Here is a 57671-nt window from a genome sequence, read left to right on the forward strand (position 1 = left end):
AACCCGTACCAACGCGTACCAGGTCAAACGCGATGAGTACCCCGACGAGCAGATTACCGTCTTTTTTACGCTCAGACAGTATGGGAGTCAGTCTGCAGAGACCAGACTCGAAGACACGATGCTGGATCTGAAAGCCAAATCGGATCGTCTGCTGAACGAGTATGTGATTGATCAGGTGCTGCGTCCTCTGGCACAGGCCATTTCAACGAAATAAAGTGAGTTTTACAGAATCGGGGCCGGTCCAGTTTCAAAAACCAGTTTCCCGCTATAGAGTAAGGGTTGTCCATCAATTCTGAATTAACAGGTGATCAATGTCAGGCGAGCACGCCAACCAGCGTGCAGACCATTTCAGCCAACGTGTCAATCCAGGTCTGATAAGACAATAGTTCATATTGAGAATGCTTCTGGAATAACTTCAAACTCAAAGGGGATACCTTCGTGGCGCTAACATTAAGTGATTTCGCTCAGTCTCTTACCGTAGAAACCGCGTTCAGCGTTCTGGCCGTTGCCAAACAGCTTAAAGCGGAAGGTAAAGATGTCGTCGAACTCGAAGTCGGCGACAGTCCGTTTGACAGTACTGCTTCTGCCAAATCCACCGGGATTGAAGCCATCCAGAACAACCAGTCACACTATTGTGCATCACCGGGTATTCCTGAGTTTCGCAAGGCTGCCGCAGATTTTGTCTCCCGGGAATTCAATGTCGACGCAAAACCGGAAAACATCGTAGTGGGTCCCGGAGCCAAAGTATTCGAGCAGTTCTTCTGTGAAGCATTCTTAAACCCCGGAGATGGCGTACTGGTTTTCAGCCCGTATTTCCCCACGTATCTGCCGAACATTCAACGCCGCGGCGCCCGCATGGTGCTGTCTGACCTGAAACAGTCAAATGAATTCCGACCTGATCTCGCCGACATCAAAAAGTTTCTGGCAGAGGACCCTTCTCCCAAAGCCATCTTCCTGAACTCTCCCCATAATCCCACTGGTGGCGTCATTCCGGAAGAGGATCTGAAAGCGATTGCCGACCTGATTCGCGGAAAAAACATTGCTGTCTTCAGCGACGAACCTTACTGCCACATGGTCTGGCAGGGTAAACATCATTCGATCCTCGCACAACCGGGTATGATGGATCAATGCGTTTCTGCATACACTTTCAGTAAATCCTACAGCATGAGTGGCTGGCGGCTGGGTTTCTGTGTGGCATCAGAAGCAGTCGCGACCTCAATCGGGAAAATGGTGAATACAACACTCTCCTGTACACCTCCGATCGTCCAGCTGGCTGGCGCTGCTGCACTCAACTGTGATTCAGTCGAGCGGGACGAAGTCATGCTGAAATTCCGTGAGAAAGTGGTACTGCTGACGAACAAGCTGAACGCCATCGAAAACTTCCACGCGCTCGATCCACATGCCACGTTTTACGTTTTCGTGAATGTTGCTCCGGTCTGCAATCAACTCGGGATTACCAGTCATGGCCTGGCGTTATACCTGCTGGAAGGTGCCGACGATGATTTTGGAATTGCCTGCCTGGGTGGAGAATGTTTCGGAGAAGCCGGACAGGGATTTTTGCGGTTCAGCTGTGCCGAACCGAATGATCGACTGGAACAGGCGATCGATTTTATTCCTGAAGCACTCTCTCGAACGGACCGCATTGCCAGCTATCTGGAATCACATCCGGCTGCCCGGCTGAAAGCACCATACCCGGTATAAATCGAGATCATGACGCTTGGCATTACCGTAAGTCAGACCAGTTTTCAGGGATGTTATGAATCGTTATCAACTACTGATACGCAGCGGACTGATTCTATACTGGATAACACTGTTCACAGCGACTCATGTTCCACTTAAGAAGGGAACCATCCCACAGGGGACCGATGTGCCTCTGCATTTTATTGCATATGCGGGGCTGGCGTTTCTACTGACTTGGTGGCTGTCACTGAAGTGGGACAGGCTGACAGTCAAACGTCTGTTAGTGATTTTTGTCGGGGTGAGCCTGTTTGGTGTGCTAGACGAACTCCTTCAGGGCATTCCCATTATACAACGCGAACCGAGTATCAAAGACTGGATCGCTGATACGACAGGTGCGCTGTTGGGGATTTCCTTGTTTCTGATCGTAAGCAAGCCGCTGCTTTTAATCAGAAACCGCTTCCAGCAAAAACCAGATCAATCAGATTGAACAGTTATGTTAATGGCGTAACAAATCTGATTACAGTTTTTTACTGGTGGAAGGAGTCCGCCAGCGCCGCTTCGATTTCTCCAATAGATTGATCGCACCTGCGGGTCCCCAGGTTCCGGCGTAATATGGTTCTGGCGTATGCTCGGGCCGCTCCCATTGCTCCAGCACGGGAGTTACGAATTTCCAGGCGGCTTCCAGCTCGTCACTGCGGGTAAACAACGTCGAATCGCCGCGCAGAACATCCATCAGTAATCGTTCGTAGGCTTCAGGCAGACTCGTGTGATATGCGTCTTCAAACGCGAAATCCATCGTGACTGGCTGGATCTGATACTGCATTCCAGGTCGCTTCGTCGAAAATTTCATCGAGATTGATTCTTTAGGCTGGATGCGGAAGATCAACTCATTCGGTTTGCGTTCCACCATCGAACAGATATCGCCGTCGCATTCCACCGTCGTAAACAGATTCATCGGGGGATGTTTGAACTGAATCGCAATTTCACTCACACGCTCAGGCAGGCGTTTTCCCGTTCGCAGATAAAAGGGGACTCCTTCCCAGCGCCAGTTTTCCACCAGGACTTCCATCGCCACAAATGTTTCACGATTTGAGTTAGCAGGCACCCGTTCTTCTTCCCGATAACCGGGAACTGCCTGATCATGCGACTGCCCTGCGGTATACTGACCGGCTACAGCCCAGTCCGAAATGGGTCCTTTTGAACCCGGAGTAAGCGTTTTGAGTACTTTGAGTTTTTCATCGCGGATTTCTTCGCCACTGAATAACGCCGGTGGTTCCATGGCGATCAGACACAGCAACTGCAACACGTGATTCTGCAGCACATCCCGTAAGGCTCCGGAACGGTCATAATAACCGCCACGCCCGTGTTCGATCCCCTGAGATTCCGCTACGGTAATCTGCACATGATCAACATGGTTGCGATTCAACAGTGGCTCAAATATCGAGTTACTCAATCGGAATAACAGAATATTCTGAACGGTCTCTTTACCAAGATAATGATCGATGCGATAGATCTGATCTTCTGATAATAGTTCGCTCAACTCCTGGCTCAGTTTCTGTGCAGATGTCAGATCGTGGCCAAAAGGTTTTTCAATGACAACCCGCAACCATTGATCTTCTGAGTTGCGGGGAATCATTTTCGCGCGAGAGAGTGCCTGCACGGCGGGGTAAAAGAGCGAAGGTGCCGTCGCCAGGTAAGCGACGCGTTTGGAAATCACATCTCCCACCGTTTCACGTTCCACAGTTTCAATTGTTGATTTCAACGAAGCATGATCACTTTCGTCTGTGATATCGACTTCGCGATAATAGAGCCGTTTTGAAAAAGTCGCCCATTTTTCATCGGTCACTGTTCCAGTACGGGTAAACTGTGCCACTGATTCACGCTGTTCAGTGCGAAACTGCTCATCCGTTTTGGAGCGACGTGCCAACCCGATAATCGGCAGCTCTTCAGAGAGAAAACCTTCGCTCCAGAGGTCATACAACGCAGGGATCAGTTTACGTGCCGTCAGATCGCCGGATGCACCAAAAATCAGGATGGTTGCTGTGGTCAGATCGACTGATGAACTTGAATTGGCCATGACTTACATCCGTGCCTTTTTGGAGAAGTGAATTCGGAAAATTGAAAGAGCGCCACAAACAGCTGACTAAATCTTAGCCGACTGCTGTTCAATCAGAGCGTCCAGTTCGCCTTTGAGTCGAGGCAGTATATCATCATAAGAATAGCGGCCCAGAGATTCACTCCCCTTTTTCAGGTTCACGTAATTCGGCCCGCACCAGAGTCCGAGGTCGGCGTCATCTGTTTCACCAGGACCATTGACTCGGCACCCCATCACGGCAATTGTGATTTTATGATCTTTGGCATAAGCGGTCATCTGTTTAACATCGCCCGCCAGATCCACAAAGACTTCATTCTCGACTCGAGAACAACTGGGACAGCTGATGATATTTAATCCCTTCTGGTCGAAATCGACAACGGATCGAACCCGACCGGCAGCGATATCATGCAGAATTGATTGACCGGCTGCAATCTCTTCTCCTTTGCGGTCATTGGGTACGGTCAGAGAAACGCGAATGGTATCACCGATGCCTTTGCTGACCAGCTGCTCGAATGCAATCCGGGTTTTAATCACACCGTCAGGTGGCAGGCCCGCTTCCGTGACGCCCAGATGCAGCGGAATATCAGGTCGTTTGGCAGCAAACCGGGTGTTGACTTCAATCACTTTCGCGGGATCAGAATCTTTCAGTGAAACACAGAACCGTGTGAAGTCTATGGATTCCAGAAATTCACAATGATCCAGTGCGCTTTCCAGCATCGGCGAAATGGAATCATGCGGATCATACTTTTCCAGCTTGGCTGGATCGACGGAACCGCAGTTCACCCCCACACGCATTGCACAATCATTGTCTTTCGCAACTTCGGCGATGAAACGAACTTTTTCCTGCCAGGCTTTTTCCGGCTCATGGTGATACAGATGACCCGGGTTATATCGCAGCTTATTCACATATGGTGCAATCACTTCCGCCAGGCGATAATTTTCCTGCAGATCGACGGTCAGCGGAACGGTTGTCTGCTTGCGGATTTCGATTAACGCAGCTGCTTCCCGCTTATTATCAACGGCAATCCGCACGATATCTGCCCCCGCCCGTTCGAGCGAGTGAATCTGGGCAACGGTCGCGTCGATATTACTGGTTTTGGTAGCAGTCATGCTTTGTACGGCGATCGGATGAGCATTTCCAATCGTGACTGTACCAATTCTCACTTCTCTGGTTGGATTACGTGGTAATTGCAAGTTGTTTATTCCTTGTAAGATAAAACCGCTGATCGACCCGCTGTCGGGCTCCCGGATTGTAAAAGATCGCGGGCTCAACGTCCATTGATGAAAAAAGTTAAAAATCAATTGGGATTGACAGATTTTGGATGTCGTTTTACAAGCCTTCGGTCAATTAATTGCATTTTATGCAAAGAGTGCGGATACACAAAGTAGGTGAAACAAAAAATGAATCGTCAGATTGCAGGGATGCTAGTCGGTTTAATGCTTTTCAGCGGATGTGGTTCCGAGTCGCAACCAGCTTCACAGAAAGCAGTTAACACAGAGAACACTGCCAAAACAACAGTGCAGACTGCAGTGGGAAACAAACTGAAAAAAGCTGTACCTGAATCGGTTCCCCATCAGAAGCCGGACCCAGCAACGCCCGCCCATGCACAGACAACCATTGATGAAGCCTCCATTCAGAAAGCGGAAGAATTCTTCCTGCGTGGAATGGAATTCCAGAAACAGGGCAAGCTGGCAGAATCGACGCAGGAACTAACCATGGCGATCAAATTGAATCCCCGGGTTTCCCGATACTACTTTCATCGGGGCAGTGCCTGGGCAGATTTAAAACAGGACGCCAGTGCCATCGTCGACCTGACTAAAGCGATTGAGATGAGCCCGAAAAACGCACAGTATTACTACACACGCGCCCTGTTTTTCATGACACGTGGCGGTACGGAACTCGCTGTAAAAGATTTTACCAAAGTTATCGAGTGCAAGCCCGACAGCCAGCAGGCGTTAAACAATCGGGGTCTCCTGTTTGCTACGACAGGCAAACTTAAAGAAGCCCGCGCAGATTTTGAACGGGTTCTGGAAATCAAACCTGATAGTATTGATGCGATGAATAACCTCGGATTCGCATTAATGAATTTGAATGAAATGGACAAAGCAATAGAGGTTTTGAACAAAGTACTGCAGAAAAACCCCAAATATCTGAATGCCTATGATAACCGGGGACTGGTCTGGCAGAAACGCAAAGAGTATGACAAAGCCATTGCTGATTTTACCAAAGCCATCGAACTCAGTCCGGGCAGTCTGAAATTTTACCGGCAGCGAATGGTCGTCTATCAGCTGGCTGAACAGCCTGAAAAACAGAAAGCGGATGAAGAAAAAATCATCTGGCTGCAAAAGCTGGCCGGCCTGAATGAACGACTTGCCAAAACACCCGATGATACCGAGTTGATCCTGGAACGTGCTCAGTTTTATCTGGCATCTGAAATGCGTGAAATGGCGATGAAGGATTATGCAAAAATCGTCGAACTCACACAGGACACTGGCCGCGGTTATTATATTCGCGGCGCGCTGTATTTAGAGGAAAACAAGCTGGATCGCTGCATCCAGGAGTGTTCCCGGGCCATCAAAATCCAACCTCAACCGGAAGCGTATTCTGTCCGCGGCGATGCCTTCATGAAACAGGGTGATGTGGAACACGCACTGCGGGACTTCGAACGTGCAAAGCGGATTGATGAAATCGTTGCCAAAGCCTATCTGATGCGTTCCAAATCATTCAAAGAACGTGGCGAACACAAAAAAGCAGCGGAAGACTATGAACGCGCTGTTGCGATCGACCCCTCACTCGGACCTGGAAAACTGGACGAAGAAAAAACAGCCGGTAAACCTGTGATTCGGCCTATTAAATAAGGCTCATAACCCTGCCTGCTGCCGCGTAGTGTTGCCACAGGCACCTTCCATTTTACACTAAAGTCCAAACCAGGCGGTTACTCATGAGCGGCGGTTTCCTGGATGAAAATGAGTATGTTGAGCGTTCAGCTCAGCCAGCGAACGAACTGGACATCACGGACCTGTTATTCGTCAGTTTCAATTCGAGAGTCGTCGCGCTCAACCGTGATACAGGTACCCTGCTCTGGTCCTGGAAATCCCCTAAAGGTCGTTCCAATTATCTCGCGATTCTCGTGGATGAAGAACAGCTCTTCGTCTCAATCGATGGATATACCTACTGCCTGGATCCCATTACCGGACGTGAAATCTGGTTTAATCCCCTTAAAGGGCACGGGTATGGAATTCCCAGCCTTGCAACCGCGAATTTCAATACCGGATCTGCGGCGGCGGCAGAGTTAATTGCCCGAGAACTGCATCGGCAACAGCGTGATGCACACTAACCGCTGGGGGGGGGGAACCTCAGGCATACGGCCTGTTCAGGAAAGCAGCTCGGCATTCGTCAAATGCCAGCGATTAGGATCGAGGAGGGGCTGGAGTGGGAAATCCTGACATTCCGGATTGGCATACACAAACACATTCGTTTGTGAGTGCCTCTGAAAAAATCCAAAGCGGGCCAGCAGCTTCGATACTTCCTGGCGACCAAAGTAGTTCACCACGATCGTTTCCATACCTATCTGACGGCAATAACCACTAAAGGCGGTCATCATTAGTCGAAATGATTTCAAATCACGATAGAAAATATCCTGAATGCCCGCAGCATAATCGCCACTGCGTCCCGTCTCTCCCAGCACAAACACCATATACCCCAGCAGTCGCTGGTTGCGATCTTCCAGCGTCATGATCTGGAAACGGGTACTCGGTTCCTGTCGAAAACGCCATTCCAGAAATTCACGCGTCCGCTCGACCATCACCAGGCCTCCAGAATGCTCTCGAAACAGAGCTTCAAAGCGTTCGTCAATCGGGGCATCATAATTGATTTTGTTTTGATGAGGTAAAAACGTTCGCGTCTCCTGTGAAAAGAGACGCAAGCCCAGATCGGCCAGACCGGCAACGCCCTTTCTGACTAGTGGCGATGAGATTCGGTCTTTGAATTTGTATTCCGTCTGCAGGGGTTTGACCCAGTGCTGGAATGTTCCCACCTGTTGATAGCGACAGCGTTTGAATACGGCAGTCGCGGTATCGGTCATGCCATACACAAAACTGAAATCGGTATTAGGCAGGTGGGCGATGAGGGCCCGTTGTAATTTTAAAGCAGCCTGAGCTGACCGGTGTTCTTCGTCGATATTTATCGATTCTGCCTGACCTACAGCAAATGGTTTCCCGTCACAACACATTCGACGTGTTAATAAACCTGTCGAACCAATCAGCTTTCCCTCTGATGCTTCATGCGCGAGCCAGCAATAGTTCTCACCGAATGGGTTTTGATGATGAGACCAGTTAAACCATTGGGTATTGGTTTTATTAAAATTCCGATTAATCAGAGAAATCAGTTCTCCCTGATCGTCACTCGGGGTCGCCTGAGTGATTGAATAGCCCATGCCCTGAAAACCTGTTAATGCATTCTGTTGAGATGTGGAAACAGTCACGCGATATGTTGGTGAAGTCTAGGTCACGCCGGAAGAAAGTCAAATCACATCAAAATCAATTGATGTATTTTCCCGCGTGCCGGCATCTACAGTTTCTATATAGAAAAGCATCTCTCAAACGCAGGTTTATTCGGAAGCATATTGTTTTACCAGCAGCTCAACAATTGCGGAGTTCGCCGCTGGAAAACTCAACTCAGGCAGTTCCGCGGCTGGTATCCAGTGAAATCCATGCAGCGTCTGTTTGAATAGCTCATCCGAAGCATCTGCGGGCCGACAGAGCCAGAAATCCAGATCCAATTCTGCATGGTCGTAACTATGCTGAACCGAAAGCAGGTTATGGACCGGTATTACTTCCAGACCGGCCTCTTCCCTGCATTCTCTGGCGGCGCAGGCAGATGATGGCTCCCCCGTATGGCATTTTCCACCAGGAAACTCATGATAGCCTGCCAGAGGCGAATCTCCATTTCGAATTCCCACGAGGAATCGCCGCTGATATTCCACAACGGCAACTCCAATATGACTTACTTTCCGGTTACTCATGATCGCGCTCCATTTTCCGCCGGAAGAGACATGCCTGTCTCAACGATTTTCAGTCACCCGACCGAATATCATGCGACCTGCACTACTCTGTAGAACACTGGTAACTACAGCATCCACATCACGTCCGACAAGATGATTGGCCTGTTCACAAACCACCATTGTACCATCATCCAGGTATCCCACTCCCTGGGCCTGCGATTCTCCTTCTTTGATGATCTTTAACTGGATGTGTTCACCAGGCAGGTAGCGTGGTTTTAATGAATTGGCGACATCGTTCAGGTTGATCACATCGACCCCCTGCACGCTGGCAACCTTATTCAGATTAAAGTCGTTAGTAACGACCTTACCACCCAGTTTTTTTGCGGCAACCACCAGACGCTGATCGACTGTTAATCCTTTTTCCTTGTCGGTCTCTTTGGCTTCGTACATAGAGATATCAACGGTCGGATTATTCTGCAGAGTCGAGAGAATATCCAGTCCACGACGGCCTCGCACACGACGAACTTTATCACTGCTGTCGGCGATATCCTGAACCTCTTTGAGAATAAAATCGGGAACCACCATTTCGGAATCCAGAATTTTCGTCTCGACGACATCCGCAATTCGTCCATCTATCAAAGCGCTGCTGTCCAGCACCAGGGGACGTCCCCCCTTCAGCTCTCGTGAGAACTCAACGTAAGGAACAATAAACCGAAAGTCATCTTTGGTCTGCAACAGAAAAGATATACAAAGATAAGGCAAGGTCAGGGTCGTGATCATGACCACTCCCTCACCCCAAGGTGTCTTGGAAATCACTGGATTTAAGGCTTGTTTCAGCAAAAAACTCAGCAACACACCAACCAGCAGGCCAAAATAAATGGCCGAGATTACTTCGATCCGTTTGCGACCGATGAGCAGGTCCAGGCAGGTGACTGCCTGTGTCAGAATCATCAGCAGAACAAACGCGAGCAGTGGAGACTGATCGACGGGGCTGGGCGGGTTAGAACTGACAAAGGTGGCGATGGCACCAGCGCAAACAAATGCGTAGAGCACACGAATACTGATTAACAACATTACAAATGAGTCACTTTAAGTCTAAGGCAAGATTCTAGTTACTTGTTCCCATCGATTCTCGCATGCTGAAACTCATCGTAAAAACAGGTGATTCAGGTCGATTTCAATCGCTTGAATCTGATCCAGTAATATCCCTGTTCTCCGGAAATTAAGTCTCAGACATCCAGAGAGATTGGGAATGATTTTGATTTTTGCTCAATCAGCTACTCTGCAAAACGGGCTATTCCCGCGCTGCATTCAGCCTTGTGAACAGTCCTGATCCAGAGTGATTCATCTCTCCAGACAGCACTTCGTTCTCTCTATAAATATTATCAAGTGTGACAGACAGCCAGATTTCAATTCGGGACCTCGTCTGCTCCTTCACTGAATCTTTATTATAATGACCGACTTTCACTCCTGCTGATTTATAGAGTGTGAGGAAACAAAATCATTGTGTGATCTCCCAAACACACAACAGACATCAGCTGTTGTTTTCGGTCTGATAAACCGTGAAATACAAAGCTGTTATTAAAAACCTTGATACCCTCATCAGGCAAAGGATCATCGTACACTATAGCCGAACAAATATGCGGTTGCTACTGAAAAGGAAACCAGAACCATTGATTCTGACATGAATTTCACAAACATTCAGCAGGCATCTGAACGCGAGATCTGTCAATATTTTTACTTGATTTACGAAACGAAAACAGCCCACAGACAGGACTATCTGTGAGCTGTTCGAATGTCTTCTTCTTATTTAACCATTAACCGCCCGCATTTGGGCCACCCACCGGTGGTGCAAACTTGATCTTTTCAATGTAACGTACGATATGTTTCCCGGAAGGATCCAGGCGTCCGGTACAGGCACTCACTGCTTTCAGGGTATACTCGTAATGCAAGTTGTAATCGGCTTCCAGCTCGACTTCCATATCTTTGGAAATCGCGCTCCCCGGTTTAATGATAGCTAACAGAATCTCATTATTCAGGCCGGCGAATACATTGGGACCGTTACCCAGATTGTTTTGACCCACCCGAATCGTATTCAGGGATCCATCTTCATTCGCCACCAGCCTGACTTTAATATCAGTCTGCAGGACAGGTTCCTCCGCAGCTTCTTTGCTGTCCGTAATTGGCATGTTGACATTAAAGTCGCCTTCCGGCTCCACGATATTCAGCGTTAACATAAAGAAGATCAGAAGCTGAAACACCACATCGATCATCGGCGCCATCTGGGGCTCGATCTTTTCTGCTTCTCGACCTGAACTGCGTAACTTCATAGGAATTGATCCTGACAAATTAAAAACTGTTTAGTAAACAGTAATTCTCTCTGGGTTGTCATTCGATTTTTTGAGTTGCTTTGAAGGCAAACTTGGTGAAGCCGTTTTCCTGCGCCAGTTTAATCAGGTCCTGAATCAGACCTGTCGCAACCAGCGCATCGGCTCTCAGAATCACAGGCACATCTTTGGGATCCTGATTTTTCTGCTTATAAATACGAGCTTCCTGCTCAAACTTAGGTCCGAACTTCAGCACGGGAATCTGCTCACCATTATAAAATATATACGCCTGGGGATCCGTAATCTCTCCCTCAGTATTTCGATCGAAACCGATGTTTAATACCAACTCGTCCGCGGCTTTGACCTCTGGAGGTTTTGCCAGAGAATCCGAAGGCAGCTTCACTCGTTCATCTGCCTGAATCTGCTCGAAGTTGGTAATCACCATGAAAAACGCGATCAGCTGGAAAACGATGTCGATCATCGGCGTCATATCAACGTCAGCCACTGCCGGCTTTTTGGTTTTAATTTTCATTGAATCACTCTTTACTCAATCAGGGTTTGACAGGATGCAAACGCATCCTGTCTGTTTGATCGACGTCACCATTATTTACTGCTGGAGGAGAAGCGGTTCATCAGGCTTTCGCTGATCATGCCCACTTCCAGTGAAAAACGGGCGACCCGGTTTCGCAGCAGGCTGTAGAAAATCATCGCGGGAATCGCCACGGTCAAACCTTCGAGAGTCGTAAACAACGCAGTGGAAATACCATCTGCCAGCTCAGATGGCTTAGGCGAAGTCGCTGAGTTGGCAATCGTCTGGAAACTCAAAATCATACCATAAACAGTCCCCATCAGCCCGATCATCGGAGCAATCGCACCAATTAGAGCCAGGTAACTCAATTTGTGTTCCATGGCCATGTTTTCGTCTTCACCGACTTCCTGCATGCCTTCAACTGCCTCAGAATAACCCTGGTTCAGCTTACTCAGGCCCGCAGCCAGAACTCGCGCGGCAAAAGAATCATCACTTTTTGCCAGCTCATAGGCACCCTGGTAATCCTTGTTATTTATTTTTTCTTCGAAGGCACCAATCAATTCTGGGGGCATGAGGTTGTCCCGTCGGATGGAAAGCACATTCGCCATGATCAAGGCTACCATCAGGAAGGATAGCAGCAGCAGGATAAAACCAAAAAATCCTGATGCCCGAATCATCCAGGACAGGAAACTTTCCTGCGTAGCCGGTGCCGCATTTCCGGCAGGGGCGGCTGCAGGAGCTTCATTGCCACCGGCAGCAGGTGCCTCAGCCGCTGGTTCAGCAGCCGGAGCCGCTTCACTTGCAGCTGGTGCTTCTCCCGCAGCAGGTGCCGCTTCATCCTGAAAGGCCCAACTGTTCGCTGTCAGACCAAACGGTGTCAGAACGACACCCAGAAGTAATAATATGCTCAGGCTACGAAAAGCCAGTGAAGTCTGATTCCGTTCCAAGGAATTCCCCGTCATCATCGTTGTGTTCTCCGGTCTACTGAAAGGAGTGTTAATCGTGGATATCTTGCTATAGGACTGAAAGTGTCTTAAATACAAGTGTGCTATTATTTATAGGCAGAAATTGCATTGTAAAGGGAAGACCTGACGAATCTTGCCAGCAATCTGACTTTCACGTCAATTTATCAGCTTTTAGTGGCTTTTTGCGTCCATTCACTGTCAGGATACTGCTGCTGCAATACGGCTCGGGCCTCGGCACCCCGCTCTGGTTGCTGAACTTTTCCCCAAAGTGTCGAAAGGTGATATAAAGCCTCAGCATGCACAGCGGGTTCTGTAGGAAACAGAACATCAACATGCAGATAGGCAATCAGAGCCTCTTTCGATTCACCTAATGCCTGGTAGCAGTCCCCTTTTTTCAAATACGCTTCCGCCAGCAGACTGCTCTGCTGGGAACTCACATTTTTGATAATCTCATCCAGAACTTTGACGGCATCCTGAGGTTTACCATCTTTCTCCAGACAGATGGCACTTCCCAACTGGGCAGCATGTTTACTGGTCAGTTCGGCTGGTGTCTTGCCTTCCATCTTGGCAACGGTTTCGAAAGCTGCCAGAGCTCCTTTCGTATTTCCCTGGGCCAGTAAGACCCGGGCTTTCATATTCTTGGCGTCCATCTGGTAATCCTTCCAGGGTGATCGCTCAACCGTGCCAAACGCCGAATTCGCGGACGCATAGTCTTTTTTCGCCAGATAGGATTCCCCCAGCAGTTTCATCGCCGGGTAATAACTGAAGTGATCTCCGTTCGCTTTGACAAAATCATCCAGCAGCTTAATGGCATTATCCAGAGCAGCAGGATTCGATTTTGCACTGCGGGCGGTGGTACGGGCAATCATGTACTGCAGACTCTTTTTCAGGTTCGGGCTCGCTGAACCTTCAGCTTTTTTATATTCTTCCAGAGCGGCTGCATAATTACCGTTCTGTTCCTGATTGCGGGCAATATTCAACTGAGGAGGCTCACCCTCCCAGCGAACGCGTTCAATTTCATTGGCCGGTATTTTGACCTCGGTTGCTCCGCGTTTTAAAGTCAGTTCAGTCTTCGTGTAACCGCTGACATCTCCCACCAACGGGCTACTGCCATTATATTGATAAATCGTATCTGCAGCACTAGCATCGGACACCGTCAGAATTGACATTCCTGCCAGCAGAATCAAACTTGACCAGATCGAACGTTTCATGAGTTCATTGCTCCTCAACGATAATTGATGTCTCATCACGGGTAGATATCTCTGCAGTAATCGAGCCAGCTAAAAATTCAGCTGTCCTGAGATTCACTTTCGGGACGAGGTCGTGACTGTTTCTGTTGTTTTGCCTGAGCCGCCTTTTTCTTGGCAATAGCCGCTTTCCGGGCTGCAATTTCTTCAGGCGACATTTGTGCCAGCTTTGCTTTGCGGGCAGCAATTTGTTCCGGTGTCAGCTTACGTTTTTCATTATCAGAATCACTCTTAGTGGAATCAGTTTTCTCAGTCGGCTGTCTGGTTTTGGATTTATCAGGTTCTGCCTTGCTGCGTGGTTTCCCGACAGAAACGTCAGGCTGAGATGACTTTGACTGTGCAGCTCGACTTGCTTTAGGGCTCGGGGGAGCAGGAGCGGGAATATCGGAAGGCATTGTCACATTCGTCGCTAACTGATATGAGGGTCGTGTCGCCTTCTTGCCGGGCTTTAATCCAAAGAAGTAGAACGCGACGGCGCCGCCAACTCCCACCAGCAGAACCAATACGATGATCATCGTATTGGATCCCCCTGCAGCCTGTTCTGTCGACTGCTGTGCAACCTTCTGTCGAGTATCCGTCGGTGTTTCCGTCTTAAGTGAAGTTGAATCATTCGCTGCCATCGAATCACTACTACTGACGCGTCGCGCCAGGTCCTGTGGATCTTCTCCCAAATCAATCTGAGTCTGTCGATACAGCTGGTTAAACCGCTCCCAGACATCATCTGGCAGGTCTACATTGAGCTGACCGAATACATTAATCTCGGATTTAGCGCGTTCCAGCTTATCGGCATCGTTGACGGCGATCGCATAGTTTCGGAATGATTCTACTTTATTGTACTGAGCATCATGATACATTTTCTTCAGGTCTTCACGCCCCGTCGATACCATCGAATTCTGTAGAATTCGAGCCAGATAATTCCAGCCACGAATCACAGCCCCGTTCTCCAGCTCCAGCCCATTGATGGCATCCAGGTATTTTTCATTATTATCGCCTTGACCGCTTGAGGCCCAGGTCTGCAGGAGACTAGCAGCTTCAAACTGCACTTCAGGTGATTTATCTTTTTCCTTCAGTACCGGGGCGAGCAGTTTTAAAGCAGCTTCGAATTCCCCCTGTTCCCGCTTACAGTTCACCAGACGCAGGGTAATCCCTACTTGAAAATTGCCTGGGATAAAATCGCCGGTCGCCGCCTGACGTTTCAGGATTTCTTCGAAAGCGGCAGCAGCTTTATCATAATAGCCACGGGCCACAGTCGGGTCTTCACTGGCCCCCTGCCCCATGCCGTAATAAGTTTCACCAATCCAGACGAGTGATCCATAAGTCTGATCTTTACGTTTAAAGATATCTGTCAGGAATGTTTCCAGCGATTTTCGGACATCGTTAATTCGCTGGGTGTCACCGGCTGCTTTCAGACGTTCGATCTCTTCGGTAATTTTCTCACCCAGCTGACGGTACATTTCCGTGATCGATTCGCCACCAGATCCTGAGGCGGATTCTTCCAGTTCTTTCATTGCTTTGCGCGCCAGATCAATTTGCTGCAGACCAATATAGCCACGGAGTTGCAACTGGTAGACCAGATTCGCAAACTCGCTGCTTTGCACGCCTTTCGCAGGCCGTTTTGTCCCTTTCGCGACATGAATGGCTTTCAGAACCGAGTGTGGTTCTTTCGCCAGGATATCAATCGCTTCCTGGTATTTACCGTTATTCAAAGCAATCTGTGCCAGTGATGTTTTTGCGGCGGTTAAATTTGCAGGAGTCTTTGCTTCCGGAGGGAGTGACTTCAATGTCGCCGCAATTCCAGTGCGAAGATGCTTCTCGGCTAATTCTGACCACTGCTTTGCATTCTCCGGTTTCGTTTCGGAACGACGCGACATCGCAGTCAGATAGCTGTTCCAGTATGCCTGTCCCGCGCTGATCTGGGCTTCCGTGTATTGCGGCGCGGCGGGGGGAACCTGTGAAAACCATTTCGCCGCTTCGGCTGGCCGTTCGGTTGAACTGTAAATATTACCCAGCTGGATTCGGGCATCATTTGCACGGCTACTTTCTGGCCATCTACTGGTAATCAGGTTACAAATCGCCTCCATATGTTGATTGTCTACGTAACGCAGATTCTTGGGGGAATCGTTATAAGCCTGCAGATAACCAGCCAAAGCCAGGTAAGCTGCATCCAGTGACATACCGCCATTGACTTTATCATCACTCTTCGCAACAAACTCTGCCAGAATTGCACATTCATAACTGCGTCTGAGATTGTAATAGGTATAACTCAACAGAAAACGGGCATGATCCAGTTCTTTAGGATCAGTTTTATTATCCGCCAGTTTCAAGGCAATTCTCAGAATACGAGCTGTCTCTTCCATGTACTGAGTCAGTTCGACCTGTGCTTTCTTTTTATCCGCTGCCGACTTGGCTGCTGCCAGTTTGTCTTTTAAGGTTTTGACCTGCTTATTGCGGTCCTGACCCAAGCCATATGCAGTCGCAAAATCCTCAGGATCTCCGCCGGTATTCCCTTGTATCTTTGCAGTGATTCGACCCACCATCAGCCGGGAAACATCTCGATATTTACCCCGGAACGCATTCACAAACCGGGCACTCGCCAGGGCCTGCCTGAGAATCCGATCCTGATCTCCTTTCTTCGTACCTTCCTGATTTGCCAGTGCTTCCTGAGCACGCGCCAGCTCCCAGGTAATCCCCTGTCCAATAGCAGTGCGACTGCGGGAGCGATTTTCTTTCAGCCATTGTTCGGCTTCTTTAATGACCAGCTGATAATCTTTTCTCTTATCGTCATTCAGGCAGATCAATCGAAACTGCAGACAGTTATCTTTCAAACCTTTCATGGCCGGAGACTTACCGGGGTGCCCCAATAATTCATCGTAGATCCCCACAGCTTTTCCCAGTTCACCCTGTTCTTCAAAACATTTCCCCTGCCACATACGGGCATACAACCCCCCCACCTGGCTGCGATAGCGTTCATGAATTTTGGCATACTCTTCCGAAGCTTTGTTCAGAAGCCGATTAAAATCAGCACTGCCGGGATCGTAGGTCTGTGCCTCTGCATAAGTACATTGCGCCAGATCCAGCTGGGCACTCATGTATTGGATTTCAGCTTTAGCCCGGGCTGCATATTTTTCCGGTTCTTTCTGTTTGTCGATGAAAGTTGCGGGAAATGATTTCCAGGTCTTTTCGTGCAGATTATAGGCCTTCTGAAATATATCTCTGGCCTGTGCAACCAGCTTTCGTGCTGCTTCCTGGTGGGCTTTTTTATTATTCTGATCTGAAGGCGACTGTGCTATGCGGCCTTCCACTTCTGCTTTTTCCAGAATAATTTTCCCGCGTTCCGTATTCGCAGTCCCCGCCATGGGATGATTTGGGTACTGCTTTGTGAACAACGCCAACTGTGCCAGAGCCAGATTTAATGTTTCTTCCTGCTCCTCTGGGAGCTTTTGAGTCCGCGAGAACATCATCAGTGTCATCGCACGCTCAAAGGGAATCAGTTCCTGAATCTCCTTTGGCGTCGATTTGTCAGCAGCAATTTTATCGAGATACTGCAATGCCGTATCGTGATAGTTTTTATCCCGCAATCCCTGAAGAAATTCGAGATATTGTTCTTCTGCGGAAACGGAAGAAACCAATGTCAAAATCGTAAATAGACTCACGATCGAAACAAAATGGAATAGACGCATATTATAAATTCCATCGCTAATGAACGGATGCACCGAGGCCGTGAAAGAGAGGACTTTAGACCTGTGAAATCACGAGTTTATAGGCAGCCACACAGAACATGGACATACCTCGGCTCACATTATACCTACTTCATCTACTAAATGTTCGCTGTCAGATAGCTAATTTCTGTGAGAGTTGTTTTTCCAAAGTTGATAGCGAACCATCCTTTACAGAAAATATCTATAAATAACAGCATATCCCGACGACAGAGAGTCTGCAAGAAAGATGCAGGGAATCGTTTATATTTCGAGCCCTTCAACTGGTTCTGACTGTATAACGGGATCCAGCGACGATGACACACTGAAATTCTTACGACAAAACAGCAAAGAATGTGGGCAGCGGAACCTGACATTCCTAATACGACAGGTAGGAAGTTCTGCCTGTTCGAATTTGACGCTGGACAGTGATCTGACTATGCTGTCATTTCATTCACAACACAGAGTGATCTCCAGTCGGGATCAGTCGATCGGAGAGGTGACAGAGTGGCCGAATGTGCCGGTCTCGAAAACCGGTGTACCGCAAGGTACCGGGGGTTCGAATCCCCCTCTCTCCGCTTATTTGATTGCCGTTGAGTTGTAAGCCTATAACTCAGCGGCATTTGCTTTATCTGGACCGCTCCAGAGCTTCCCATTTGTGGCACATTTTGTGGCGTTTTGTGGCACGGGGGTTCTCTGAAAGGCTCTGTTGATGAAGCAATCATCAAAACAAATTCGGAAGACATCGTTCCGTATCGGTAAAGTCCGCGGTGATTTACGAGGTAAAATCTGGTACCTCACTTACCATGAAAATGGAAAGCGATTGCGACCCAAACTTGGTCCCGACAAAGAACAAGCCCGGCAGATGGCTGCGCGTATCAATTCCCAGCTGGAGTCTCATACTCACTCAGTCTTTAATTTCGAGCCTGTAAGTATTGATGACTTACAACAGCGCTGGCTCAACCATCATGAACAGGTATTGCGGTCTTCATTGCAAACCATCCGCCGCTACCGGGCTGCGACAACCCACCTCATTAATTTCATCGGACAAAAAGGTGTCGCTTCTAAAACATCTCTGTTTCAGGTCGGACATGCTGAGGAGTTTGTGCATTACTTGCGTACGATCAAAGTAGCACCCAATGGCCATGTAAATTCCCAGAAACGTCCTCTGCTGGACAAGGGAATTAAATACATCCTGCAATGTTGCCGAAGTATGTTCGGTTATGCGATAAAACGACGGCACCTTTCTCCCTATGCCGAAAACCCGTTCTCCTCTCTCGATTTGGACCGCATCCCAATCGAAAACGCTAAAGTCATTTCCATTTTCAGTCCAGATCAGGAAAAGGCATTTCTAGAAGCCTGCGATGATTGGCAGTTCCCGGTTTTTCTCACTCTCATGCTGACGGGGCTCCGTCCAGGAGAACTTATCCACCTGTTGCTTCCAGATGATATTGATCTGAAAAAAGGAATGCTCTACGTCCGAAATAAACCTCGGTTAGGGTGGCAGGTTAAGACACGCAACGAACGTGAAATTCCACTGATTAATGAACTGAGGGATGTTTTGAAAATCATCATCGGCGATCGCGTCACAGGCCCAGTCTTTTTACAACGCCGTTTTGCCTCAAGCTCCGTACTTCCAGAGTTGACTGGTTATACTGAAAAACAACTCGAAAACTTACTTCAGAAACGCGTAATTAAGGCAGAAGATAGCTCTGATAAGTCATTAGACAGAAATCAGTGGACGCAACAATCGCGAACGATTTGGCGGGATTGTGGTACGCTGAAAACTGACCGAATACGAACGGAATTCATCAAACTGACAAAGCAAATTGAACTACCAGAATTCACAGCCCCCAAATCGCTGCGACATCTCTTTGCCACATGTTTACAGGACGGGAATGTAGACCCGTTGATTCGAAGTGAATTGATGGGGCACTCTACTTCTGCAACGAATGGGGCGAGTCACGGTTTAGGTATGACTGCAACTTATACTCACTCACGTCCTGAAACTAAACGCAGACAATTACAAAATGCATTGTTGATTCGGCCATCAATAATAATAGCTCGTAAGCGTTTTTTAGAGATAATGAAGTCTGGACTTCCCTAGAAATAGTGGGCGCTGTGTTAAAGTTAGGTAGCCTATTCAAATTGTTCGGGGCTTTTATGGCCCAGACCGTGTGGGGCATTTAGCCGGGCGAGTGAAGCCAAGAGCCAACAAACGTCGGACAAAAGCGCTGGGCCTGGCATAATAATGCCAGTCTTCGTCACGGTGAAGGCCGGAAAATCGGTAATGAAAATACCACCTTCCACCTACTGCTTAGGGATAGTAGGTCGGTCCATAATAGTTCTACATGGTCCTGGGAGACACCAGATTATCCTAAACGATCGTAACGTCCTTCCTTGATAACAACTCGCGTGTGACCCGGTTCAGGGAATCGTAAAACCAACCTTTTCCTGAACACTGGCAAAGCCACCGAAGCCAGTACCGCTCCACCGTTTAAATGTTTAATTCTGACATAGCCTGATTTTGGCACACACATGCTTAATTTTATTATTGCATTTAAATAGAGCATGAAATATACTACGAAGATGAAAGCTATTTTAGGTGACAAAATTCGCGTGAAAGCCGACATGCAACGCGGAGTTGTTGAGCGAATTACAGGTAAGTCATTAACAATTCGACTAGACAACGGCAAAACTACGAAATTGACGGAGACTGAACTCACCAATTTCAGTCTTGCAGCTCGCAAAGCATGGGAAAGCAGGCCGGACAGACGCGTTGGACGACCCAAAGGAACATCCAAGACTGATCGTGTTTCGGTCACACTTCGAATTGACCGAGAGCTTTGGATACAATTTCAAACTGCCGAAAAAAAAGGGCTCATCGTTGACCGCACGTCAACCGTGAACAAATGGATTGCGGAGAAACTTGATGAGTTTGAATAGTAACACTTTAACTCCGCCACTCGAAAGGAATTGAGATGGCACAAAACTCAGCGATTGAATGGACAGAAGCTACATGGAATCCAACCACCGGTTGTACGAAGGTCAGTCCGGGGTGCGCTAACTGCTACGCAGAACGAATGGCATTTCGACTGCAAGCAATGGAACAACCTCGATACGACAACGGATTCAAACTTACTCTTCAGGAAGATATCGTCAATCTACCACTGCAATGGAAAAAACCTCGCATCATTTTTGTAAACTCCATGAGCGATCTCTTTCACAAGGATATTCCTAGTGAATTTATTAAGCGTTGTTTCAAAGTCATGACAGATGCCTCTCATCACAAATTTCAAGTGCTGACGAAACGACCTGACCGAGTCGTCGAAATGGCGTCTGAGATCGAGTGGAGCGAGAACATTTGGATGGGAACAAGCGTCGAGAATTCAAAGTATATAAACCGTATTCGAATTCTTCAGAAGGTGCCGGCTCAGATCCGCTTCCTCTCAGTTGAACCTTTGCTTGGCACGATTCCACGAATGCCTCTTAAAGGAATCCACTGGGTAATCGTCGGCGGCGAATCTGGCCCACAATCGCGTCCGATGAATATCGCGTGGGTTCGTAAAATTCGAGACCAGTGCAACACGGCTGGTGTGCCGTTTTTCTTTAAGCAATGGGGTGCGTTCGGGGCCGACGGAATTCGACGTTCGAAGAAAGCAAACGGACGTGAGCTAGACGGGGAAATATGGAGCGAAATGCCTTATGAATAATGATGGATACTTACCTGGTCTCAAATCATTCGTCGATGCCAAACCAAAAAATCATGTAGCACAACTGGATAAGAAAGGGCGGCTTTATCGTTGGGACCCCAAAGAAGAACCGCCAATCCTCGGTAGTCATAGCTTGACAAAGCACAAGATTATTAGAGCCTATCTGGAAAAGTACGTCGCAATCCTTGCCGCGAAGCCATTTCAGGAAGAGTTTAGGATTTCTCTTGTCGATGGTTTTTCTGGGGGAGGGGTTTATCGGCATCCGCTAACAAAAGAAATTATTTCTGGTTCGCCGCTGCTGATGCTCGAAGCAATGAACGCTGCAGAGATCAGTGCGAATGAGTGGCGTAACAAGAATTTTTCTTTAAAGGCCGATTTTTACTTCATTGAAAAAGACAAGGTAACGTTTGCTTACTTATCCAAGCAACTGAAACAGAATCGAGATGCTTACGAACGAAAAGACAACATTAACACTTTGAATGGAGGGTTTTCGAAGGAGCTTGATCGAGTCATATCAAGCATCAAAGCTTCTGGTCGGGCCAACCGAGCAATATTCCTGTTAGATCAATACGGCTATAAAGATGTCACGCTGGCAAACATGCGAAAGATCTTCAAGCAACTACCGAATGCTGAAATAATCTTAACATTTGCAATTGATTGGTTTGCCGATTTTATTAATGAAACAGATAAGTTTAAATCGGCGTTGCGAAACCTCGAACTGTTGGATCAGAAGGAAGTTCTCCTGAGTCTTCGAAAGCAGCATGCCGATGATTGGCGTCCGGCAGTACAGCATGTGCTTCATCATCACTTTTTTGCTCGAAGCGGAGCTGCATATTATACACCATTTTTCATTCATTCAGTAGATTCTCATAGAGCATATTGGTTACTCCATTTCTCTCGGCACTCAAAAGCACGTGACGTGATGATGCAACTTCATTGGGAAATGGAGAATCACTTTCAGCACTTTGGCGGTTCTGGACTGAGTATGCTTGGACACGATCCGCGCAAGATTAACGAAACGAAGCTGCTTCCCTTTGAGTTTGACTCCGCTGCAGCTGAGCAAACAAACACATCGCTACTCGAATCACTTCCGAGGCGATTCTCGGAATTCAAGAATGGTATTTCGTTCGATCAGTTTTGCGATATTGTCGCAAACGAAACTCCCGCCACTAAAGCAATGCTTGGCAAAAACATCAGCGATTTGTCGCGAGAAAAAGAGTTGGCAATTTTTACATCAGATGGCCGTAAACGTCGTAATGGTGTCAAGATTGCAGATGACGACGTCATTGTTGTGCCACGCCAGAAACTGTTGCTACCAACATCATGCCAGTAACTTGCCTCGAAAACTTGGGAGCCATCTATGACAAGTTTTCACGAGCGAAATTCGACAAGTTAATATTGTTACCGTTAATTTGCCAGACAACGGTTGGCACTGAACCTACACTGAGCTTGTAAACTCCAATTGGCATAAAGTCGGATGTCAGTAGGTCTTCTTTTTTGCGCAGTGTCAAAAAACTCAGCTGACTCGTATTTGCATGACTATTCAAAATTTGTGAAGTCCGTCTAATTTACAAACCTCGACTGCTTAATGTTCCACGAACCCATACCTATTCTTGGAAACCGTTTAACGACCTAATTCGAAGACATAGGACAGATAATGGAGCCAAACTTCACAACGAAATCAGGTCATATCAATCAAAGTTAGAATAATGGCATTTGAAATGAGTTATACTCTTATGATATTAGGAGTTACTGAGATCTATGATTTATGAAACTGATCTAACTAATCATTTTTTTTCTTCTTTAGCAATGATTCAAGTGTGCAAATAAAATTACTCAATGTTATTCCCAAAACTTCACAGACATCATAAAGCTCCAGAATGTCCAGTCGGCGTTCGCCAGATTCATATTTGCTGACGAATGATTGGGGGCGTCCCAGGCGTTCCGCCACATCATCTTGCCGCAGGTCTGCTTCTTCCCTGGTTTTCCGCAACAAATCGAGCAGAATGCGCTGCCGTTGTGTATATAGATTCTTTTTCAAGCTCCCGGTACCTCCTAAAAAAAGTACGAGGAGATTACATCCCACTTGAGGATATCCCATTACAGGATATAATGGGCCGGTCAAAGTAACCTATTACTCAAGGGGAATTTATGTTTGGAGTACTGAAACCACAACGAAAACTATTGAGTTCGACTGAAAGTAGACGCCACATGTCGTCGTACTGCAGTCTTTGTGGGCTTTTGCGCAGCCAATATGGGCTGAAATCACGCATGCTGGTTGTACATGACATTGCCACCCTGTGGTGGTTACTGGAAGCACCTTCCAGTGAAAACGAGCAAAAGCTGACCATCGGGAATTGCGTACGAGGTGGAACTGGCCAGTTAAGAAAGAGAGGACTTTCTGAACTACAGAAATTTTTGGCTGCAATGAGTACTTACACCATCGGTATAAAGGTTAAGGATGACATCCAGGATGGTAGTAGTTGGAAAACACGGCTGGCAAATCGCATGTACTCAGCTCAATTTGAGAAAGCGCGGACTGATCTGGTAACACTGGGATTCGATGTCGAGCATTTGGAGCAGATTCTGAGTACTCAGTTTGATTTGGAAAGAAAAGGAGAAAAAGATTTCCAGATCGCATCAGCGCCTACTTCTCAAGCCTATGGTTTAGTAACCAGAGAAATCGCAAAAAGATGCCATTCTCATTTTACCAAAGAGCAGGCACAGCAGGTCGGAGAATCTCTGGGCCGTGCTGTTTACTTAACGGATGCGATTAGAGATTTCTCTCAAGACCAGGAAATATCGTTTAATCCTCTTTGTATCGAGGCAGGTCCGAAGGTCCATACGTTGCCACCTGATCTAAAAGACAAGGTTTTGACCTATGTCGGTTCGCACTTGAGTGAAGCTGGTATCTTTGTAGCCCAGGTTGGTGAAGAACTGAAGCGATCCTGGCATGCTGTAGAACGTTCACTCTTGGCAGCTGCTGGTATCAATGACCAGAAGAGTATAACACTCTATTCCAGTTGTTGTATTCCATGTGGTGATGGCGCCATTCTTGTTGATGGTGATGAATGTGGTAAAGCGATTTCTGGTTGTTTTTGCGGCAGTATTTGCTGCTGCTTCGCTTGTAACTATATGTGTTGATATTGTAGGCCAATTGATGAAGTTCCTCAGAATCGTTTGCACTCTTTTAAGAGCGCAAACGATTCCTGGGGAAGTCCAAATAATAGCTTCATTTCAGTATTGTGTTACCATCCGGTACCTAAATTTTGGCGAAAATCGTGTCATAATAAATAGGATTATATGCAGCGTGTTAGCATTCAGGTGGAGCGGTTTTTCGGGGTACTCAACACGCGGCATATGATCTATTGGACTGAACCGCAGGGGCGTTTTCGACTATGGGGATTGAATGACCGCAGGGTGAAAACAGCGTTCTGTTTTTTCTGTGATTGCGGACGTTTTTTCCCGACGAACTCGTTCGCTCGTGTTTCGTGACAAGTAGCCAGGACAGGTTGTAGTTGCGAGGACGGTTGTGCGGGGACTCCCGGAGGCGGTGCCCGCTACCGGCGCAGACCTCGACCGAAACACTCCGCGAAAAGAGATCGAAACAACGAACAGATTCTCTTCCTGAGAGTTCATGATGTGTCACAGACCTCCCAGAGTTCGGAAGCCGGCAGCGAGGCACGTACCGCAATGGGAGCAGGAAGTCGCTCCCAGCGGGAGGGCAGTTCCTGCGACCTGTGGAGCGCGGCCTGGCCACAGGATGGACAGATTGCAGGCAACTCCCCCGCCACCGGGGAATCTTCAAGGGAATGTTTTTCGGTCGGAGACGCCGCTCCTTCCAGCAGTTCGCGGCACAGCGCGGTCTTTTCTGTCCGGAAGCGGTTGGCCAGAAAACCGTAATGCCGAATCCGCATCAGTCCGTCCGGAAGCACGTGCTGCAGGAACCGGCGGAGAAACTCTGTGGCGGCGAGCGTCATGGTCCGCTTCCGACTGCCTTGGGCATAGTCTTTATAGCGAAACGTGACCTGGCCGTCTGCGACGTTCAACAGCCGGCTGTTCGAGATCGCCACGCGGTGCGTGTAACGTGCCAGGTATTTGAGTACCGACTCGGGGCCGCCGAACGGCGGCCGGGCATACACGACCCATTCGGTCTGCACGGACCGGTTGAGAAGACGCTTGAAGTCCGCAGAATCGGCGGCGGAAGCCAGCCGCCCGGGGAATTCCAGTTTCCCCGCAGCAAATGCCTGCTTGAGCAGATCCAGAAACTTGCCGCGAAACAGCCGACTGAGTACGCGCACGGGCAGGAAGAAATCGGCCCGTCCCGCGACCCAGCGTGTGCGGTCGGGCGCCAGTCCGCCGGAAGGGACCACGCAATGCAGATGGGGATGCGGCATCAGGGTTTGTCCCCAGGTATGCAACACGGCCAGGAACCCGATCTCCGCCCCCAGGTGCCTGGGATCGGCGGCGACTTCCAGTAACGTCTGGCTGGCCGCGCGGAACAGCATCCCGTACATCAGCCGCGGGTTGGCAAGCGTCAGGTCCACCAGCAGGTTCGGCAGCGTGAACACCACGTGGAAGTAGGGCACGGGCAGTAGTTCGGTTGCCCTCCGCTGCATCCACTGTGCACAGGCAGAACCCTGGCACTTGGGGCAGTGGCGATTCCGGCAGGAATTGTAACTGATCTGTCGATGGTCGCAGGAGCGGCACGTTTCCACATGCCCGCCCAGAACCGCAGTCCGGCAGTTCTGCAGCGCCCGCATGACGCGGCGCTGGGCGACGGACGTGGTGTATCGCTTCAGATACTCCATTCCGTACTGCCGCACGACGTCAGCGAGTTCCCACCGGGGACGCGTCATGAGTCCTCCTGTAGCGTGTCTGTCTGGTCCTGCTCGTGGAGCAGTTCCAGTGGACTGCGGGTGCGGCCGATCAGGTGCGTGGAAACGTGCGTGTAGATCGCGGTGGTCCGCAGGCTGGCATGGCCCAGAAGTTCCTGGATGACCCGCAGTTCCGTGCCGGCTTCCAGCAGATGCGTGGCGAAACTATGGCGGAGTATGTGTGGCGTGACGGCTTTGTCCAGGCCGGCTTCACTGCGTGCGTCCCGGCAGACCCGTTGTACCGTTCCCACAGTGATCGGTTTGATCCGTGAAGGACCGAGAAACAGCCAGTCGACCGGACGGGCGGCCCACCAGTAGTACCGCAGCATTTGCAGTAACAGAGGTGAGAGCAGCGTATAACGATCTTTTTTTCCCTTCCCCTGCACGATGCGGATCACCATCCGCTGGCTGTCGATGTCACAGATCCGTAAACGCACTGCCTCGGAAATCCGCAATCCTGACGCATAGGCCGTCATCAGGATGGTGCGGTGCTTGAAGGAGTGCACCGCCTGAAAGAAACGGCGCACCTCGTCAAAACTCAGCACCTCCGGTAAATGCCGCTCGGGCCGGGGGCAGCGAATGTCGTGCACGATCTCTCCGCGATGGAGCGTGTTCCGATACAGGAACCGCAGCGAGGCCAGCACCTGCTTGTAGGTTCCCCAGGCGACTTGCCGGTCCTGGACCAGGTACAGCAGGTAAGTTCGGATGGCCTCCGGTCCCAGGGCTTCCGGGCTTTTACCGAAGTGCCGGGCAAAACGGGACACGTTGTCGACATAAAGAATGATCGTTTTCGGGGACAGGTTCCGTAGTTCCATATCCTCGATCATGCGCTGCCGGAGTGGAGTCATCACTGGACCTTTCGTGAAACAGAGATTTCAGAGACCGGGAAGGTACTGAAACTATGCCTCACAAAAGGCGGAAGCGCAAATCGGAATATTCGGAACAGGCCGTACAGACGGACCGGGGTGCCTACCTGTACTTTGCAGTCCGGGGGTACGAGCCCTCAGCGGAGCGATCAATCACGGCTGCCGGTCCCAAGCCTACCGCGAAGCGGTTTAGTTCAATAGATAGGGGAAGGATTAGCTATCGTCGATCGTAGTCAATTCCATTTTCAAATTTATCATCAGTAAAAACGCCCCGCATTACACGGGAATGCGGGGCGTTTTGCATATCCACTATCAGAAAGGAGCATTTCTTGGAAATTATTGTTTTAACGTTCGTCTCTGTCGCGCTATTGCTGGCTGTCATCGCTTTTATCAAGGAGCGAAGTCTGCGGCTGGCGCTACAGGGTATTCTCAGACACCTGATTCATCGCTGGAGGGCAAATGGAAAAACAGACGCTTCGACTCACACTGACGCTGATTCTACTGACCGGAGTCAGCTGTAGTTCCGACGAAAACAGTCGTGTGGCCGAACTGGCCACGCAACAACTGGAACGTCAGTCGAATCAAAACCGTCGGATGGTCGAACTGCAACAGGAAGTCGCCTCGGGTTCACGCGAGCTGGTGGAAGCTGATGCCAGAGCCCGGCAGGAAATGGTCGTTCTGCAGCGCGAAATCCAAGCAGGGCAAAATGAAATCGGCCACCAGCGCGATCAGCTGGAAGCAGAACGTCGTGAAATCGCTGACAGCCGAAATCGAGATCCGATTATTGCGGCTGCGATCACCAGAGTGGCCTTTGTGGTGGCCAGTCTGCTTCCCCTGCTGATCTGCTGGCTGTTGCTGCAGCAGAAGGTAGAACCTGTGAGCAAGAATGAGATCGCAGAATTACTGCTGGACGATTTGGTCTCATCTGACCCACGGCTGATGCCACCTGCGAAAACAGATCCTGACAAACTCCGGTTAACGGATTTACTACAATCTCCTGATAACTCATCTACAGAAAGGGAAAACTGAAATGTCACATATTGTTACCATCCAAACGGAAGTTCGCGATGCCGAGGCACTGGGCCTGGCCTGTCGCCGCCTCGATTTAGGAGAACCCGTTCACGAAAGCGTTCCCCTGTTTAGCGGAGAAGCGACCGGTTACTGTGTCCGTCTACCGGACTGGCGGTATCCTGTTGTGTTCGACGTCGATCAAGGCCAGGTTCGCTACGACAACTTTGAGGGCCGCTGGGGCGAACCGGGTCAGCTCAACAGACTACTGCAATTTTACGGCGTAGAAAAATGCCGCCTGGAAGCGCGCCGTAAGGGACATTCCGTCCTGGAGAACCAGCTCAGCGACGGTTCCATCAAACTTACCATTCAGCTCGGAGAGGGTCATGCAAACAATTGAAATCATCATTTCAACCGATGGTCAGTCCCGGATCGAAACCCGCGGCTTTACCGGTTCCCGGTGCAAGGACGCTAGCCGGTTTCTGGAAACGGCGCTGGGGAAAGTCTCCTCGGAAAAACTGACCGCCGAATATCATCAAACCGTCCAACATCAACCCAACCATCTGACACAGGAGAATTAGCTTTCGCAAATCAACACATTCAGGTCTTACCGGACCCGATTCCCGAAGATTCGCCACTGGTGCGTGTGCTGGTGGTTGTTGAAGGGACGCATGACATCAAGTTCCTGAGACGGATCTCCACTCTTCTGCACACCGATGATCCTACACTGCCTGATCTGGCCAGCATGGAACGCAACAGGGAACTCATTTTTCTGCCGATCAGCGGTCATCCTCAGGCCTGGATCAGGAGACTGGCTCCTCTCAACCTGCCAGAGTTTCATCTGTATGATCGCGAGCAGTCACCGGTCACAGAACAGCGTCAGCAAACAGTCGACACGATCAATCAACGCTATCGCTGCCGCGCCATGTTGACCAAAAAGCGAAGTCTGGAGAACTATCTGCACCCCAGTGCCATTCTGGCCGTTGCCAGTGTGGAACTGAATTATGGCGATCATGACTGTGTGGCAACCGTTGCGGCGCAACAGATATTCGAAAGCAGTCATGGCAACCCCAACTGGAAACAGATCACCAAGCGTGCCCGGGTGCGACTGACAAATCGCGTTAAGCACTGGCTCAACACCAGCGCCGTCGAACAGATGACGGTTTCATTGCTACAGGAACGCGATCCTGAAGGAGAAGTCATCTCGTGGCTGGAGTCAATCAGCCAACTGGCTGAAACCACTTAAGCACATTTCACACTTTCTTTTTTCTTCAAACCATCAAGGAAATTTCTATGTTACTATCAGAACGTCTGGCGGAGAACGTACGCGCCTGCTTTACTGGAATCTGGATTCAGAGCCATGAACACGATGAGGCATTGTTGGAGATGGCCCGGCTCTGCCACACTGAAGACTGGCGGTTACTCTCCTGGGACATTGACCGGGGCCTGCAAGGGACGGAACTCGCTGAGGACGGCGACACATCGCTCCCCGATCCTCTGGCGGCCATTCACAGTTTAAGTAGTCAGGCCGATCCGGACCGTCCCACACTGCTGGTTCTGAAAAACTTCCATCGCTTCATCGATTCGCCTGAGATCATTCAGGCGCTGACACAACAGATCAACTTGGGGAAACAGGCACGGACATTTATTGTCGTGCTTTCCAGTCTGGTACAGATTCCGACGGAGTTGGAAAAACTGTTTGTTTGCCTGGAGCATGATCTTCCTGATCGGGATCAGCTGCTGGAAATTGCCCGCAGTATCGCCACGGAAACGGGAGAATTACCGGAGGGTCCAGAACTGGAGCGTGTCCTGGATGCCGCTTCGGGTCTGACCCGTTATGAAGCGGAAGGGGCCTTCAGTCTCTCGCTGGTACGTCATAGCCGCATTGAAGCCTCAGTCGTACTGGAGCTAAAATCTCAAACGTTATTGAAAAGCGGTATGCTATCACTGCATCAAGGATCGGAATCGTTCGATGGATTGGGAGGTTTGGAAGCACTCAAAGCCTTTTGCCGGTGTGCGCTCCGTCCCCGGCCACAGGATGCAACGGTCGTTCGTCCAAGAGGCGTCTTGCTGCTGGGAGTTCCGGGAACCGGTAAGAGTGCGTTTGCTAAAGCACTGGGAAAAGAGACCGGGCGTCCCACACTGACCCTCGACGTCGGGGCTCTGATGGGTTCGCTTTTAGGCCAAACAGAAGAGCGAACTCGAAGGGCACTCCAGATCGTCGATGCGATGCAACCGGCCATCCTGTTTATTGACGAAGTCGAAAAAGGGCTGAGTGGCTCTGCCTCTTCCGGACAGTCTGACAGTGGCGTGTCGACCCGCATGCTGGGAACACTGCTCAGCTGGCTGAACGACCACACCTCAGACGTGTTTGTGGTCTGTACCGCCAACGACATTTCCAAACTGCCGCCGGAGTTTGTACGCGCCGAACGCTTTGATGCGCTGTTCTTTCTGGATTTACCGGGAGATGACCAGAAACAGGCCATCTGGCGTCTGTACCGTGATCTGTTTGGTCTTACGTCCGATCAACGTTTGCCAGACGACCGGCACTGGACCGGTTCGGAAATCCGGGCCTGCTGTCGTCTGGCGGCTCTACTGGACGTGCCCTTAATCAAGGCTGCAGAAAACGTGGTTCCTGTGGCTGTCACAGCCGCCGAATCGGTGGCCCGTTTACGACGCTGGGCCAGCAAACGCTGTCTGTCTGCAGAACAGCCTGGCGTTTTTAGTAACGACGAACGTTCCGGTTCGCGTTCACGTGGGAATCTTTCGCACGATCCCCACAGAAATTAAACCAAACTCTATTTAAAGGAGACAATATGACTACGACTGCTATTGATGAAGTAAATACCCGCACCGATCCCATCAATCGGCTGCGATCAACGATGTGTGCCACACGCATCAGTTTTGAATGGTTTGGCACACGCAAATCCCTAACACGCGACCAGAAGACTCAGGCTGCCGAATCGTTTGGGGCGGAAGGGACTTTCCTGAGTGCCGGCAAGAAACTGCTGGATACCGGTCATCCCCGCTTCCGCGCCGTGAATGCGGTCCGGCAGCGAGTGCGATCGTACTGGACTTCGATCAGTCTGCCTTTTCCGGAACCCGGGATACGGTTACTGCGGCAGGATACCCTGACTACTTTTCAGGAACAGATGCACCAATTTACGGTAGAACTCAACGAAGCTGTTTCAAACCTGGATGAACAATATTTGTCTCTGAAGTCTGCAGCCCAGGAGCGTCTGGGAAGTCTGTACAATGACGACGATTATCCCGTGAGCATGATCGGTTTGTTCGAGGTTTCCTGGGACTTTCCCAGTGTAGAACCGCCGGATTATTTAAGGCAACTCAATCCTGAACTGTACGAGCAGGAATGTCAGAGGGTGAAGTCGCGGTTCGAAGAAGCGGTTAGGCTGGCGGAAGACGCCTTTCTGGGTGAACTGTCACAGTTGGTGTCGCATCTGACTGACCGTCTCAGTGGTCAAGCCGACGGCCGGCCCAAAGTCTTTCGTGATTCCGCCATAGGTAACCTGCACGAGTTCTTTGAACGCTTCCGCTCTCTGAATGTGCGATCGAATGAGCAGCTGGATACTCTGGTAGCCCAGTGTCAGGGAATCGTACAAGGCATCCAGCCTCAGGAATTGCGAAAACGCGGTGAACTCCGTCAGCAGGTGGCTTCAGAGTTGTCTGGAGTCCAGGCAGCCCTGGATGGTCTGTTGATTGATCGACCGCGGCGACAAATTATCCGAACCCCCAAATGAGGTGATCCACATGAAACTTTTAATCTCACCACAGGGGACGGTGCACTGCGTTTACTCCGAGGAAATTGATCTGGCAACCTTCGGTCGACTGGCCATCTCACGTGGCTCATATGTCGAACCGAATGCAGACGGTCAATGGAATGTGGATCTGTCTCCCGTGGACGGGCCACAGTTGGGACCTTTCGCGCACCGAAGTGCAGCCCTGAAATCAGAAACGGACTGGTTGGAGCAGCATTGGTTGCCGACAGACATCAGTCCCTGAGAATTGACGACATAATTTTGACTACTGGTTTGCCCCGGTCTCGCAAGTTTGTTGCCTGCAGGACCGGGGCTTTTATATTTGAACGCTTACATTTTCAAGGAGACGACTGATGAAACAAGTAGATTTAAATCGGGCCGTTGCCCTGGCAACCGGCGAAAGTATTTCGACCGTGAAACGCCTGGGCTTTTTACTGGCAGAGCCAGATGAGCACATTGATCCTGCAGCAGAAGAGTCAGGGCCGTATGTGATCGACTGGGATGAGTTGGAAACCAATCGACTCAACTCTTTAAGACTAGGGGCACGCCATGAACCAGTGGTGGCCTGATCTTCAAACGAGTGAAAGCTGTCGAACTATCCCAGAGGATCTCAGTGCACGGTCGAATGCACTGTCGGCCCTACGACAAATCATGCACGCCGGTCGCATCAAGGGACGACGTTGTGTGAAAAGTAATACACGCCGTAGGAAACGACGTCGCAAACGACAGACGCTCACATAAACAACCAATGTCAATTTTTATCGAAATTCAATCAGGAACGGAAAGACTTTTATGAAACTTTTATTGATCAACAATGATGGCGGTGGTTTCGCTGATTATATCGACGTCCCCGCTGGAACGACGGTGGCACAACTCTTTGAACAGAAGATGGGGGATGCTGTGGCCCGCGATTACCTGATTCGCGTGAACCGCCAGCCCTGTCCTCCAAATCAGTGTTTACAGGACGGGGATCGGATTTCGATTACTCCCACAAAGATTGAGGGGGCGTGGTCCTAGGTTTGTATTTCCTCAGGCTGTCGGGGCTTCGTTCCCGGCAGCCTGTTTTGAGATCACTTTTTTAAAAGAGGAGACTATGAAATATTCAAAAAAACAATTCTGGCGGGCTGCCAGTCATATTTTTCACTGTCTGGTATCAGAAGAATCTCCGACACAATTAAAACAGCCTTTCGAAGTCTGGTGGCACTGTGATCGATTGATTCAGAAATGTCAGCAGGCACAACGTAGAGGTTGGAATCTGGCTGCTTTAAAACTGGAACGAGAACTGAAAACTAGTCTTGCTCAGCTGATCCAGCAACTAACAACTCTGCACGGCAAATTGTCGTCGGATTCACCACAGCAGATTTCCTCTATTGGGGAGCTCTACGCAGAACTGCTGGCTTTAGAAGAAGAATTTGGTGAGGTGAATCTGGATCTCCGAACGCAGAGCATTTCAGTCATCACAGAACGAATTGAACTGGAGGCCATCTATCTGGGCCCCTTTGAGATTTGCCTTGACTATGGAAACCAAAACACCAATGGATCTCTCCATTACCGGGTGATCGCTAGAGACCCCAATCCGGCAATTACCAATGACGGTGTCACACATCCCCACGTTCAGTCAGAAGTCGTCTGTGAAGGAGAGGGACGATTGGCGATACGCCGTTCACTGGAACAAGGAAGGCTGTTTGATTTTTTCACGATGGTGGCCAGCCTGTTACGAACTTATAACTCCGACAGCCCCTATGTAGCGCTCAGTGACTGGGACAGCGTTGAATGTACCGAGTGCGCTGATGTGATTGCGGCCAACTCACAGACACGCTGTGAAAACTGTGAAATCACACTCTGCACGGGATGTGCTAAAGACTGTTCGGACTGCGATTGTCCGTTTTGCCATGAATGTTTGTCGTACTGTGACAGCTGTCACGGCCAATGCTGTTCGTCCTGTCTGCGACAGTGCATTCAGTGTCATGCCGACTGTTGTCAACGTTGTTTACTTGAAAATGAAAGGTGCTCTGATTGCGATGCACAAGAAATCGAAGAAACGAATGAAGAAAAACAGGAAACCCATACAGCAGAAGCAAAACCAGTTACCGCAACTGCGGTTCAGCCCGACAGCTTGGGCGAAACTGTTGTACCTGCGTAATTATGGAGACACCGAAGTGGGAGGCTTCGGTATCTCTTCAGAGGTCGATCTATTGCTGGTGCAGGATCTGCAACTAGTGGAGCAAACCTGCTCGTTGGCTCATGTGGCCTTCGACGATGAGGCAGTCGCCAACTTCTTTGACGATCAGGTGGATGCAGGTCTGCGTCCTGAGCAGTTTGGTCGGATCTGGATTCACACGCATCCCGGCGATTGTCCCTTACCCAGCCTAACGGATGAAAAAACCTTTGCTCGCGTCTTTGGTCGATCTGACTGGGCTGTGATGTTTATCTTGGCGCGGACAGGGCAAAAATATGCGCGGTTAAAATTTAATGTGGGTCCCACGGCCGAATACGAAATTCCCGTGAAACAGGATTACGCTCACACATTTGCCGGATGCGATCCAGAAAGTTGGGAGGACGAATATTTAAGTCACGTGCATCCGCAACATAATCGTCGTCTACTCCAGTCTGCTTTTGATCAGACCGCAGATTTTGACTGGGAAGAGGACTGGCTCTTTGCTGAAAACGAATTGAAAGGAGAACAAATTTGAATACATTAAATGTGACTACGGATCGTTTCAAAAGACAGAGTGACCTGATCCCAGCAGCACGACTTTCCCATATTACGGCAACCGTCATCGGCGTGGGAGCCATTGGTCGTCAGGTCGCACTGCAACTGGCGGCCATTGGGACACGACAGATTCAGCTGATCGACTTTGACACGGTGGAATCAACTAATATCACGACTCAGGGATATCGAGACCAAGATCTGGGACAGTCTAAAGTAGACGCAACGGCCAGAGCCATTCAGGAGCTTGATGATTCGATTCAAGTAACGGTGACTCCAGATCGTTATCGAGTATCAGTTCCTGTGGGAGAGGCTGTCTTTTGCTGTGTCGATTCTATCTCTGCGCGGGCGGCGATCTGGCGTTCTGTATCCTCTCACTGCCAGCTATTTGTAGATGGCCGTATGCTGGGTGAAGTAATCCGTGTCCTCTCAGTGGCTGCTCCCCACAACGACAACAATTACTATGAATCGACTTTGTTTCACCAGTCCGAAGCCCAAACTGGTCGCTGCACAGCACAAAGTACAATCTACACCGCTAACATCGCTGCAGGCTTAATTCTGCACCAGTTCACACGCTGGCGACGCATGTTACCTTTGGATCGTGACATCACCCTCAGCCTACTCGCAAGCGAGTTGATTCTGGGGCCTGATCCATCTCGGGAAATTTAGAACGTACTAAGACTTCGGCCGCTGACTTCAGTTCAACATTACGATTTGTTACCGCAGCTATAATTGGCTGGAACTGTCTTTGGCTGGCTTCCAGATAACGTTCCCGTAACTGGTCGAGATGGGTGTAATTGGTAATGGCTGCCTTGCTGACAGCATGTCCCATCAAGTACTTCCGATAATATTCTGGCATCCCGGCATTCATCATGGCGGTGCTGAATAGATGACGGAAATCTTTGAGAGTTGCCTTGGCTGGCCAGGATAGCTGGCCAGCCAGGCGATGAAACTCATGCTCAATATGGTCGTATTTAATTCCACCTGCATCGTGGAGTAACTGATCCCGTATCTGCATTCCTTGTTCTGCAGTGAAATTAGCAGTCATCTGACAACGGCGCGAATATTCTTTTGTTAGCTGCTCCAGTGACTGATCTAATAAAGGCGGCTGTTCTGAACCTTCAAAAACAGCACGACGCCGAATCAACAATCCTGTTCCTATATTTTCAGAGCCACCCTCCAGGATCTCCCGGATCGGTTCCAGCAAAGGTAACCTCTTATCACGCCTGCCTTTGGTCGTATAACTGATTTGTGGCAGGCAAATCACCTTTAACCATCCATCTGAAGTCAGGTTTTCCCGGAAAAGAAAGCAAGGTTCCGCAGCCCTCAGACCATAAAAAATCAATAACACAAACAGGTGAAGTTGGTAACTGTCGCACTTTTTCAAAAAATCAACGACCATTGGGATTGTAATATCGGGCTCCCCGAATAGATCTGGGGCAACCGAGGCGGACTGACGAACTTTTCCCTGAAAGGGATTTCGGAAGCCTGATGGCATCAGATTTCCACGATCCGGGTCGGCCGCCCAGATATACATTCCCCGGACCACGTCCTGTACGTAATCAGTCGAAGACATTGTCTTTTTCCGCGTATGGGGGTGCCCATTAGAAGAAACCTGCAGATTCTTTAAGTATGCTTGAAACTGTAAAACTAGATCAGGATTGACATTAGTGATAGATGGGTACGCCGTCGTTATCAATGGCTGTTGGATAAAAGTATGATAATGCTCTAATGCTGAAGCATATCGCCTGACCGTTTTGGGAGCGATTTCACCGGCATCGGCTCGACGTTGTAAGTGATTTTGATAGAGGTCGAGTAGACTCTGGTGCTTTAGTTTTCCTCTCCCCAAACCGGATGAGCGAAAGTGTTTAAGACGCTCCTCGATTTCCCGGGCACGAAATATAGCACTTACCAGATCACCGTCGATCCGTTCTGTGAGATTCTTTTTTGCAGCAGGGTCCCAGAATTGAAGCCGAAAGTAGTCGTTTTGTCTATATATACGTACTTTTTTGGGTGACTCAATTCCGTCCGGGAAATTCTCGATGCGAATCCAGCGATGCTTGGTTTTATATTTCTCACACCAGGTCGAACTTTTCGCATCAGGTTCTACCTGTTTCTGGGAAAAGTCTCCTGGTTGGATGTCGTCTCTTTTGCGAACCATCTTACGTGTCTTTAAACTGCCCTTGAATTTTGATATCGAACAGGTTTCTACCAAGGAAACCCATCAGTTGGGATCAGCTTAAAAATTGGCGTTCACAACTCGCTTACAAAACGCCATAATATTTGTAAGAGTCTGGAAACAGATTAAATAAATTTAAAGATCAGCCTGCGGAGTATCAGAACAATACTATGGACTCTTGGAAACTGGCAGTACGAAGATATCAGGATATAGTTCCGGAAGCGGATATACCGAGGATTAACTTTCCCAGGGAAAAACTTCTGGCCTGGCTCAGGAATGAGGCCTGCCCTGCTGTTGAAGAATATAGCCAGCGTCTAAGGTTTCAAGAATATGCAAACTGGCCACTAATTGCGTTGAATCCCGGAGCAGACACACCGGAACGTCAACTGATCGATTCGCTGGAGCAGGGCATCCTGAAATGCGCCAAAACCCTATCACAGTTAACAAAGGAAGAACTGATTGGTAAAAATCTGGAAGACCAGAATCAGCCTCAATCATACGTCAGAGAAGAAACTGTCGAGATAACTGCTGAAAGAACGACTTGTGTGAAAAGAATAATTGGTAAATCCAATGAGTTAGAAATTGTCCTGTCCCAAGTTGAATATCTGTCTCTAATCAGCGACTTGTCATTAGTAAACAGTTCAGATTATTTTGCCCCAGTACAGGAAATTCCTAAGGATGTTGATGGAAAGAAAGTCCAACGTGGTGAGCTTATAATTGCATTTAATTATGAGTTGGACCCTGTGGGAAATTATATGATCCGTTGTTTGCTGGAACGAGCCCGGCAATGGTATGAACTTTTGTCTAAAACAAGATGCATGATAAAAAAAGCCATCGAAGCAACAGGACGCCCCTATCAACAGTTAGTCGATCAACTTGAAAACGAGTGGAAGAACCTGGAGGCCGACTGGTCGGAATGTCAACATTTGTTAAAAAGCGGTAAAAAGAATCGTTTAATCAACTCAGCAGTCATACTCACCCAGATCTATGCCGCATTTGGACTGAAACCTGAACTGCACTGGCTATCTCTCCCTGATAAATTTCTGAACCACGAAATTGAGTCTATCAGAAACAGGCTGACTGCATTCCTGAATAAAGAGACAACAGACCGGATTGCACATGCTTTGGGAGATTTAAAAAATCTTTATGGCAAAGATGAACAGCAAACCGATGTAGTTGAAGAAGCGATTGCGAACGGCGACTTAGTGTTGATCTCGAAGTCTAAAAAAGCATACTGGGAAAAAAAGAAAATATCTGATCAGATTAGTGGCAGACGATGGGACTTGTTACTTTTATTGGCAAAAAAAGCAAAACGTAGAGCCTGTGTTAGAGAACATGATCTATTTCCAGAAGGCTCAAGCTCGTTATCTGCCATGGCAACATCCTGGAGCCGTTTGAATGAGCGTCTGCCTGAATCGCTCTGGACACTGGTTAAAAACGGAGTTGAGCCACGATCCTACATACTCCGTCTGGATTCGGCCCAAATACACATTTTTTAAAGTCATAGTCCTGTTTTATGTAAAAAACACCGTCGTAATCAATTGTATTCGCCATAGTTGATACTTCAGTTTGCAATTTCAACAAATCCCCTTAAATCAATCTTGCTGTGTCATCTAACTTCTCTGTTTTTATTGACTAATTAACCGCTGAAAGGTGGGTAGTCAGAGAAGAATTTCGGCCAGTATTCTGCGCATCGTAGAATAATTCTTTCATCTCTTCCCTCACTCTAAGTGATGACCTGCAAGGCTGTTGTTGCATTGCCGCCACCAACTCATCTGCCCGTTAAATGTTGCTCGGCTGACTTCTAGATCCTCTTCCTATTCGGAATTAGTATCACTTACTGACCCCGTTCAAAAGATCCATTTTCTGAATCCGACTCCTAACTCTTACAAAATTCTTGCAGCTTTGTAAGAGGTTTGTGAATACAAGTTTCTATCGTTTGAGTCTGGAGAGGCATTCCAGACTCCTTACTTTCAAGGAGCAGTCTATGAATGACACTAAAAACGAACCGACTAACCCAAATGCTGATCTACTCTCAACTCCAGAAAAACTGGACAGAGTGGCAAACCTGATCGCTGAAGGAGAGTTTCCTTTTCCGACTGGTCTTTCACCTGACCAGCAGTTCTTATTAGCGACAGAGGTAAGAAAAAGACGGCATCAAAGGTTGGTCAAATTTATCGCCAGATCAATTGCCAGAGATTTATGGCAAAACATCGAACGACATAATTAAAAGGCAAAGATTATGATTAGACCACAGTACGATCTCAAGAAACTGATCAACTACATTCGCTACGGTCGTATGAGCGACCCTAACCAGAACCCTTCAAGTCCGGATCAGCAATATGATACAATTGATCTTGTATTAAGGAGGTGCGGGTCCGACCATTGGAAACATTTAGCTGACTATCGTGATGATGGTATTTCAGGGCGGTTATTAAGGAAACGACGTGGTTTCCAGAAAATGCTGTTTGATATCAAATCAGGCGTTATCAGTCCTGATGTCATCCTGGTTGATGATATTGACCGGTTTGGAAGAGTGGACGATCTTAAAGAGATCCGTCGTGATTTGTATAACAAGTATGGGGTTCTGATCTTGGATGCAAAATCTAATTTCGAAGATCCCCACACTCCCCAAGGACGTATTTACAACTCAATTGAAGAAATACGCGCTGTTGAAGAGGGGAAAACAAAAGCCCATCGTGTTCTTAGAGGCAAACGGGATGCTATTTCACGCGGTCGATGGTCAGGTGGCAAACCGCCATTTGGTTATCAACTGGAAACTCGTCAAGAAGATACCAATGGCCGTTCTCGTTCTTATAGTATTATTGTTCCTGATCCTGAAACGGCAAGGATTATAGTATTACTATTCCGGAAGGCTGATGAGACCGGTTGGGGACAAGACCGTTTAAGCAAATTTCTCAATAATCATGAAGATGTACCAGAGCATCAAAAACCGTTTCATGGTTCCACTGTTGGATCATGGCTTGATAATGAAATTTATACCGGAAAAATGGTTTGGCCTAAAGTTACTACAGACATCATCAGTGATTGCCGAGTCATTGAAAAAATCCCTGCTGAAGAACAGATGCACGTTGATGACTATTGCACACCAATAGTGGAATACGATGTATTTGATCGAGTCAGGCGAATAAGAAAAGCTCGAGGACAATTACGGAAAGCTGCACTGGCTGAAACCACACCGCAATCAGACAAGCAAATCAAAGCGCCTGCTCCCGGCATGACAATTCGCTATTTATTGACAGGCCTTGTTCGCTGTGGCCATTGTAATAGATCTATGGTTCCAAATCGGGGGGGGAGTTATGTCACGAAAAACAATGAAACTCGCGAATATACGGCTTACACATGCCCAGGACATAGAACTGGGATTTGTTCCAACAATAAAACGATTCCGGAGAAATGGCTTCGTCAAATGGTAATAGATGCCATCAAAATCCGTCTGTTCCCATCATCCTGAGATCTTTGATTCTGGCTACGATGGGATGGTAATTCCATCGTAGCTTCTTTTTTTGAAATGATTCATGTATTAAGGAGAATCGCAATGAATATCGATAGTTTAATCAATTCACAATGGTACCCAGTAATTAAAGATGAAATCCAACAAGAGCTGGAAAATAAATTCAAGAATGATTCGGGCCGTGTGGATTCTCTGTCACACGAACTTGAACGCATATCTAATCAGAAAAAGGGTTGGAAAATTTCTTTATCCGATCCCAACCTTCCACAATCTATTCGTGATGAAATTCATATTGATTATCAGCGGATAGAAAACAGAGAGCGTGATATCCAGCTACAAATTGAACGGCGACAGAAACGAGTAGAGTACATGGCAGAGTTGCTCAATCCCGATCTTGTTGTCGAAAGCCTGAACCGTTTAGACGAAGTGTTGGCTGGTGAAAATGCCACTCGGGGTAATTTGGAATTATCACTACACATTGACCGGATCGAATGTTTCAGAGATGGACATGTTAAAATGAAGATGTGTCGACTGGGATCTCTACCACAATGTCTAGAATTTATGAAGTATAATTCCATTGATTCAGAAGGCGGAGTGGACTCAGCTGCGATCAACCGGCAGGAACATCAGGCAACCCCTCGACGCCGCGCGAAACTACGGGTAGAGTCAATCGGGTCCGAAGGGAAAGAACTGGATACTGCGGCGGCATTTGCCGCAGATCCTGAACGTTTTACCGGTTTAGGTCCAGAATGGTTTGAAGAAATCGAATTTGATGTCCCCCGTGAAAAACACTGGTATCAGATTCACGCTCCTGAGGTCTTTCGTCGACGTCAGGAAGCAGAGTTGCCGTATGCTAAACTGGCCGAAGAATTCGGCGTCACACCTCCCACGGCGCGGGCAGCTGTTCAATATTATCTGGAGACACATCCTGAAGTAAAAGATAATGTCAAGCTTCAGTGTGGTGGAAAGCGGCCTCCTAAGTTTGATCTCTCTCAAATAGGCCCTGAAGCACGAGTTTTATGGGAATCCGGTTGGTCAAAGTTGAAACTGGCAGAAAAGTATGGCTGCTCTCCCCCTACCATCGACAAGGCTTTGGAATGGAGTTACGAGCAGGATGGTCTTTCTATGCCGACTAAGGAAGAGCTGCAGAAAGCAATATCTGTAAAGGCACGAAAATTACTTACCGAAGGTAATTCTCTGGAAGAAATAAGTGATATAATAGATTGTTCTGATGTCACAGCACGTCGTTATTTGAAGATGTCTTTTGAAGCGGAAGGAAAGGCCATGCCTGACTTGCGCCGTAAATCTTCGGGAACATAACAGGTCAAAGTTTTTGTGTCTCTGAGCATGATTTCTGTCATGGCGATCAGTGGATCACTTTTTTGAGGGTTGTTCTGTTTGCCTGTCATACAGACATAGCGACAGGCGAATAGAACAGTCTCCCTCTTTGTGTCAGGGTGAGCCCTGACTGGCCCCTTAATGCTTTTTTTTATCTATCCCGAATTCGGCGTTCGTGGGTACTAATGGCTGGTTTCTTAAGCCAGGAATAGGATCTAAGCTATATCTAGGTCCCTGGTTCAATTTATCCAATCTTCGGGATGCTTTGACCGCAATATAGGGTTTCGAACGCTTAGGGGCCGATTTTTGACGATTCCAACAGACTCTATAACAATGACATAAATCATTTACCCGACAGTAGATGAAGCTCTCTATTATGAAATGAAAGCATTCACGTATAGCATCGATACATGGTCATATACAGGGTGAGATACGAGAAGACTTTCTAAGCAACTATTTACTGCCGTATTCTATTCTTTCTTTCCTTTCAGGTTAGATCGCTGGAATCTCCCGTCTCGATAGAGACATAATGATTCTTGTGTTCCACAACATGTGGGAAATATGGTCTGAGAACTTGACCTTGCCCCCAGAAGTTCCGGCACCGGATTGATACGCCTTCGTTGCGGGGCGTGAACATTCAGCGGTTGTTCGGCTCGCAACGGGCCCTGAAATCGATTGAGGATTTTACCGAGTTCGAGCAGCGGGCCGCTTATTTTGATGGCGACCCCGTGATTGCGACCAAAAAAGGCGTCAACGTTCTGGAACGGGCGAGCTAGGTGCATTTCATGGCGGAGGTTCAGGCGCTGCTCAACTTTCCCCCGGCACCGAAGCTCGATGTGTTTGGCAAACTCGATCCTGCTAAAGCGACGGAATCGGAACTTCGCGGCGAGAAAGTCTTCTCTGGCAAGGCCCGTTGTGCCGAGTGTCACCCGGCTCCTTACTACACGGATAACCTGATGCATGACTTGAAAACGGAGCGTTTCTTCAAGCCACAGATGGTCAATGGGCGGATGGCTGCGATGGACGGTCCGATCAAGACGTTTCCGCTGCGGGGCATCAAGGATTCGCTCCCCTATCTGCATGATGAGCGTTTACTGACACTCGAAGATACGGTTGAGTTGCATAATCTTGTGCTGGGGACTAAACTGACTGCTCAGAAGAAGGCCGATCTGGTGGCATTCTTATTTTGTCTTATCTTTGTCTTACTTTGTCTGTGACGATACTTCCTTGTGTGCCGGTTCTGCTCTCTGCGGGCAGGGCTCGACACGTCTGGTTAATCAAGATTGAACCTCTAAAGGAAAAGCAACGATGGCAAGTGAAGAACTGATCAAGGGACTGAATTTCGCACTGAACCGTGAAGTCTCAACGTTCCTGAGATATATGCTCCAGGGTGCATCGATCAAAGGAGCCGAGTGGGAAGCAGCCCGCCAGATGTATCTGTCTGAAGTGACAGACGAGGTAGGGCACGCTCAGTATCTGGCTAATAAAATCTTGATGCTGGGGGGGACTCCGGAACTCAAACCCGATCTCACACCACCTCCGACCGATGTCAGGACCATGCTGAAAAATGACATTGCCGAAGAGCAGATCGACGTGAAGGGTTACATGGAACTGGCAGGTCTGGCTGAAAAAGAAGGACTGGTTGATCTCAAGATGAAAATGGAGGATCAGGCAGCTGATGAAGCAGGTCATGCTGAAGGGATGCAGAGATTGCTGGGCTGAGGCCTGTTTGAGAATTGTTGCTAAAACTTCATTCGATTTCTGAATAATGAGTTCTTTACTTTTTTATTGGTATCATTGTGCATGAGGCAATAACAGCGATTAATCATTACAAATGGACTATTTTTAATTCTGATTGATTCAGTCATGTATTAGTTAAGAATCGGTACCGATTGAACTGATCTGGCGAGTCAATAAATTCAGGAGACCATGTAATGAATCGGTTGACATTTTTATGCTGTTTCGGACTATTCGCTCTGGCAATCAGTGACCTTAAAGAGACTACTGCAGAAGGAGCAAAAAAAACAGACTTCGTCCAATATGGCAAAATGCATGAGGTGATTGGCAAGCAACAACATCAGGGACGTGTCAAATTCACGAATGTGATCAAGAAACCTCATTTTTATGGTGTAGCAGCGCTGGAATCACTCGCGGATGAGGCAACCATATTTGATCATAATGTCACCCTCACAAGACTAAAACCTGATGGTACTCTCGCCTCAGGTAAGCTTACTCCCAACACACAGGCCGCCTTGCTTGTCGGGGCCTATGTGGACTCCTGGACCAAGCATCCAATTACAGACACCGTCAAATCTGATGATCTGGATATGCTGATTGAAAAAACTGCAAAACAGGCGGGTATCAACACCAATGAGCCGTTTATGTTTGTCATTCAAGGTGACTTCAAAAATGCCCGCTTTCACGTGATCTATGGAGCCTGTCCAATACGCGCCAGAATGCGAAAAGAAGTACTCCCGAAAGAAAAACAACCTTACGAAGCTGACATTCCGAAAGTGACAGGAAAACTTATTGGTGTATTCGCGAAGGATTCTGTGGGGAATATCACACACCCGGCAACTTCAACTCATATGCACCTGCTTTACAAAGATAAACGAAGTGGTGAGATGAGGACAGGACATGTTGAGAGGTTACAGTACAACCAGGGACAACCCTGCTGTTGACGAAGTGAGTGAGAAAAACAGGGCAATCGACTCACTTCCCAAAAAAACATTCCTTTGAAAGACACATTATTTTCAACATTCGTCACGGTCTTGCCTCGTCTTAGGGCAATGCTAACCGTAAGTCATGAAATGAAATAAGCTGTGACACTGATACACATAACAATCTGGCTGTTTATGTTTTTACTCGGAGGAACAGCCGTTGCCGCACTGGTCTGGGCGTTTGCGACCGGCCAGTTACAGGATTTTCAGGCAGGAGCGACCTCGATCTTTGATGAGGACGAACCAGTCGGTGTCATGACGGATGCATTTCCTGACAATGCAGCAGCACTCGAACCTGATCAGTCAATTCCGGATAACTTGAGGAATGATGGAATTAAAGAATGAACTCTGAAGATAACGTTTCAGTCACTCATCCTCGAACAACGGACGCACAACGGCGATTTGAGATTGATCGTTCCTGTCGGGAGGTGGTTGTCTTTTGGTATGTCAGCGCTGTGTGCTGGTTGCTTTTTGGTTCTCTTTTGGCGATGATTGCCTCCATCAAAATGCACACCCCCGGATTTCTAGCCGATGCAGCCTGGTTGACATTTGGACGTGTGAGGCCTGCCCATCTCAATGCGATGATTTATGGTTGGGCTTCCATGTCGGGCGTGGGGACGCTGTTATGGCTCATGGCACGATTGAGCAAGATCAAGCTCCCCTGGAGAGAAATGCTTCTGATCGCAGGCATCTATTGGAATGTATTTGTTGCGATTGGGATCTGGCAGATTCTGGCCGGAAACGGTACCAGCATTGAGTGGCTTGAGTTTCCCTGGTGGATTTCCATTGCATTGGGAGCTGTATTTGCGATCCTGATCGTCTTGGCGGTCAAGATGCTGACGACACGCCGTGAAAAACATCTTTATGTATCGCAGTGGTACCTGCTGGGTGCCACGATCTGGTTTCCGTTTCTGTACATTACTGCGACAGTGCTGATTCATTCCCCCGCGGCAATTGGAGTTGCCAAGGGAACGACGAACTGGTGGTTTGCTCATAACGTCTTGGGATTATGGTTGACTCCGATCGGGCTCGCCTCTGCCTACTATATGATCCCGAAAGTCATCGGGCGTCCCATTTACAGCTACGCGCTTTCCATTCTTGGCTTCTGGACACTCGCATTATTCTATAACTGGGCGGGGACACACCATTTAATTGGCGGTCCGCTACCCGCATGGGTCATCACCGTCGGCACGGTCGGAAGTCTGATGATGTTCGTACCCGTGATCACGGTCGCAGTCAATCATCACATGACAATGGTTAGTCACTTTAAAAAACTGAAATTCAGCCCAACACTGCGATTTACGGTTTTTGGCGCAATGGCCTACACCGTTGTCAGCGTCCAGGGATCATTGACAGCCCTGCGGACAGTCAATCTCACAGGACATTTTACACACTACACCATCGCACATGCTCACCTGGGGGTCTATGCCTTTTACTCGATGGTCGCATACGGTGCCATGTACTATATCATGCCAAGACTCATCGAAAGAGAATGGTATAGCAGCAATCTTATCAAGGTTCATTTCTGGTGTACTGCCGTCGGTATAACCATGTACTGGGTTGGGCTGACCTGGGCTGGCTGGTTCCAGGGTATGATGATGAACAATCCTGATATTCCATTTCTGGATATCGTTCGCTACACGATCCCTTTCCTCTGGTCACGCAGTATTGCGGGGATTTTGATGACGATCGGTCACCTTGCTTTTGCGATACTCGTTTTCAGAATGGTACGTCGAGATGGAGCCTGGCTCGTTGAGCCCACTTTGCTTCGATCGATCAAAAACCAGCAAATGGAGCCAGCACCGCGACTGGAGGGAGCTGACTTATGAATCGTATTTCCGTAATCATCCTTGGAATCTTTGCCGTTGTCATCGCTTCTTTAATGGGATTAGTCATTGTTCCCAACTGGCAGTTTGAAGAGATGCAACCGGTTGAAATCATTTCCGCTGATGGGAGCAAAGCAGTTTATCCCCAGAAATTAGACAGCTGGCGTGAAGCCCCTGGGCGTGAAGTGTATCGCGGACTCGGCTGCATTTACTGCCATTCGCAGCAGGTACGTCCTGAAGGTTTTGGGGCAGACATTGATCGTGGCTGGGGGAGTAGACGCTCTGTCCCACGCGACTATGTGTTTCAGTCTCCTCCTTATCTGGGAACGATGCGCACAGGCCCTGACCTGGCTAATATTGGAATCAGACAACCGATCGAAGAATGGCACCTGATGCATCTATTTGATCCTCAGATCACGTCTCCCGGTTCGACGATGCCCTCTTTCAAGTTTCTTTTTGAAACACATGAAGGTTCAGAACCAATGACTTCCATCGGAATTCCTGCGATTCAACTACCCAAAGCATATACAAAAAAACCAACCTGGATTGTACCAAAGAAAGAGGCGATGGATTTAGTCGCGTATTTTCTGACTCTACATCAGAAATTTGATTTGAAAGATGTCAAATGACCGAGCCAGAACAAAGTGGGAATATGCATGCCCTCAATCCTTTTGAGCAGGAAAATCGCGAGTCCACCGATGTTCCAGAACTGCATCGTGCCGTTCTCCGCGAACAATTTGAACCATCGGAAGGAGAGCAACGCGCGCCACTGTTACTGTTACTCGGAATCATTGCCATGGCGATGTTTGGCGGTTGGTATCTATCTGCCTACGATGGGGATTTCGATCCTCACAATTATGATGGCCCCGATGCTTTTACTTCGACGGGACGGGAGACCGACAATCGGACTCCCAAGGTAATTGACCCCATGTTACTGGGAAAAAGGATTTACAATAACTGTCTCTCTTGCCACCAGCCAAATGGGGAAGGCTTGCCAGGGAAATATCCCCCACTCAATCAGTCAGAATGGGTTGCTGGTGACGATCGGATTCTGGCACGTATCCTGCTCAGTGGACTTACCGGACCTATCACAGTCAAAGACAAGAGATTCAACGGTCAAATGCCGGGATGGGGTCAATTGAGTGATCGCGATCTTGCTGCTCTGCTCACCTATGTACGTGCCTCTTGGGAGAATGAGTTTCCGGCTGTCTCAGAGTCGACCATCACCGAGGCCCGGTCGGAGATCGGAACACGTGAAGCGTGGACGCTCGAAGAGCTGAAATCACTCAAATTACCGGCAAAAGCAAAGAGCGATCAGGATCATGCAGAACCAGAAGCCTCCTCAAAACAGGATCAGAATCGTGAGCTGAAGAAATGAGTTGTTGCCATTCCACCACCGAACCGCCTCGCGAAAGGCCACAGGCATTGCTGCCTGCAGAAGCGACAGATAGACAGTTTCTCTGGCGTGTCATTCGCCTGGTTTTTGCAGCGTTTATAGCCGGGAACAGCATGTTGTTTGCTCTGACATTCAATCTTTCAACCATGGAACCAGCAATACGTCACTGGTTTCTGTTCGGTTTACTGTTTTCCGTGGTCCTGGTTGCTTCACTACTCGCCCCCCCGTTTATAACTGGACTGAAATCAAGCTGGAAACAGCGTCGACTGGGAGTCGAATCCCTGTTCCTGCTGGGGATATCAGGCGCGATTGGAATTTCCCTGAAAGCTGTCTTCACAGATCAGGGACCAGTCTATTTTGAAGTGGTGAATATCCTGCTTGTGATTTACAGTTTTGGGACATTAGTGAAACACAGAACGCAGCAGCACATTGCACACGCCAGTCATTCTCCTTTCGATCACCTGTCGACCTGTGTAATTGAAACCCCGTCCGGGGAGTATCTTCACGTTCCGATCTCACAAGTCCAGAAAAAAGATCGTGTTCGTCTAGCTGCAGGTGAAATGGTTCCTGTTGACGGGTTTATCGTTTTGGGGGAAGCGTTTATTTCTGAAAGCGGCATGACGGGAGAACCCTATATTCGGCCTAAAGCGAAAGGCGATTTCCTTTATGCCACCAGCCTGGTATTAGATGCACCACTGGTCCTGGAGGCAAGCCATTCCGGCTACGTTCGCGAGATTGATGCGATTCAACGGATCATCGAAAAAATCAGACAGACGCCTGGTCACTGGGAGTCAGTCGCCGAGCGGATTGCCAGCTGGTTCACTCCTTTTGTGTGTGCTGTGGCGATTTCCGCATTTATCATCTGGACAACCATCGACAGTGTTTCGACCGGTTTGTTTACAGCTCTGGCAGTGTTACTGGTCGCCTGCCCCTGCGCTTTCGGATTTGCTACTCCGATTACCGTCTGGCAGGCCAACTCAAAAATGTTTGAGCTCGGAATAGCACCACAACGAGGTGATCTCATTGAGCGGCTGGCGGAAATCGATACGATTGCCTTTGACAAAACCGGCACATTGACTGTCGTGGAGCCGATGCTCTCCGCCGTCGATGTTCGGCCGGATTGTCAATGGTCGCGTGAAGAACTATTACAGATTGCCGCTACTATGGAAGCACAATCTCACCATCCGCTTGCCGCGGCCTTTCATTGTGATGACACGAGCCAGTTCACCTGTGATTCATTCAACGCCATACCAGCTGTTGGTATCCAGGCAGTTGTCAGGTGTGACAATCAGCGACACGAAGTCTTTCTCGGGCGCATGCTCAGGGACTCTGATTCGATCAAGGTCAAACACAGTTCGTGGCTTCAGAAACTGCCCACGGCTGACGAGTCAGTCGTTTTTGTGCTGGTGATGAGTATTGACGGAGAGATGAGCGCGCGATTCCAGATTTCAGAGACTGCGTTCGACAGTGTGCCCGGTGGCATGGCATTATTGAAAGAGGCTGGAGTGCAAACACTGATTCTATCTGGGGACAGTTCTCCCCGGGTTCACGGCTTACCTGCAGATATCACGCTGAGAGCAATGTCCCCTCAGGATAAGGCCGATCAGATCCGTCAGTTGAATCAGGAAGGGGCGCACGTACTGTTTGTCGGGGATGGAATTAATGATGCGCTGGCAATGGCGGAGAGTGATATTGCAGTCGCAGTCGCGGAAGGTTCCGAGATCCTGCACGAAGCGGCAGATCAGGTCTGGTATGGAACAGACCTGAGAGTCTTTTCACAGTTGATCGATTTGTCGCGACGGACAATCAAGCGACTCAGCACGACTTTGCGATTCGCACTCGTCTACAACACGATCGGTATGATCGTGGCTGCGAATGGATATTTGCATCCGGTGTTCGCCGCCGTACTGATGCTCGGTTCCAGTTTGTTCGTGGTAATTCGTTCCATGGATCCAGGATCGCCAGCGCCTGTTCGGATTCCACGCGACAGAGACTCCCTGCTGAAGACTCCCAAGACAACACCTGTTCCGAATAGACTTGTTCAGATATCATTCACCCCCTGCTATTCAAAATCGCAACAAGCGAAGCCAAGTAGGTAATCTTATTTTAACGTTTGAAATTCTGAAGACCATGAGTTTTTAATATCGCTGGTAGTTTTGGATGAGGCTGATCACTGCCATTGATGAACTCAACTACCATCTTGAATAAGGAGCCGAATGATGAGTAGTAGAACCAAACCTGATATGAAAGAGAGCAAATGGACAATATTGATGTGAATGTCTGTATCCTATTTGGTCTCGGGGATAAGGTCGGTGGCATCGATGTAAATGAAGTTGCCAGCCGCAAAGGGAATTAGCAATGCAACGTCTATTTGAGCTGAGACTGTATAAGCAATCAACCCGCCGAGAGGGAATGTCAAGGCAGAGAGGAAGTTGTAGATAAGCGCATTGGATTTCTTCCAACCTCCGTGCACCAAAATACCAAAATCTCCCAGTTCTTGCGGTACTTCATGTGCTGCTGCGCGTCGGATACAAAAAGACTGTCGCCCCTTAAGTTCAAGAGACAATTGATTGACATGCCCCCAAGTATGACACCAGCCACAAGACTTAGTGTCCTATTGTATCAATGACTGTTCTGTTTGTCTGCTGGAGCGGAGCGGAAGCAGGCAAACAGAACAGTTTTGCCTCCGGTACCGGGGCCCGGTATCCCAGAGAACTGTGTGGTCGGATTGTGTTGTATTCTTTCCGCCAACGTTCTATCAGAACCTTCGCTTCCAATAACGTATCGAAGACTTCTCCATTCAGCAATTCATCTCTTAGCTTTCCGTTGAATGATTCAATGTAGCCATTCTCCCAAGGGCTACCTGGCTCGATAAATAACGTCTTCACTTCAATTCTCCGTAACCAGTCGCGAACTTTTTTTGCTGTGAACTCAGGACCATTATCACTTCGAACATGATCAGGTGACGTGCCCCCAAGTATGACACCAGTCACATGACTTAGTGTCCGATTGTATCAATGACTGTTCTGTTTGTCTGCTGGAGCGGAGCGGAAGCAGGCAAACAGAACAGTTTTGCCTCCGGTACCGGGGCCCGGTATCCCAGAGAACTGTGTGGTCGGATTGTGTTGTATTCTTTCCGCCAACGCTCTATCAGAACCTTAGCTTCCAATAACGTATCGAAGACTTCTCCATTCAGGAATTCATCTCTTAGCTTTCCGTTGAATGATTCGATGTAGCCGTTCTCCCAAGGACTGCCTGGCTCGATAAATAACGTCTTCACTTCGATTTTCCGTAACCAGTCGCGAACTTTTTTAGCTGTGAACTCAGGACCATTATCACTTCGAATGTGATCAGGAACACCGCGACGTACAAACAGGTCACTTAGACGCTCCAATATGTTTTCACTGTTGAGCCTCCTTTCGACATCAATTGTCAGACATTCTCTGGTATATTCATCAAGCATGGTCAATATCCGGAAGGCCCGTCAATCGTGTGTGCGACAATGCACAAAGTCATAAGTCCAGACATGGTCTTTATGTGTCGGACGAAGTCGGACACACGAGCCATCATTAAACCACAGACGTCGCCGTTTAGGCTGTTTTCGAGGCACTTTCAGTCATTCTTGTCTCCAGAGACGTTCTACCCGTTTATGGTTCACTTTCCATCCACGCTGCCTAAGTAGCTGAGTAACACGACGATAACCCTAACGCCCAAATTGGGTCGCCAGTTCGATCATCTCTCGGATCAACCTTGGTTCATCAGAGGAAACAAATCGCTGCCTGCGCTGTGTCGACCTGGACTGCCCCAGAACACGACAGGCTCGGCGTTCTGAGACTTGATCCCTTCCTATAGAATCCCGTACGAAATTCACTGCCTTGCTCCGTTTCGACGGGCTTAGAAGTTTCCCGAGGCTGCTTCCCTCAGAATCGATTTATCCAGTTCTGATTCTGCCAGTAACTTTTTGAGACGATTGTTCTCTTTTTCAAGTTCTTTCAACCGTTTTGCCTGATCCATCCGTAGTCCACCATATTCACGACGCCATTTATAATAGGTCTGCTGATGAATACCGAGCTTCTTGCACATCAGAGGAATGGTCATTCCCTGAGAGAGGTGAACCTCGGCTTCCCGGAGCTTAGAAATAATCTGTTCGGAAGAATGACGTTTCGTGGGCATGATCGCCTCCTTTTCTAGGTCCAGAAACCTGAATTGTATATCAAGCTCTGGTTTCGGTTAAAGGGGGCACCCATGACTTACGCCGTGTCAAGCCTCCGTTTCAATTGTTTTCTCGATTTTAAATTTACGCGGATATAGGCACCCATTCGCGCCGTCCGGCTGAACGCCGTCGCGCAGATTACAATTCAATCAGTGAGCCGCCCATTCACGTCACCGGTGCAGAGTATTCCTCACCAGCCCCCTTCGCGGGCCGAACTCACTGCTTTCGCGTAAATTATCTCTTCTCTCTTTCAAACCGGTTGTACTGAATGCTCAGTCTGCCAACGGAATAATCGTTTCCAGGAAATCTCCGCGAGTTTGCAAGCTACAGCAACCCGGGCTTTCTTGGCTCCAGATCGTTTACGAATTCGGGTATAAAACCTTTTCAAGGGAACATCGCGCCGAATCACGTGAATCGCTACTTCGGTCAGAACCCAACGTAACCAGGGAGGTCCTTGCCTGGTAATGGAGCCATAATAACAGTGACCTCCCGATTGATTCACTTTCGATGTCAATCCTGCATAAGCCCCTACTTGTTTTGCAGAGCGAAATCGTTCGACTTCCCCCAGTTCGGCGACAATGACCAGAGCAGTATACAGTCCGATTCCGTGAATATTGAGTAATGCTTCTACCTGAGGAAAGGATACTTGTAGTTCTTCCAGTTGCTGATCGATCACGTTAATTTGCTCTGTAAAGTGATCAAGCCGAGTGATTAGCTCATCACGGATCAGATTGTCAATGGACGAAAACGATTGATCCCGGAACCATTTGATTCCTCGAGGACCAAAAGGGATTCGATAGGGGGCGTCCTGGTTATTACGCGCCAATAATGCGCGTAAACCAATCTTGATCTGAGCTCTGTCACGAGCTAGTCCGGCGCGGTGGCGTGTGATTTCTCTCAGTTGCTGATAATCGTCTGGGGGAATATAGGAGAGTGGGATCTGGTTAATCCGTAACAGATTCACCAGGAGTTGACAGTCCAGGCGATCTGTTTTGGCTCGTCGTTGAATCATCAAGCGTAATTTTGCAGGATGAGCCAACAGAATGGTTCCTTCCTCAGAGAGTAATTTATAAAGCCAGCGATAGGTCGCAGTAGACTCGACAACCGCCCGGAAAGGTTTGAGTGGTTGTAGAAAATCGAGAATCGCATTTGTGTTCAGACACTCAATTGTCACAGGAGAGACAACTTCTCCAGAATCATTGACCGCCGACATGACAACCGTCCTCCGATGAAGATCGATACCAATGTGCCACATGGATTTACCTCCTTTGTAGAATGTTCAGATCTTGGATAACTGGAACACTCATTATAACGTTTCAGGGAAGAGGCTTGACACGGCGGTCATAGTATCATGTCAACCCATAAAGCTCCCATTCTGGTCCTCCGTGTAAACAACAGTCAGAAAACGTAGCGCCGGGCGGGCGAAAAATGTAGCGATGGTTGCGGGGAGATTCCGGCGAATGTGGCTGGGCTCGCAGGAAAGGTGAGTCCTTTTCTTACTTCGTCTTGATTGACTTGTCGCCTGAGCTTTTTGTACGACGACGTTTAGCGTCCTGTAATCGGTAGCTTTCACCAGCGGTTTTTACTTCGCTTTTGCTTGCGGTGATTGTTCGCTCTTACTCTGTTTTATCGACTCTTTGAACCGGTAGCTTTCGCCATTCATCTCAAAGATTGAACAATGATGAGTTAATCGATCCAATAGCGCAGCCGTCATTCGTTCGCCCTGAAAGATTTGCCCCAGTCGCTAAATGCTAAGTTGCTGGTAATCAATAAACTGCGGCGTTCGTAACGATCTGCAAAAACCTGGAACAACAATTCTGCTCCGGCACGACTGAAAGACAAGTAACCTAATTCATCAACGATTAGTAAATCAATTTTGTCGAGTCTCTTCAGGAATCGATCTAAACTGTACTGCTTTTGAGCTTCTTCTAATTGAGTCACCAGCGAAGCTGCGGTGAAGAATTTCGTTTTGATTCCTTCACGACAGGCTGATAATCCCAACCCAATCGATAGATGCGTTTTCCCAGTTCCCGGCTGCCCAAGCAGACAGACATTGGAACATTGACGGACCCATTCGCAACGGGACAGTTCCAGGATTTTCTGTTTGCTGATCGATTTGATCGCTGAGAAATCGTAATCCTCCAAGCCCTTTTCCATCGGGAACTGTGCCTGTTTGATCCGGTTCGCTAACCCGGATTATTAACAGGTTTTTCGATTATTCAATAATGGCATTTCTGGGGGGATATTGAGGGATCGGATTTGCAGCAGGGGTGACGGCCCCCTTTCCCCCGTTGGGGGGGGGCATGGACGATATTGATTGTTGGGGTTCAGGTGAGCGTTGAGACGATGCTCTTAAGAAGGGGGACAACCGGCGAGACCGAGTTGGAATGTCTTGTCGCAAAACTTCTCGAAGTGGTGCAGGTAGGGCCAATGGCGTGGCAGGATGATTAAAATTCGACGACTGCTGACGCGAATTTCCGCAGCGACTTTGATCAGGCGAGTACGCCAGGTACATGGTTGTCCTTCGCCAAGTGGATCTTCTCGACGGCGACGATTTTGCTGCTGACGTCTTGAGTTCTCCGGCTGTGCATTTGGGGGAACGCCATCGATTACTTTTTCAGCAGGAGGCTCGGCGATCAGTTGCCGTGCGCGGACGAGCAAGTTGTGAGCCAGGCAATGAAGATTCAAACGGAACAGGTTCTCCATATAGCGATGATCGCTACGACGATCTGCCTCCAATCCGCACTTTAATTCTTTATTTCTCCGTGTTATAAAGAGAAAAAGGGCGCTTTCTCCGCGGATGACATAATCATCGTAAGCACCTTCGGGGCAGATTGCAGCACCCGAACGATTAGTAACAATGGCTCGCCGATTGGTTCCTTCCGGTCCCGCTTCCACCTTGATGACGATTTGCCGAGAGTGCGGCCAGGTTTTCGCCTGATATTCACATGTGTGTAAGATTCTCTGCTTTTGACTGGGCTGTTCATATTGCTCAATAACCTTTCATCGTAGCGTTTCGCTGATCTGTTTCCGTTTCGCAGTGATAATGGTCCCGAGTTCACGGCAGAGCGGGTTCGAGACTGGCTCCGCAGGGTGGAAGTGATGACCTTGTTCATTGAACCAGGCAGTCCCTGGGAAAACGGTTACATCGAATCCTTCAACGGAAAGCTGAGAGATGACTTGCTCAATAGTGAAATCTTCGATATGATTATGGAAATCAAAGTACTGATCGAACGCTGGAGGAGAGATTACAACTCTATCAGGCCGCACAGTTCACTGGGCTACAGAGCCACGGTGCCGGATGCGAGGCTGTTCTCAAGGTGAAGTTGAAGGCCATTATGTCAGAGGTCGGCGATTGGCTGATGAGTTGAGCGAAACAACGGCATATAATCCGGTGAATTTGAATGCAAGGGTACTTGTTATTGCGAGAAAAAGAATTGTGCAGCCGCCGTCGTCAATAACGAACGCTGAACGGATCTTTGGGGCCTACGACATTCGTGGCGTAGTCAGCCAGAGCTTGGACAGTCGTAATGTACGAGCGATCGCCGGCACGTTCGGAAACTACTTGTGCCCGGAAGAGCCGGGACGATTTCTGATCGGCCACGATACTCGTTTGAGTTCTCCGGCGGTGAGCGTCGGGCTCCGAGAGGAAGGCCACCAAGTCGTCAAGATCGGCCTGGCAACGACTCCGATGGTATATTGGTATGGGGCGGACCGCGAGTTTGATGGTTCCGTCATGGTGACGGCCAGACATTTACAGCCGGAATACAACGGTCTGAAGCTCTGCGAGCGAGATGCCAAACCTTTGAGTGGCGTCCATGGACTGCCAGAAATCGCGGCCGCCATAGCGAATCCACCCGGCGTATCGAAGCGACCCATCAGTCAGGCGGGTGGAAACCCGATCCGTACATGCGTGGGCCACGCATTCATCAAGCTGGCTATGCGCAAGCAACAGGCGCTCTTCGCGGTCGAACTCTCAGGTTATTACTACTATTCCGATCTGCACTTTACCGATAACGGTCTCCGCACGCTGATTGAGCTGATCAATCTAGTGTCGGCCGGTGGTGCGCCATTGTCCGAAATGCTGGCGCGCGTCCAGATATATCACACAAGTGGCGAGATCAATCAACAGGTTCCCGATCGCGACCGAGTCCTTGACGGGCTTAAAGTTGCTTATCACGACGGGCAGATCGACCATCTCGACGGATTGTCCGTCGACTATCCCGATTGGTGGTTTAACGTTTGCAGTTCGCTCACGGAGCCTCTGCTTCGGATCAACCTTGGCGCCAGCCGCCAAGATCGCTTGGAAAAAGAACGCAAGACGTTATTCTCACGAATTGATCATATCATCGACGAAATCGGAAAAGTCCCCGACTAGAAACGGAATCACAACATGCACCAGCTCGTGCTATTGCGTCACGGACAGAGCCAGTGGAATCTGGAGAATCGATTTACGGGCTGGACGGACGTGGACCTCAGCGAACAGGGCATTCAAGAGGCACGGCATGCCGGCCAACTCCTGCGGGAGAGCGGCTTCGAGTTTGACGTTGTTTATACCTCGGTTCTGAAACGTGCGATTCGCACGATGTGGATCGCGCTCGAAGAAACCGACCAAATGTGGTTGCCGGTCGTCAGGCATTGGCGCTTGAACGAACGGCACTACGGTGCGCTCCAGGGATTGAATAAAGCAGATACGGCGAAAGAACAGGGCGCGGAACAGGTCCACATTTGGCGGCGTTCTTATGCGGATCGGCCGCCTGTGCTGGCAGAAGATGACCAACGGTTTCCGGGCCGCGACCGTCGCTACGCCAGTTTGTCGACAGTTGAAATCCCACGGGCCGAGAGCCTGAAAGATGTGCTGCAGCGCTTTCTGCCCTACTGGAGTGAAACGATCGCACCGCAAGTTCGGCGCGGCAATCGCGTGCTGATCGTTGCCCACGGCAACAGTCTCCGCGCCCTCGTCAAGTTTCTGGAAAACCTGTCGGAGCAAGAGGTCGTGGACTTGAATATTCCCACGGGGATCCCGCGCGTGTATCGGCTCGACGCCCAGTTGAATCCGATCGCCAAGTCGTATCTTGGCGATGCCGAGACCGCCAGAAAGGCCGCGCAGGCGGTCGCTAATCAAGCCTCGCTAGAAGGGTAGTCAAGTCATGCGAGAATCGCCAGTTGTATCGATTGCCACTCTCACCCTCAATCCGTGCCTGGACGTGAGCTACGAATTTCCGAGTTTGGTGCGTGACGAGAAGGTGCGAGCCAACCACACACGGTTCGATCCCGGTGGTAACGGGATCAACGTTGGCAGGGCATTGAAGCAACTGGACGCGCCGGCAACCAATTGCTGTATTCTGGCCGGCGAGATCGGCGAGCTGGTCGCGCGGCTCGTTGGAAACCAACTGGACAACCTCGTTGCTGTGCGGATGTCTGGTGAAACTCGCATCAACTGCACGATTCTGGAAGAGAATCCGCGTACCCAATACGAGGTGGATGGCGTCGGGCCGGCCGTAGCGCCAGCAGTCCTCGACCAAGTCACCGACAGGTTCTTGGCCGGCGCCCAAGGCGGATTCGGCGTTTTGACTGGATCGCTCCCGGCCGGAGTGCCGGAAACTGTTTACGCCGATCTCGTCGAAAGGCTGCGCCAACGCGATGTTCTGGCAATCGTGGACACCAAGGGGCCGATGCTTGCCAGTGCGATCGAACATGGTCCTTACCTGATCAAACCGAATCGGTATGAGCTGGAACGACATTGTGGCCACCCACTGCCGAAGCGAGAGGACGTGGTTGAGGAGGCTCGCAGATTGCAGCGCAAGGGTGTGACCTATGTCTGCGTTTCGTTGGGCGGCGAAGGGGCCGTCCTCGTGGGTCCGGAAAATGCACATCATGCGACTGCGCCGCACGTCCAAATTCGCTCGACGGTCGGCGCCGGGGATTCGCTGGTCGGCGGGCTGGTGGCCGCATTCGCGCAGGGGCGCGACATCGCCGCCGCGCTACGTTTAGGCATCGCCTGCGGCAGCGGCACGGCGCAACACCCGGGCA

At 49.0% G+C, this 57671-nt stretch carries 52 protein-coding genes, 1 tRNA gene and 6 pseudogenes (2 of these 59 only partly in view); 39 read left to right on the plus strand and 20 right to left on the minus strand.

Translation table 11 applies throughout. From position 1 onward, the window contains the following. From Pan161_RS25285 to Pan161_RS25295, 3 genes are all read left to right on the plus strand, one after another. Nucleotides 1-214: the end of a hypothetical protein gene (locus tag Pan161_RS25285; RefSeq protein ID WP_232103489.1), read on the plus strand. The gene continues 473 nt to the left of window position 1, outside the view; 214 of the gene's 687 nt are visible here — the last part of the coding sequence; the start codon falls outside the window, past its left edge; the stop codon is at nucleotides 212-214. A 224-nt stretch (nucleotides 215-438) separates the two neighbouring features. Further along, nucleotides 439-1701: a pyridoxal phosphate-dependent aminotransferase gene (locus Pan161_RS25290; RefSeq protein WP_145231520.1), complete on the plus strand. Its 1263-nt coding sequence runs from the start codon at nucleotides 439-441 to the stop codon at nucleotides 1699-1701. Between the two features lie 55 nt (nucleotides 1702-1756). Continuing rightward, on the plus strand, nucleotides 1757-2167 hold the full coding sequence (locus tag Pan161_RS25295) for a VanZ family protein (protein ID WP_145231522.1): 411 nt from the start codon (nucleotides 1757-1759) through the stop codon (nucleotides 2165-2167). Between the two features lie 30 nt (nucleotides 2168-2197). Here the strand turns inward: Pan161_RS25295 and zwf are convergent, their stop codons facing one another. Then, entirely contained in the window at nucleotides 2198-3757 is a 1560-nt protein-coding gene (zwf, locus tag Pan161_RS25300; RefSeq protein WP_145231524.1) for a glucose-6-phosphate dehydrogenase, read from the minus strand. A 66-nt stretch (nucleotides 3758-3823) separates the two neighbouring features. Next, a complete protein-coding gene (gene ispG / locus Pan161_RS25305; RefSeq protein ID WP_145231525.1) occupies nucleotides 3824-4969 on the minus strand; it encodes a (E)-4-hydroxy-3-methylbut-2-enyl-diphosphate synthase in 1146 nt (381 codons plus the stop codon). A gap of 207 nt (nucleotides 4970-5176) precedes the next feature. On the opposite strand from ispG, the gene Pan161_RS25310 reads away from it, so the two are divergent. Next, entirely contained in the window at nucleotides 5177-6634 is a 1458-nt protein-coding gene (locus Pan161_RS25310) for a tetratricopeptide repeat protein (RefSeq protein WP_145231526.1), read from the plus strand. Between the two features lie 83 nt (nucleotides 6635-6717). Further along, complete coding sequence (locus tag Pan161_RS25315; RefSeq protein WP_145231528.1) at nucleotides 6718-7113, plus strand: outer membrane protein assembly factor BamB family protein; 396 nt, start codon at nucleotides 6718-6720, stop codon at nucleotides 7111-7113. A 36-nt stretch (nucleotides 7114-7149) separates the two neighbouring features. Here Pan161_RS25315 and Pan161_RS25320 read toward each other — a convergent pair whose 3' ends face one another. The 8 genes from Pan161_RS25320 to Pan161_RS25355 form a co-directional block, all read right to left on the minus strand. Continuing rightward, nucleotides 7150-8211 (minus strand): GNAT family protein, encoded by a 1062-nt coding sequence (locus Pan161_RS25320; protein WP_145231529.1) that lies wholly within the window; start codon nucleotides 8209-8211, stop codon nucleotides 7150-7152. Nucleotides 8212-8385: 174 nt separating this feature from the next. After that, nucleotides 8386-8799: a (deoxy)nucleoside triphosphate pyrophosphohydrolase gene (locus Pan161_RS25325; protein ID WP_145231530.1), complete on the minus strand. Its 414-nt coding sequence runs from the start codon at nucleotides 8797-8799 to the stop codon at nucleotides 8386-8388. A 39-nt stretch (nucleotides 8800-8838) separates the two neighbouring features. Then, a complete protein-coding gene (locus Pan161_RS25330) occupies nucleotides 8839-9852 on the minus strand; it encodes a PIN/TRAM domain-containing protein (protein WP_145231532.1) in 1014 nt (337 codons plus the stop codon). Nucleotides 9853-10595: 743 nt separating this feature from the next. Beyond that, nucleotides 10596-11108: an ExbD/TolR family protein gene (locus tag Pan161_RS25335; RefSeq protein ID WP_145231534.1), complete on the minus strand. Its 513-nt coding sequence runs from the start codon at nucleotides 11106-11108 to the stop codon at nucleotides 10596-10598. Nucleotides 11109-11166: 58 nt separating this feature from the next. Then, entirely contained in the window at nucleotides 11167-11637 is a 471-nt protein-coding gene (locus Pan161_RS25340; RefSeq protein ID WP_145231535.1) for an ExbD/TolR family protein, read from the minus strand. A 71-nt stretch (nucleotides 11638-11708) separates the two neighbouring features. Beyond that, nucleotides 11709-12599 (minus strand): MotA/TolQ/ExbB proton channel family protein, encoded by an 891-nt coding sequence (locus tag Pan161_RS25345; protein WP_145231537.1) that lies wholly within the window; start codon nucleotides 12597-12599, stop codon nucleotides 11709-11711. Nucleotides 12600-12763: 164 nt separating this feature from the next. Continuing rightward, nucleotides 12764-13810: a tetratricopeptide repeat protein gene (locus Pan161_RS25350; RefSeq protein ID WP_197995515.1), complete on the minus strand. Its 1047-nt coding sequence runs from the start codon at nucleotides 13808-13810 to the stop codon at nucleotides 12764-12766. 77 nt (nucleotides 13811-13887) lie between these two features. Further along, nucleotides 13888-17526, minus strand: coding sequence for a tetratricopeptide repeat protein (locus Pan161_RS25355; protein ID WP_145231540.1), 3639 nt, complete (start codon nucleotides 17524-17526; stop codon nucleotides 13888-13890). Between the two features lie 508 nt (nucleotides 17527-18034). Between Pan161_RS25355 and Pan161_RS25360 the strand changes: the two genes are divergently transcribed. The 5 genes from Pan161_RS25360 to Pan161_RS25380 all read left to right on the plus strand — a co-directional run bounded on the left by Pan161_RS25360 (nucleotide 18035) and on the right by Pan161_RS25380 (nucleotide 22587). Further along, nucleotides 18035-18119 (plus strand) — tRNA-Ser (locus Pan161_RS25360). A 134-nt stretch (nucleotides 18120-18253) separates the two neighbouring features. Then, the gene (locus Pan161_RS25365) at nucleotides 18254-19648 is read left to right on the plus strand and encodes a tyrosine-type recombinase/integrase (RefSeq protein ID WP_145231541.1); all 1395 of its coding nucleotides are present in this window, start codon (nucleotides 18254-18256) and stop codon (nucleotides 19646-19648) included. Between the two features lie 482 nt (nucleotides 19649-20130). Further along, a complete protein-coding gene (locus tag Pan161_RS25370) occupies nucleotides 20131-20487 on the plus strand; it encodes a hypothetical protein (RefSeq protein WP_145231543.1) in 357 nt (118 codons plus the stop codon). 35 nt (nucleotides 20488-20522) lie between these two features. Beyond that, nucleotides 20523-21254 carry a DUF5131 family protein gene (locus tag Pan161_RS25375; protein WP_145231545.1) on the plus strand — a complete coding sequence of 244 codons (732 nt, stop codon included), beginning with the start codon at nucleotides 20523-20525 and terminating at the stop codon, nucleotides 21252-21254. Beyond that, a complete protein-coding gene (locus tag Pan161_RS25380; RefSeq protein WP_145231547.1) occupies nucleotides 21247-22587 on the plus strand; it encodes a three-Cys-motif partner protein TcmP in 1341 nt (446 codons plus the stop codon). Before Pan161_RS25375 ends, Pan161_RS25380 begins: the two co-directional genes overlap by 8 nt. A gap of 450 nt (nucleotides 22588-23037) precedes the next feature. Here the strand turns inward: Pan161_RS25380 and Pan161_RS25385 are convergent, their stop codons facing one another. After that, complete coding sequence (locus Pan161_RS25385) at nucleotides 23038-23295, minus strand: helix-turn-helix domain-containing protein (RefSeq protein WP_232103490.1); 258 nt, start codon at nucleotides 23293-23295, stop codon at nucleotides 23038-23040. A 110-nt stretch (nucleotides 23296-23405) separates the two neighbouring features. Here Pan161_RS25385 and Pan161_RS25390 point away from each other — a divergent pair, with 110 nt between their 5' ends. Further along, nucleotides 23406-24398, plus strand: coding sequence for a DUF5685 family protein (locus Pan161_RS25390; protein WP_261342930.1), 993 nt, complete (start codon nucleotides 23406-23408; stop codon nucleotides 24396-24398). Between the two features lie 491 nt (nucleotides 24399-24889). Here the strand turns inward: Pan161_RS25390 and Pan161_RS25395 are convergent, their stop codons facing one another. After that, a complete protein-coding gene (locus Pan161_RS25395) occupies nucleotides 24890-26113 on the minus strand; it encodes an IS91 family transposase (protein ID WP_145223941.1) in 1224 nt (407 codons plus the stop codon). Then, on the minus strand, nucleotides 26110-26979 hold the full coding sequence (locus Pan161_RS31115) for a tyrosine-type recombinase/integrase (RefSeq protein ID WP_145223942.1): 870 nt from the start codon (nucleotides 26977-26979) through the stop codon (nucleotides 26110-26112). The genes Pan161_RS25395 and Pan161_RS31115 overlap by 4 nt, the downstream gene beginning before the upstream one ends. 477 nt (nucleotides 26980-27456) lie before the next feature. Here Pan161_RS31115 and Pan161_RS25405 point away from each other — a divergent pair, with 477 nt between their 5' ends. From Pan161_RS25405 to Pan161_RS25460, 12 genes are all read left to right on the plus strand, one after another. Next, nucleotides 27457-28026: a hypothetical protein gene (locus tag Pan161_RS25405; protein WP_145231552.1), complete on the plus strand. Its 570-nt coding sequence runs from the start codon at nucleotides 27457-27459 to the stop codon at nucleotides 28024-28026. A 1-nt stretch (nucleotide 28027) separates the two neighbouring features. Then, the gene (locus tag Pan161_RS25410) at nucleotides 28028-28405 is read left to right on the plus strand and encodes a DUF1257 domain-containing protein (protein WP_145231554.1); all 378 of its coding nucleotides are present in this window, start codon (nucleotides 28028-28030) and stop codon (nucleotides 28403-28405) included. Next, on the plus strand, nucleotides 28392-28586 hold the full coding sequence (locus tag Pan161_RS25415) for a DUF2997 domain-containing protein (RefSeq protein WP_145231555.1): 195 nt from the start codon (nucleotides 28392-28394) through the stop codon (nucleotides 28584-28586). Before Pan161_RS25410 ends, Pan161_RS25415 begins: the two co-directional genes overlap by 14 nt. 59 nt (nucleotides 28587-28645) lie before the next feature. Then, nucleotides 28646-29251, plus strand: coding sequence for a hypothetical protein (locus Pan161_RS25420; RefSeq protein WP_197995517.1), 606 nt, complete (start codon nucleotides 28646-28648; stop codon nucleotides 29249-29251). A gap of 47 nt (nucleotides 29252-29298) precedes the next feature. Beyond that, nucleotides 29299-30795 (plus strand): AAA family ATPase, encoded by a 1497-nt coding sequence (locus tag Pan161_RS25425; protein ID WP_145231559.1) that lies wholly within the window; start codon nucleotides 29299-29301, stop codon nucleotides 30793-30795. A 26-nt stretch (nucleotides 30796-30821) separates the two neighbouring features. Continuing rightward, nucleotides 30822-31763, plus strand: a complete 942-nt coding sequence (locus Pan161_RS25430) for a hypothetical protein (RefSeq protein ID WP_145231561.1) — start codon at nucleotides 30822-30824, stop codon at nucleotides 31761-31763. Nucleotides 31764-31773: 10 nt separating this feature from the next. Then, complete coding sequence (locus Pan161_RS25435; RefSeq protein WP_145231562.1) at nucleotides 31774-32025, plus strand: hypothetical protein; 252 nt, start codon at nucleotides 31774-31776, stop codon at nucleotides 32023-32025. 109 nt (nucleotides 32026-32134) lie between these two features. Further along, nucleotides 32135-32350 carry a hypothetical protein gene (locus Pan161_RS25440; RefSeq protein ID WP_145231563.1) on the plus strand — a complete coding sequence of 72 codons (216 nt, stop codon included), beginning with the start codon at nucleotides 32135-32137 and terminating at the stop codon, nucleotides 32348-32350. A 223-nt stretch (nucleotides 32351-32573) separates the two neighbouring features. Next, the gene (locus tag Pan161_RS25445) at nucleotides 32574-32798 is read left to right on the plus strand and encodes a MoaD/ThiS family protein (RefSeq protein WP_145231573.1); all 225 of its coding nucleotides are present in this window, start codon (nucleotides 32574-32576) and stop codon (nucleotides 32796-32798) included. 76 nt (nucleotides 32799-32874) lie between these two features. Beyond that, nucleotides 32875-33924 carry a hypothetical protein gene (locus tag Pan161_RS25450; RefSeq protein ID WP_145231574.1) on the plus strand — a complete coding sequence of 350 codons (1050 nt, stop codon included), beginning with the start codon at nucleotides 32875-32877 and terminating at the stop codon, nucleotides 33922-33924. Then, nucleotides 33911-34474 carry a hypothetical protein gene (locus Pan161_RS25455; RefSeq protein ID WP_145231575.1) on the plus strand — a complete coding sequence of 188 codons (564 nt, stop codon included), beginning with the start codon at nucleotides 33911-33913 and terminating at the stop codon, nucleotides 34472-34474. The genes Pan161_RS25450 and Pan161_RS25455 overlap by 14 nt, the downstream gene beginning before the upstream one ends. After that, nucleotides 34471-35160 (plus strand): HesA/MoeB/ThiF family protein, encoded by a 690-nt coding sequence (locus Pan161_RS25460; protein WP_145231576.1) that lies wholly within the window; start codon nucleotides 34471-34473, stop codon nucleotides 35158-35160. Before Pan161_RS25455 ends, Pan161_RS25460 begins: the two co-directional genes overlap by 4 nt. Here Pan161_RS25460 and Pan161_RS25465 read toward each other — a convergent pair. Continuing rightward, on the minus strand, nucleotides 35105-36706 hold the full coding sequence (locus Pan161_RS25465) for a tyrosine-type recombinase/integrase (protein WP_145231577.1): 1602 nt from the start codon (nucleotides 36704-36706) through the stop codon (nucleotides 35105-35107). The genes Pan161_RS25460 and Pan161_RS25465 overlap by 56 nt on opposite strands. Nucleotides 36707-36840: 134 nt before the next feature. Between Pan161_RS25465 and Pan161_RS25470 the strand changes: the two genes are divergently transcribed. The 12 genes and pseudogenes from Pan161_RS25470 (at nucleotide 36841) to Pan161_RS25525 (ending at nucleotide 49524) form a co-directional block, all read left to right on the plus strand. Next, nucleotides 36841-38169 carry a hypothetical protein gene (locus Pan161_RS25470; protein ID WP_145231578.1) on the plus strand — a complete coding sequence of 443 codons (1329 nt, stop codon included), beginning with the start codon at nucleotides 36841-36843 and terminating at the stop codon, nucleotides 38167-38169. A gap of 488 nt (nucleotides 38170-38657) precedes the next feature. Continuing rightward, a complete protein-coding gene (locus Pan161_RS25475) occupies nucleotides 38658-38900 on the plus strand; it encodes a hypothetical protein (protein ID WP_145231579.1) in 243 nt (80 codons plus the stop codon). Between the two features lie 12 nt (nucleotides 38901-38912). Further along, nucleotides 38913-40145: a recombinase family protein gene (locus Pan161_RS25480; protein WP_145231580.1), complete on the plus strand. Its 1233-nt coding sequence runs from the start codon at nucleotides 38913-38915 to the stop codon at nucleotides 40143-40145. A gap of 84 nt (nucleotides 40146-40229) precedes the next feature. Continuing rightward, complete coding sequence (locus tag Pan161_RS25485) at nucleotides 40230-41465, plus strand: helix-turn-helix domain-containing protein (protein ID WP_145231581.1); 1236 nt, start codon at nucleotides 40230-40232, stop codon at nucleotides 41463-41465. A gap of 602 nt (nucleotides 41466-42067) precedes the next feature. Continuing rightward, nucleotides 42068-42700: pseudogene (locus Pan161_RS25490) on the plus strand (cytochrome B6); the annotation flags it as partial. 91 nt (nucleotides 42701-42791) lie between these two features. Beyond that, nucleotides 42792-43205 (plus strand): ferritin-like domain-containing protein, encoded by a 414-nt coding sequence (locus tag Pan161_RS25495; RefSeq protein ID WP_145231582.1) that lies wholly within the window; start codon nucleotides 42792-42794, stop codon nucleotides 43203-43205. A 212-nt stretch (nucleotides 43206-43417) separates the two neighbouring features. Beyond that, nucleotides 43418-44164, plus strand: a complete 747-nt coding sequence (locus tag Pan161_RS25500) for an acetolactate decarboxylase (RefSeq protein WP_145231583.1) — start codon at nucleotides 43418-43420, stop codon at nucleotides 44162-44164. 141 nt (nucleotides 44165-44305) lie between these two features. Continuing rightward, entirely contained in the window at nucleotides 44306-44548 is a 243-nt protein-coding gene (locus Pan161_RS25505) for a hypothetical protein (protein WP_232103494.1), read from the plus strand. Beyond that, nucleotides 44545-46032 (plus strand): cbb3-type cytochrome c oxidase subunit I, encoded by a 1488-nt coding sequence (locus tag Pan161_RS25510; protein WP_145231585.1) that lies wholly within the window; start codon nucleotides 44545-44547, stop codon nucleotides 46030-46032. Before Pan161_RS25505 ends, Pan161_RS25510 begins: the two co-directional genes overlap by 4 nt. After that, a complete protein-coding gene (locus Pan161_RS25515) occupies nucleotides 46029-46658 on the plus strand; it encodes a cbb3-type cytochrome c oxidase subunit II (RefSeq protein WP_145231586.1) in 630 nt (209 codons plus the stop codon). The genes Pan161_RS25510 and Pan161_RS25515 overlap by 4 nt, the downstream gene beginning before the upstream one ends. Then, complete coding sequence (locus Pan161_RS25520; protein ID WP_145231587.1) at nucleotides 46655-47407, plus strand: c-type cytochrome; 753 nt, start codon at nucleotides 46655-46657, stop codon at nucleotides 47405-47407. The genes Pan161_RS25515 and Pan161_RS25520 overlap by 4 nt, the downstream gene beginning before the upstream one ends. Beyond that, nucleotides 47404-49524 carry a heavy metal translocating P-type ATPase gene (locus tag Pan161_RS25525; RefSeq protein WP_145231588.1) on the plus strand — a complete coding sequence of 707 codons (2121 nt, stop codon included), beginning with the start codon at nucleotides 47404-47406 and terminating at the stop codon, nucleotides 49522-49524. Before Pan161_RS25520 ends, Pan161_RS25525 begins: the two co-directional genes overlap by 4 nt. 257 nt (nucleotides 49525-49781) lie before the next feature. On the opposite strand, the pseudogene Pan161_RS31470 reads toward Pan161_RS25525, so the two are convergent. The 6 genes and pseudogenes from Pan161_RS31470 to Pan161_RS25555 form a co-directional block, all read right to left on the minus strand. Beyond that, a pseudogene (locus Pan161_RS31470) lies at nucleotides 49782-49898 on the minus strand (ZIP family metal transporter); the annotation flags it as partial. Between the two features lie 133 nt (nucleotides 49899-50031). After that, nucleotides 50032-50388: pseudogene (locus Pan161_RS25535) on the minus strand (integrase core domain-containing protein); the annotation flags it as partial. 35 nt (nucleotides 50389-50423) lie between these two features. Then, a pseudogene (locus Pan161_RS25540) lies at nucleotides 50424-51598 on the minus strand (IS3 family transposase). A 290-nt stretch (nucleotides 51599-51888) separates the two neighbouring features. Continuing rightward, the gene (locus Pan161_RS25545) at nucleotides 51889-52893 is read right to left on the minus strand and encodes an IS110 family RNA-guided transposase (protein WP_145231590.1); all 1005 of its coding nucleotides are present in this window, start codon (nucleotides 52891-52893) and stop codon (nucleotides 51889-51891) included. Between the two features lie 327 nt (nucleotides 52894-53220). Next, nucleotides 53221-53816 (minus strand): annotated as a pseudogene (gene istB / locus Pan161_RS25550) (IS21-like element helper ATPase IstB). A gap of 174 nt (nucleotides 53817-53990) precedes the next feature. After that, on the minus strand, nucleotides 53991-54635 hold the full coding sequence (locus Pan161_RS25555) for a transposase (RefSeq protein WP_145231592.1): 645 nt from the start codon (nucleotides 54633-54635) through the stop codon (nucleotides 53991-53993). A 39-nt stretch (nucleotides 54636-54674) separates the two neighbouring features. On the opposite strand from Pan161_RS25555, the pseudogene Pan161_RS25560 reads away from it, so the two are divergent. The 4 genes and pseudogenes from Pan161_RS25560 to Pan161_RS25575 all read left to right on the plus strand — a co-directional run. Beyond that, a pseudogene (locus Pan161_RS25560) lies at nucleotides 54675-54962 on the plus strand (integrase core domain-containing protein); the annotation flags it as partial. Between the two features lie 31 nt (nucleotides 54963-54993). Beyond that, entirely contained in the window at nucleotides 54994-56016 is a 1023-nt protein-coding gene (locus tag Pan161_RS25565) for a phosphohexomutase domain-containing protein (RefSeq protein WP_197995521.1), read from the plus strand. A 15-nt stretch (nucleotides 56017-56031) separates the two neighbouring features. After that, nucleotides 56032-56781, plus strand: coding sequence for a 2,3-diphosphoglycerate-dependent phosphoglycerate mutase (gene gpmA, locus Pan161_RS25570; protein ID WP_145231594.1), 750 nt, complete (start codon nucleotides 56032-56034; stop codon nucleotides 56779-56781). Between the two features lie 7 nt (nucleotides 56782-56788). After that, nucleotides 56789-57671, plus strand: partial view of a 1-phosphofructokinase family hexose kinase gene (locus Pan161_RS25575; protein WP_145231595.1) — the 5' portion only. Its footprint extends 71 nt past the window's final position; only the first 883 of its 954 coding nucleotides appear in the window; its start codon is at nucleotides 56789-56791; its stop codon lies off the right edge, out of view.

Origin of the sequence: Gimesia algae (assembly GCF_007746795.1) — a bacterium.
In the GTDB taxonomy this organism is placed as follows: domain Bacteria; phylum Planctomycetota; class Planctomycetia; order Planctomycetales; family Planctomycetaceae; genus Gimesia; species Gimesia algae.

What these genes read in the sequence shown, in the direction of transcription:
- Pan161_RS25380 (WP_145231547.1), top strand. Translation starts at nt 21,247, where the DNA reads ATGAATAATGATGGATACTTACCTGGTCTCAAATCATTCGTCGATGCC.
- Pan161_RS25480 (WP_145231580.1), top strand. Translation starts at nt 38,913, where the DNA reads ATGATTAGACCACAGTACGATCTCAAGAAACTGATCAACTACATTCGC.
- Pan161_RS25450 (WP_145231574.1), top strand. Translation starts at nt 32,875, where the DNA reads ATGAAATATTCAAAAAAACAATTCTGGCGGGCTGCCAGTCATATTTTT.
- Pan161_RS25430 (WP_145231561.1), top strand. Translation starts at nt 30,822, where the DNA reads ATGACTACGACTGCTATTGATGAAGTAAATACCCGCACCGATCCCATC.
- Pan161_RS25335 (WP_145231534.1), bottom strand. Translation starts at nt 11,108, where the DNA reads ATGAAGTTACGCAGTTCAGGTCGAGAAGCAGAAAAGATCGAGCCCCAG.
- Pan161_RS25355 (WP_145231540.1), bottom strand. Translation starts at nt 17,526, where the DNA reads ATGCGTCTATTCCATTTTGTTTCGATCGTGAGTCTATTTACGATTTTG.
- Pan161_RS25345 (WP_145231537.1), bottom strand. Translation starts at nt 12,599, where the DNA reads ATGATGACGGGGAATTCCTTGGAACGGAATCAGACTTCACTGGCTTTT.
- Pan161_RS25310 (WP_145231526.1), top strand. Translation starts at nt 5,177, where the DNA reads ATGAATCGTCAGATTGCAGGGATGCTAGTCGGTTTAATGCTTTTCAGC.
- Pan161_RS25350 (WP_197995515.1), bottom strand. Translation starts at nt 13,810, where the DNA reads ATGAAACGTTCGATCTGGTCAAGTTTGATTCTGCTGGCAGGAATGTCA.
- Pan161_RS25475 (WP_145231579.1), top strand. Translation starts at nt 38,658, where the DNA reads ATGAATGACACTAAAAACGAACCGACTAACCCAAATGCTGATCTACTC.
- Pan161_RS25425 (WP_145231559.1), top strand. Translation starts at nt 29,299, where the DNA reads ATGTTACTATCAGAACGTCTGGCGGAGAACGTACGCGCCTGCTTTACT.
- Pan161_RS25395 (WP_145223941.1), bottom strand. Translation starts at nt 26,113, where the DNA reads ATGACGCGTCCCCGGTGGGAACTCGCTGACGTCGTGCGGCAGTACGGA.
- Pan161_RS25525 (WP_145231588.1), top strand. Translation starts at nt 47,404, where the DNA reads ATGAGTTGTTGCCATTCCACCACCGAACCGCCTCGCGAAAGGCCACAG.
- Pan161_RS25470 (WP_145231578.1), top strand. Translation starts at nt 36,841, where the DNA reads ATGGACTCTTGGAAACTGGCAGTACGAAGATATCAGGATATAGTTCCG.
- Pan161_RS25545 (WP_145231590.1), bottom strand. Translation starts at nt 52,893, where the DNA reads ATGTGGCACATTGGTATCGATCTTCATCGGAGGACGGTTGTCATGTCG.
- Pan161_RS25330 (WP_145231532.1), bottom strand. Translation starts at nt 9,852, where the DNA reads ATGTTGTTAATCAGTATTCGTGTGCTCTACGCATTTGTTTGCGCTGGT.
- zwf (WP_145231524.1), bottom strand. Translation starts at nt 3,757, where the DNA reads ATGGCCAATTCAAGTTCATCAGTCGATCTGACCACAGCAACCATCCTG.
- Pan161_RS25485 (WP_145231581.1), top strand. Translation starts at nt 40,230, where the DNA reads ATGAATATCGATAGTTTAATCAATTCACAATGGTACCCAGTAATTAAA.
- Pan161_RS25295 (WP_145231522.1), top strand. Translation starts at nt 1,757, where the DNA reads ATGAATCGTTATCAACTACTGATACGCAGCGGACTGATTCTATACTGG.
- Pan161_RS25500 (WP_145231583.1), top strand. Translation starts at nt 43,418, where the DNA reads ATGAATCGGTTGACATTTTTATGCTGTTTCGGACTATTCGCTCTGGCA.
- Pan161_RS25410 (WP_145231554.1), top strand. Translation starts at nt 28,028, where the DNA reads ATGTCACATATTGTTACCATCCAAACGGAAGTTCGCGATGCCGAGGCA.
- gpmA (WP_145231594.1), top strand. Translation starts at nt 56,032, where the DNA reads ATGCACCAGCTCGTGCTATTGCGTCACGGACAGAGCCAGTGGAATCTG.
- Pan161_RS25365 (WP_145231541.1), top strand. Translation starts at nt 18,254, where the DNA reads ATGAAGCAATCATCAAAACAAATTCGGAAGACATCGTTCCGTATCGGT.
- Pan161_RS25370 (WP_145231543.1), top strand. Translation starts at nt 20,131, where the DNA reads ATGAAAGCTATTTTAGGTGACAAAATTCGCGTGAAAGCCGACATGCAA.
- Pan161_RS25515 (WP_145231586.1), top strand. Translation starts at nt 46,029, where the DNA reads ATGAATCGTATTTCCGTAATCATCCTTGGAATCTTTGCCGTTGTCATC.
- Pan161_RS25440 (WP_145231563.1), top strand. Translation starts at nt 32,135, where the DNA reads ATGAAACAAGTAGATTTAAATCGGGCCGTTGCCCTGGCAACCGGCGAA.
- Pan161_RS25520 (WP_145231587.1), top strand. Translation starts at nt 46,655, where the DNA reads ATGACCGAGCCAGAACAAAGTGGGAATATGCATGCCCTCAATCCTTTT.
- Pan161_RS25320 (WP_145231529.1), bottom strand. Translation starts at nt 8,211, where the DNA reads ATGGGCTATTCAATCACTCAGGCGACCCCGAGTGACGATCAGGGAGAA.
- Pan161_RS25415 (WP_145231555.1), top strand. Translation starts at nt 28,392, where the DNA reads ATGCAAACAATTGAAATCATCATTTCAACCGATGGTCAGTCCCGGATC.
- Pan161_RS25390 (WP_261342930.1), top strand. Translation starts at nt 23,406, where the DNA reads ATGTTTGGAGTACTGAAACCACAACGAAAACTATTGAGTTCGACTGAA.
- Pan161_RS25445 (WP_145231573.1), top strand. Translation starts at nt 32,574, where the DNA reads ATGAAACTTTTATTGATCAACAATGATGGCGGTGGTTTCGCTGATTAT.
- Pan161_RS25510 (WP_145231585.1), top strand. Translation starts at nt 44,545, where the DNA reads ATGAACTCTGAAGATAACGTTTCAGTCACTCATCCTCGAACAACGGAC.
- Pan161_RS25405 (WP_145231552.1), top strand. Translation starts at nt 27,457, where the DNA reads ATGGAAAAACAGACGCTTCGACTCACACTGACGCTGATTCTACTGACC.
- Pan161_RS25435 (WP_145231562.1), top strand. Translation starts at nt 31,774, where the DNA reads ATGAAACTTTTAATCTCACCACAGGGGACGGTGCACTGCGTTTACTCC.
- Pan161_RS25495 (WP_145231582.1), top strand. Translation starts at nt 42,792, where the DNA reads ATGGCAAGTGAAGAACTGATCAAGGGACTGAATTTCGCACTGAACCGT.
- Pan161_RS25340 (WP_145231535.1), bottom strand. Translation starts at nt 11,637, where the DNA reads ATGAAAATTAAAACCAAAAAGCCGGCAGTGGCTGACGTTGATATGACG.
- Pan161_RS25375 (WP_145231545.1), top strand. Translation starts at nt 20,523, where the DNA reads ATGGCACAAAACTCAGCGATTGAATGGACAGAAGCTACATGGAATCCA.
- Pan161_RS25315 (WP_145231528.1), top strand. Translation starts at nt 6,718, where the DNA reads ATGAGCGGCGGTTTCCTGGATGAAAATGAGTATGTTGAGCGTTCAGCT.
- Pan161_RS31115 (WP_145223942.1), bottom strand. Translation starts at nt 26,979, where the DNA reads ATGACTCCACTCCGGCAGCGCATGATCGAGGATATGGAACTACGGAAC.
- Pan161_RS25325 (WP_145231530.1), bottom strand. Translation starts at nt 8,799, where the DNA reads ATGAGTAACCGGAAAGTAAGTCATATTGGAGTTGCCGTTGTGGAATAT.